62 protein-coding genes and 1 pseudogene (1 of these 63 running past the window's edge) are annotated in these 57671 nt (G+C 32.7%); 36 read left to right on the top strand and 27 right to left on the bottom strand.

The genetic code is table 11. The features are described from left to right. A protein-coding gene (eno, locus tag K1X44_01245; GenBank protein MBX7145914.1) for a phosphopyruvate hydratase crosses the window boundary here: on the top strand, positions 1–757 show its 3' portion. The gene continues 509 nt to the left of window position 1, outside the view; 757 of the gene's 1266 nt are visible here — the last part of the coding sequence; the start codon falls outside the window, past its left edge; its stop codon occupies positions 755–757. Here eno and K1X44_01240 read toward each other — a convergent pair whose 3' ends face one another. Beyond that, positions 758–1105, bottom strand: a complete 348-nt coding sequence (locus K1X44_01240; protein MBX7145913.1) for a DUF2141 domain-containing protein — start codon at positions 1103–1105, stop codon at positions 758–760. Positions 1106–1330: 225 nt separating this feature from the next. Between K1X44_01240 and K1X44_01235 the strand changes: the two genes are divergently transcribed. The 7 genes from K1X44_01235 (at position 1331) to K1X44_01205 (ending at position 8221) form a co-directional block, all read left to right on the top strand. Then, a complete protein-coding gene (locus K1X44_01235; protein MBX7145912.1) occupies positions 1331–1648 on the top strand; it encodes a septum formation initiator family protein in 318 nt (105 codons plus the stop codon). 306 nt (positions 1649–1954) lie between these two features. Continuing rightward, positions 1955–2974, top strand: a complete 1020-nt coding sequence (pdhA, locus tag K1X44_01230; protein ID MBX7145911.1) for a pyruvate dehydrogenase (acetyl-transferring) E1 component subunit alpha — start codon at positions 1955–1957, stop codon at positions 2972–2974. Between the two features lie 31 nt (positions 2975–3005). Next, on the top strand, positions 3006–4037 hold the full coding sequence (locus tag K1X44_01225) for a pyruvate dehydrogenase complex E1 component subunit beta (protein ID MBX7145910.1): 1032 nt from the start codon (positions 3006–3008) through the stop codon (positions 4035–4037). Between the two features lie 12 nt (positions 4038–4049). After that, positions 4050–5351, top strand: coding sequence for a pyruvate dehydrogenase complex dihydrolipoamide acetyltransferase (locus K1X44_01220; protein ID MBX7145909.1), 1302 nt, complete (start codon positions 4050–4052; stop codon positions 5349–5351). Between the two features lie 27 nt (positions 5352–5378). Further along, entirely contained in the window at positions 5379–6779 is a 1401-nt protein-coding gene (lpdA, locus tag K1X44_01215; GenBank protein ID MBX7145908.1) for a dihydrolipoyl dehydrogenase, read from the top strand. A gap of 40 nt (positions 6780–6819) precedes the next feature. Further along, positions 6820–7758: a lipoyl synthase gene (gene lipA, locus K1X44_01210; GenBank protein ID MBX7145907.1), complete on the top strand. Its 939-nt coding sequence runs from the start codon at positions 6820–6822 to the stop codon at positions 7756–7758. Between the two features lie 25 nt (positions 7759–7783). Then, a complete protein-coding gene (locus K1X44_01205) occupies positions 7784–8221 on the top strand; it encodes a type II toxin-antitoxin system RatA family toxin (GenBank protein MBX7145906.1) in 438 nt (145 codons plus the stop codon). Between the two features lie 8 nt (positions 8222–8229). Here K1X44_01205 and K1X44_01200 read toward each other — a convergent pair whose 3' ends face one another. Genes K1X44_01200 through erpA form a run of 4 tightly spaced genes read right to left on the bottom strand, consistent with a single transcriptional unit; the run spans position 8230 to position 11066 of the window. Further along, on the bottom strand, positions 8230–8718 hold the full coding sequence (locus tag K1X44_01200; GenBank protein ID MBX7145905.1) for a CinA family protein: 489 nt from the start codon (positions 8716–8718) through the stop codon (positions 8230–8232). A 10-nt stretch (positions 8719–8728) separates the two neighbouring features. Then, on the bottom strand, positions 8729–9889 hold the full coding sequence (locus tag K1X44_01195; protein MBX7145904.1) for a bifunctional 2-C-methyl-D-erythritol 4-phosphate cytidylyltransferase/2-C-methyl-D-erythritol 2,4-cyclodiphosphate synthase: 1161 nt from the start codon (positions 9887–9889) through the stop codon (positions 8729–8731). Positions 9890–9907: 18 nt separating this feature from the next. Further along, positions 9908–10705: an exodeoxyribonuclease III gene (gene xth, locus K1X44_01190; protein ID MBX7145903.1), complete on the bottom strand. Its 798-nt coding sequence runs from the start codon at positions 10703–10705 to the stop codon at positions 9908–9910. Positions 10706–10712: 7 nt separating this feature from the next. Continuing rightward, complete coding sequence (erpA, locus tag K1X44_01185; GenBank protein ID MBX7145902.1) at positions 10713–11066, bottom strand: iron-sulfur cluster insertion protein ErpA; 354 nt, start codon at positions 11064–11066, stop codon at positions 10713–10715. Positions 11067–11231: 165 nt separating this feature from the next. Here erpA and K1X44_01180 point away from each other — a divergent pair, with 165 nt between their 5' ends. The 19 genes and pseudogenes from K1X44_01180 to K1X44_01090 all read left to right on the top strand — a co-directional run bounded on the left by K1X44_01180 (position 11232) and on the right by K1X44_01090 (position 29158). After that, positions 11232–12416 (top strand): deoxyguanosinetriphosphate triphosphohydrolase, encoded by a 1185-nt coding sequence (locus tag K1X44_01180; GenBank protein MBX7145901.1) that lies wholly within the window; start codon positions 11232–11234, stop codon positions 12414–12416. A 21-nt stretch (positions 12417–12437) separates the two neighbouring features. Next, positions 12438–14195 carry an arginine--tRNA ligase gene (gene argS, locus K1X44_01175; protein ID MBX7145900.1) on the top strand — a complete coding sequence of 586 codons (1758 nt, stop codon included), beginning with the start codon at positions 12438–12440 and terminating at the stop codon, positions 14193–14195. Beyond that, a complete protein-coding gene (locus K1X44_01170; protein ID MBX7145899.1) occupies positions 14195–15412 on the top strand; it encodes an SPOR domain-containing protein in 1218 nt (405 codons plus the stop codon). Before argS ends, K1X44_01170 begins: the two co-directional genes overlap by 1 nt. A gap of 206 nt (positions 15413–15618) precedes the next feature. Beyond that, on the top strand, positions 15619–15999 hold the full coding sequence (locus K1X44_01165) for a VOC family protein (GenBank protein MBX7145898.1): 381 nt from the start codon (positions 15619–15621) through the stop codon (positions 15997–15999). 40 nt (positions 16000–16039) lie between these two features. Beyond that, positions 16040–17071 (top strand): beta-N-acetylhexosaminidase, encoded by a 1032-nt coding sequence (gene nagZ / locus K1X44_01160; GenBank protein ID MBX7145897.1) that lies wholly within the window; start codon positions 16040–16042, stop codon positions 17069–17071. A 26-nt stretch (positions 17072–17097) separates the two neighbouring features. Beyond that, complete coding sequence (locus K1X44_01155) at positions 17098–17781, top strand: site-2 protease family protein (protein ID MBX7145896.1); 684 nt, start codon at positions 17098–17100, stop codon at positions 17779–17781. A gap of 4 nt (positions 17782–17785) precedes the next feature. Then, positions 17786–18586 carry a segregation/condensation protein A gene (locus K1X44_01150; protein MBX7145895.1) on the top strand — a complete coding sequence of 267 codons (801 nt, stop codon included), beginning with the start codon at positions 17786–17788 and terminating at the stop codon, positions 18584–18586. After that, positions 18583–19224 (top strand): SMC-Scp complex subunit ScpB, encoded by a 642-nt coding sequence (gene scpB, locus K1X44_01145; protein ID MBX7145894.1) that lies wholly within the window; start codon positions 18583–18585, stop codon positions 19222–19224. The genes K1X44_01150 and scpB overlap by 4 nt, the downstream gene beginning before the upstream one ends. Positions 19225–19316: 92 nt before the next feature. Then, on the top strand, positions 19317–19520 hold the full coding sequence (tatA, locus tag K1X44_01140) for a twin-arginine translocase TatA/TatE family subunit (protein ID MBX7145893.1): 204 nt from the start codon (positions 19317–19319) through the stop codon (positions 19518–19520). Between the two features lie 18 nt (positions 19521–19538). After that, positions 19539–19901, top strand: a complete 363-nt coding sequence (gene tatB, locus K1X44_01135; GenBank protein MBX7145892.1) for a Sec-independent protein translocase protein TatB — start codon at positions 19539–19541, stop codon at positions 19899–19901. Positions 19902–19919: 18 nt separating this feature from the next. Then, a complete protein-coding gene (tatC, locus tag K1X44_01130) occupies positions 19920–20705 on the top strand; it encodes a twin-arginine translocase subunit TatC (protein MBX7145891.1) in 786 nt (261 codons plus the stop codon). 33 nt (positions 20706–20738) lie between these two features. Continuing rightward, the gene (gene serS / locus K1X44_01125; protein MBX7145890.1) at positions 20739–22016 is read left to right on the top strand and encodes a serine--tRNA ligase; all 1278 of its coding nucleotides are present in this window, start codon (positions 20739–20741) and stop codon (positions 22014–22016) included. After that, positions 22009–22791 carry a 5'/3'-nucleotidase SurE gene (surE, locus tag K1X44_01120; protein ID MBX7145889.1) on the top strand — a complete coding sequence of 261 codons (783 nt, stop codon included), beginning with the start codon at positions 22009–22011 and terminating at the stop codon, positions 22789–22791. Before serS ends, surE begins: the two co-directional genes overlap by 8 nt. Next, a complete protein-coding gene (locus K1X44_01115) occupies positions 22788–23432 on the top strand; it encodes a protein-L-isoaspartate(D-aspartate) O-methyltransferase (GenBank protein ID MBX7145888.1) in 645 nt (214 codons plus the stop codon). The genes surE and K1X44_01115 overlap by 4 nt, the downstream gene beginning before the upstream one ends. Before the next feature lie 14 nt (positions 23433–23446). Then, positions 23447–24499 (top strand): peptidoglycan DD-metalloendopeptidase family protein, encoded by a 1053-nt coding sequence (locus K1X44_01110; GenBank protein MBX7145887.1) that lies wholly within the window; start codon positions 23447–23449, stop codon positions 24497–24499. Between the two features lie 122 nt (positions 24500–24621). Continuing rightward, positions 24622–24993, top strand: a complete 372-nt coding sequence (gene yajC, locus K1X44_01105) for a preprotein translocase subunit YajC (GenBank protein MBX7145886.1) — start codon at positions 24622–24624, stop codon at positions 24991–24993. A 49-nt stretch (positions 24994–25042) separates the two neighbouring features. Beyond that, positions 25043–27581, top strand: a pseudogene (gene secD / locus K1X44_01100) (protein translocase subunit SecD). A 30-nt stretch (positions 27582–27611) separates the two neighbouring features. Next, a complete protein-coding gene (locus K1X44_01095) occupies positions 27612–28466 on the top strand; it encodes a squalene/phytoene synthase family protein (protein MBX7145885.1) in 855 nt (284 codons plus the stop codon). 47 nt (positions 28467–28513) lie between these two features. Then, the gene (locus tag K1X44_01090; GenBank protein MBX7145884.1) at positions 28514–29158 is read left to right on the top strand and encodes a hypothetical protein; all 645 of its coding nucleotides are present in this window, start codon (positions 28514–28516) and stop codon (positions 29156–29158) included. A 20-nt stretch (positions 29159–29178) separates the two neighbouring features. Here the strand turns inward: K1X44_01090 and K1X44_01085 are convergent, their stop codons facing one another. The 10 genes from K1X44_01085 to K1X44_01040 all read right to left on the bottom strand — a co-directional run bounded on the left by K1X44_01085 (position 29179) and on the right by K1X44_01040 (position 38082). Continuing rightward, positions 29179–29901, bottom strand: a complete 723-nt coding sequence (locus K1X44_01085; protein ID MBX7145883.1) for a response regulator transcription factor — start codon at positions 29899–29901, stop codon at positions 29179–29181. Between the two features lie 257 nt (positions 29902–30158). Then, a complete protein-coding gene (ugpC, locus tag K1X44_01080) occupies positions 30159–31220 on the bottom strand; it encodes a sn-glycerol-3-phosphate ABC transporter ATP-binding protein UgpC (GenBank protein ID MBX7145882.1) in 1062 nt (353 codons plus the stop codon). Between the two features lie 21 nt (positions 31221–31241). Beyond that, on the bottom strand, positions 31242–32090 hold the full coding sequence (gene ugpE, locus K1X44_01075) for a sn-glycerol-3-phosphate ABC transporter permease UgpE (protein MBX7145881.1): 849 nt from the start codon (positions 32088–32090) through the stop codon (positions 31242–31244). Then, complete coding sequence (ugpA, locus tag K1X44_01070) at positions 32090–32971, bottom strand: sn-glycerol-3-phosphate ABC transporter permease UgpA (protein ID MBX7145880.1); 882 nt, start codon at positions 32969–32971, stop codon at positions 32090–32092. Before ugpA ends, ugpE begins: the two co-directional genes overlap by 1 nt. A gap of 53 nt (positions 32972–33024) precedes the next feature. After that, positions 33025–34344, bottom strand: a complete 1320-nt coding sequence (gene ugpB, locus K1X44_01065) for a sn-glycerol-3-phosphate ABC transporter substrate-binding protein UgpB (GenBank protein MBX7145879.1) — start codon at positions 34342–34344, stop codon at positions 33025–33027. Positions 34345–34509: 165 nt separating this feature from the next. Beyond that, on the bottom strand, positions 34510–35439 hold the full coding sequence (locus K1X44_01060; protein MBX7145878.1) for a 3-hydroxybutyryl-CoA dehydrogenase: 930 nt from the start codon (positions 35437–35439) through the stop codon (positions 34510–34512). A gap of 12 nt (positions 35440–35451) precedes the next feature. Beyond that, positions 35452–36384, bottom strand: coding sequence for an FAD-binding protein (locus K1X44_01055; protein MBX7145877.1), 933 nt, complete (start codon positions 36382–36384; stop codon positions 35452–35454). Then, on the bottom strand, positions 36381–37133 hold the full coding sequence (locus tag K1X44_01050; protein MBX7145876.1) for an electron transfer flavoprotein subunit beta/FixA family protein: 753 nt from the start codon (positions 37131–37133) through the stop codon (positions 36381–36383). The genes K1X44_01055 and K1X44_01050 overlap by 4 nt, the downstream gene beginning before the upstream one ends. Before the next feature lie 122 nt (positions 37134–37255). After that, entirely contained in the window at positions 37256–37828 is a 573-nt protein-coding gene (locus tag K1X44_01045; protein MBX7145875.1) for a cob(I)yrinic acid a,c-diamide adenosyltransferase, read from the bottom strand. A 47-nt stretch (positions 37829–37875) separates the two neighbouring features. After that, positions 37876–38082, bottom strand: coding sequence for a twin transmembrane helix small protein (locus K1X44_01040; GenBank protein ID MBX7145874.1), 207 nt, complete (start codon positions 38080–38082; stop codon positions 37876–37878). A 344-nt stretch (positions 38083–38426) separates the two neighbouring features. Here K1X44_01040 and K1X44_01035 point away from each other — a divergent pair, with 344 nt between their 5' ends. The 5 genes from K1X44_01035 (at position 38427) to K1X44_01015 (ending at position 41276) form a co-directional block, all read left to right on the top strand. Continuing rightward, positions 38427–38672 carry an accessory factor UbiK family protein gene (locus tag K1X44_01035; protein MBX7145873.1) on the top strand — a complete coding sequence of 82 codons (246 nt, stop codon included), beginning with the start codon at positions 38427–38429 and terminating at the stop codon, positions 38670–38672. A gap of 120 nt (positions 38673–38792) precedes the next feature. Continuing rightward, entirely contained in the window at positions 38793–39266 is a 474-nt protein-coding gene (locus tag K1X44_01030) for a YbjN domain-containing protein (protein MBX7145872.1), read from the top strand. Positions 39267–39278: 12 nt separating this feature from the next. Further along, positions 39279–40103 carry a pyrroline-5-carboxylate reductase gene (gene proC, locus K1X44_01025; protein MBX7145871.1) on the top strand — a complete coding sequence of 275 codons (825 nt, stop codon included), beginning with the start codon at positions 39279–39281 and terminating at the stop codon, positions 40101–40103. A 173-nt stretch (positions 40104–40276) separates the two neighbouring features. Continuing rightward, the gene (gene phaP, locus K1X44_01020; GenBank protein MBX7145870.1) at positions 40277–40783 is read left to right on the top strand and encodes a TIGR01841 family phasin; all 507 of its coding nucleotides are present in this window, start codon (positions 40277–40279) and stop codon (positions 40781–40783) included. 148 nt (positions 40784–40931) lie between these two features. Further along, complete coding sequence (locus K1X44_01015) at positions 40932–41276, top strand: acyl-CoA thioesterase (protein MBX7145869.1); 345 nt, start codon at positions 40932–40934, stop codon at positions 41274–41276. 10 nt (positions 41277–41286) lie between these two features. On the opposite strand, the gene K1X44_01010 is transcribed toward K1X44_01015, so the two are convergent. Both K1X44_01010 and K1X44_01005 read right to left on the bottom strand, forming a co-directional pair. Further along, complete coding sequence (locus K1X44_01010; protein MBX7145868.1) at positions 41287–42534, bottom strand: HAMP domain-containing protein; 1248 nt, start codon at positions 42532–42534, stop codon at positions 41287–41289. Between the two features lie 116 nt (positions 42535–42650). Next, a complete protein-coding gene (locus K1X44_01005; protein MBX7145867.1) occupies positions 42651–43349 on the bottom strand; it encodes a response regulator in 699 nt (232 codons plus the stop codon). A 237-nt stretch (positions 43350–43586) separates the two neighbouring features. Between K1X44_01005 and K1X44_01000 the strand changes: the two genes are divergently transcribed. Next, on the top strand, positions 43587–44489 hold the full coding sequence (locus K1X44_01000) for a branched-chain amino acid aminotransferase (GenBank protein ID MBX7145866.1): 903 nt from the start codon (positions 43587–43589) through the stop codon (positions 44487–44489). Here K1X44_01000 and K1X44_00995 read toward each other — a convergent pair. The 7 genes from K1X44_00995 to K1X44_00965 form a co-directional block, all read right to left on the bottom strand. Further along, complete coding sequence (locus K1X44_00995; GenBank protein MBX7145865.1) at positions 44486–44962, bottom strand: molybdenum cofactor biosynthesis protein MoaE; 477 nt, start codon at positions 44960–44962, stop codon at positions 44486–44488. The genes K1X44_01000 and K1X44_00995 overlap by 4 nt on opposite strands. Beyond that, positions 44963–45217, bottom strand: a complete 255-nt coding sequence (gene moaD, locus K1X44_00990; GenBank protein ID MBX7145864.1) for a molybdopterin converting factor subunit 1 — start codon at positions 45215–45217, stop codon at positions 44963–44965. Beyond that, complete coding sequence (gene pgsA / locus K1X44_00985) at positions 45210–45767, bottom strand: CDP-diacylglycerol--glycerol-3-phosphate 3-phosphatidyltransferase (GenBank protein MBX7145863.1); 558 nt, start codon at positions 45765–45767, stop codon at positions 45210–45212. The genes moaD and pgsA overlap by 8 nt, the downstream gene beginning before the upstream one ends. Before the next feature lie 81 nt (positions 45768–45848). Further along, the gene (gene uvrC, locus K1X44_00980) at positions 45849–47756 is read right to left on the bottom strand and encodes an excinuclease ABC subunit UvrC (protein ID MBX7145862.1); all 1908 of its coding nucleotides are present in this window, start codon (positions 47754–47756) and stop codon (positions 45849–45851) included. A 12-nt stretch (positions 47757–47768) separates the two neighbouring features. Then, positions 47769–48182, bottom strand: coding sequence for a dihydroneopterin aldolase (locus K1X44_00975; GenBank protein MBX7145861.1), 414 nt, complete (start codon positions 48180–48182; stop codon positions 47769–47771). Between the two features lie 5 nt (positions 48183–48187). Continuing rightward, a complete protein-coding gene (locus K1X44_00970) occupies positions 48188–48931 on the bottom strand; it encodes an SDR family oxidoreductase (GenBank protein MBX7145860.1) in 744 nt (247 codons plus the stop codon). 44 nt (positions 48932–48975) lie between these two features. Further along, the gene (locus K1X44_00965) at positions 48976–50112 is read right to left on the bottom strand and encodes a succinylglutamate desuccinylase/aspartoacylase family protein (GenBank protein ID MBX7145859.1); all 1137 of its coding nucleotides are present in this window, start codon (positions 50110–50112) and stop codon (positions 48976–48978) included. A 92-nt stretch (positions 50113–50204) separates the two neighbouring features. On the opposite strand from K1X44_00965, the gene K1X44_00960 reads away from it, so the two are divergent. Together K1X44_00960 and K1X44_00955 are read left to right on the top strand one after the other, a co-directional pair. Further along, positions 50205–52430, top strand: coding sequence for a UvrD-helicase domain-containing protein (locus K1X44_00960; GenBank protein ID MBX7145858.1), 2226 nt, complete (start codon positions 50205–50207; stop codon positions 52428–52430). A 29-nt stretch (positions 52431–52459) separates the two neighbouring features. Further along, on the top strand, positions 52460–53323 hold the full coding sequence (locus K1X44_00955; protein MBX7145857.1) for a 50S ribosomal protein L11 methyltransferase: 864 nt from the start codon (positions 52460–52462) through the stop codon (positions 53321–53323). Between the two features lie 100 nt (positions 53324–53423). Here the strand turns inward: K1X44_00955 and K1X44_00950 are convergent, their stop codons facing one another. Beyond that, positions 53424–54029 carry a hypothetical protein gene (locus K1X44_00950; protein ID MBX7145856.1) on the bottom strand — a complete coding sequence of 202 codons (606 nt, stop codon included), beginning with the start codon at positions 54027–54029 and terminating at the stop codon, positions 53424–53426. Between the two features lie 407 nt (positions 54030–54436). Here K1X44_00950 and K1X44_00945 point away from each other — a divergent pair, with 407 nt between their 5' ends. Then, positions 54437–56347, top strand: coding sequence for an aminopeptidase P family protein (locus K1X44_00945; protein ID MBX7145855.1), 1911 nt, complete (start codon positions 54437–54439; stop codon positions 56345–56347). 15 nt (positions 56348–56362) lie between these two features. Here K1X44_00945 and K1X44_00940 read toward each other — a convergent pair whose 3' ends face one another. Then, positions 56363–57040 (bottom strand): zinc-ribbon domain-containing protein, encoded by a 678-nt coding sequence (locus K1X44_00940; protein ID MBX7145854.1) that lies wholly within the window; start codon positions 57038–57040, stop codon positions 56363–56365. A gap of 276 nt (positions 57041–57316) precedes the next feature. Beyond that, positions 57317–57535, bottom strand: a complete 219-nt coding sequence (locus K1X44_00935; GenBank protein ID MBX7145853.1) for a hypothetical protein — start codon at positions 57533–57535, stop codon at positions 57317–57319. Between the last annotated feature and the right edge of the window lie 136 nt (positions 57536–57671).

The raw sequence follows: 57671 nt of genomic DNA, 5'->3' as shown, positions 1-57671 counted from the left end.
TGCCAAATCTTTTTCAGAAGCTATGAAAATGGGGGCAGAGGTTTTCCAAGCATTGAAAGCTGAATTGAAAAAAGCAGGACATAATACAAATGTAGGTGATGAAGGTGGGTTTGCCCCAGATATGGCAGATACAAAAAATGTGCTAGATTTTTTAATTAAAGCTATTGAAAAGGCTGGCTACAAAAGTGGTTCCGATATCGCTATTGCACTTGATGTAGCTGCAACGGAACTTTATAAAAATGGTATATATCATTGGTTAGGTGAAAAACAAAAATTTGATGCTCCAGGATTAATTAAATTTTATGAATCTATTATTAAAAATTATCCTGTTATTTCTATCGAAGATGGTATGGCCGAAGATGATTGGGAAGGCTGGCAAGAATTAACAAAAACTCTTGGCTCAAAGGTACAATTGGTTGGTGATGATCTTTTTGTAACTAATCCAAAAAGACTAAAACAGGGTATTAAACAAAAAACGGCCAATGCTTTGCTTGTGAAAGTAAACCAAATTGGGACATTAACCGAAACAATGGAAGCTATGGATATAGCACATCGTGCTGGTTATAAGACAATGATGTCCCATCGTTCAGGTGAAACTGAAGATACATTTATTGCTGATTTAGCTGTGGCAGCAAATTGTGGCCAGATTAAAACTGGGTCATTGTCGCGTTCTGAACGTTTGGCTAAATATAATCAACTTTTACGTATTGAAGAAGAGTTAGGTCCACTTGCAAAATACAAAAACATAAATGAATAATCACCAATAGTTTATAGAAATAGTTATTGCAATATCTTGATTATTGATTAAAAACTCTGCCTCTTTACCAGAAGGTGGGCCCAATAAACTAGGTTTAGCATTATTACTAAATCCATATCCTTCGATGGGGATCCCAACCCAATTATAATCCATCATTCCATTTTGATTTATATCATGTAAAAGACTAACCGCATAATGCCCAGCTGGAACATTTTTAAAATGCAAATATGCTTTTTTATTTTTGATGATAGATTGGGCAAATTGCAAGCGTTGGGTTTTATCAAGAAAATTGGCGCTTTGATATAATCCGCCTGTAACTTGACCTTGATCACTTTGAAAATTAATCACAGTTACATAAATATCTGCACCTTTACAGGGATTAATCAGGAATAATCCTAATAATAAGAATAGAAACTGAATTTTAAAAAAATGACACACAATTTAACAAAATATCTGGGGGTTTCTGTCAACTTTATAAATAAAGCTTGTTATATAAGAGTATAATTCTTACAATCGCAGAAACCTAGTAATTTATTTGTAACAAGTTCTAATTTAAATTGCTGTATAAATAACATGGGCATCATTTATGAATTAAAGCGGCATATTAAACATATTGTGCCTCCTGTTATCGCAATTTGTTTGCTTATTTATTTTGTATACCATTTTTTTCAAGGTGATAGAGGTGTGCATCGTTGGTTGCAGCTTCGTCAAGAAATTCGTACATCGAAAAGCCTATTGGAAGAAACAGAAAAAAATAAAGCAAAATTAGAATTGAAAGTTTTAAAAATTACAGATGAAAATAATTTAGATCTCGATTTGTTAGAAGAAGAAGTAAGAAAAACTTTAAATTACGGGACCAAAAATGATTGGGTTATTTATAACCACCCATAATGTTGATTCTTTCCAATTAATTTTATCTAAAATTACTATACATTTTTTTTAGGTCTGTTATGAGTTTTTTGCAACTTTCAAAATTTTAGTTAATTTTTAAGTTAAAAATAAGATATTTTTATTAAATATTTGCTATTTATATTATAACATATCATTAATATTAACTCATATTAAGTTATTAACTTATAATAAGTTAATAAAATATAGTTCCTCTGTTTTACTTACACTTGCATAATGATAAATGTGTGTTTAATACTTAATTCTTAAATGCAAAAATGAAATTTCTTAGGGAGGATTTTAAATAAAATGCCAAAAGAATCGAAAAAAGCTAAAACACATCCATACAGTTCTTTATTAAAATCCCAAGATTCAGCAGAATATTTAAATTATTATAAATTGATGGTATTGATTAGACGTTTTGAAGAAAAAGCTGGCCAATTATATGGAATGGGATTAATAGGCGGATTTTGTCACCTTTATATTGGGCAAGAAGCTGTTGTTGCAGGTGTACAAGCTGCAATCAATCCTACAGATACAGTTATTACAAGTTATCGTGACCATGGTCATATGTTGGCATGTGGTATGGATCCACGTGGTGTTATGGCAGAACTTACAGGGAGAGAGGGTGGATATTCACGTGGTAAAGGTGGATCCATGCATATGTTTAGCCGGGAAAAAAACTTTTTTGGTGGCCATGGTATTGTTGGAGCACAAATTCCATTAGGAACTGGTTTGGCTTTTGCCCATCACTATCTTAATGATGGACGAGTTTGCTTAACCTATCTCGGTGATGGGGCTATTAATCAAGGTCAAGTATATGAAAGTTTTAATATGGCAGCTTTATGGAAGTTGCCGGTTATTTATATTATTGAAAATAATAGATATGGCATGGGGACGAGTGTGACTCGTGCCTCTGCTACACATGACTTATATAAAAGAGGTGAAGTTTACGGTATACCAGGGTTACAAGTTGATGGTATGGATATACTTTTAGTAAAAGAGGCAGCAGAGAAAGCTGTAGCTTATGCTCGTTCAGGCCAAGGTCCATTTATTTTAGAAATGATAACATATCGATATCGTGGCCATTCCATGTCAGATCCAGGACGCTATAGGACAAAGGAAGAGGTAACAAAAATGCGTCAAGAACATGATCCAATTGATCGCTTTAAAGAAATCCTTTTGAAAGAAGGCTTTGCGGATGAAGAGCAACTTAAGGTTTTAGAAAAAGAAATTAGAAATATTGTAACAGACGCAGCTGATTTTGCTGAAAAAAGTCCTGAACCTGCTCCTTCAGAACTTTATACTGATGTTTTAATTCCTGCTTAGTTTTTAATATTTAATGTGAAAAGCAATAATTATGTCTAATAATTTTGAAAACAAAAATTCTACAGAAAACAATCAAATCACTGTGCGTGAAGCTTTACGTGATGCAATGGCCGAAGAAATGCGCCGTGAACCCAAGGTTTTTCTTTTAGGGGAAGAGGTTGGAGAATATCAAGGAGCATATAAGGTAAGTCAAGGATTACTAGATGAATTTGGTCCCAAACGTGTCATTGATACCCCAATTACGGAACAAGGGTTCGCAGGTCTTGCTGTGGGTGCCGCTTTTTTTGGATTAAAACCTATTGTTGAATTTATGACATTTAATTTTGCGATGCAGGCTATTGATCAAATTATTAATTCTGCGGCAAAAACATTGTATATGTCAGGTGGTCAATTAGGATGTTCCATAGTTTTTCGTGGACCAAATGGTGCAGCAAGTAGGGTTGCTGCTCAACATTCACAATGCTATGCAAGCTGGTATGCACATTGTCCTGGTCTCAAGGTTATTGCGCCCTGGTCAGCTTCAGATGCAAAGGGATTATTAAAATCAGCGATCCGTGATCCTAATCCAGTTATTTTTCTTGAAAATGAGATTTTATATGGCCAAAGTTTTGATGCTCCAGTAGATAAAGATCATATTATTGAAATAGGTAAAGCAAATATTGTGCGTCAAGGTAGGGATGTAACTATTGTTTCTTTCTCTCGCCCAGTTGGGTTAGCCTTACAAGCAGCAGAACAATTAAAAACACAAAATATTGATTGTGAGGTTATTGATTTACGTACACTTCGCCCTCTTGATTACCCAACGATTATTAAATCTGTTCAAAAAACTAATCGGTTAGTTACTGTTGAAGAAGGGTGGCCAGTAGCAGGTATAGGGTCTGAATTGTCAGCTGTGGTTACAGAACAAGCTTTTGATTGGCTGGATGCACCAGTTATGAGAGTGGCTGGTGTTGATGTGCCTTTACCTTATGCTGCAAATTTAGAAAAACTGGCTTTGCCTGACGTTGCATCTATTGTTAAGGCTGTTCAACAAGTTTGTTACTATAATCCAACTGCCTCATAAGGATTTTTTATTATGACGATTAAAATTTTAATGCCTGCTTTATCACCTACAATGACCGAAGGTAATCTTGTAACATGGCATAAAAAAGAAGGTGATCAAGTTAAATCGGGTGATGTGTTAGCAGAAATAGAAACAGACAAAGCTACCATGGAAGTAGAGGCTGCAGATGAAGGTATTTTGGGAAAAATTCTTATACCAGAAGGAACGCAAGCTGTACCTGTTAATCAAGTTATAGCTTTATTATTAGAAGAAGGTGAAGATAAATCGGCTTTGGATAAAGACATCAATTCTTCTAATTCAGTAAAAACTGAAAAAGCTAAATCCCTTGATGCAAAAGAAAGTAGTGGCCAAGATAAAAAAGCCGTAGCACAAAATAATGTTTCTAATACGACTGTTCAACCAAAACTAATTTCTGATCAGGATTCAAAGTATCGTACTTTTATTAGTCCCCTTGCTAAACGAATTGCCCAAAATTCTAATATTGATTTAACAACAGTAATAGGGACAGGTCCAAATGGACGTATCGTGAAAGCGGATGTTGAAAAACATCTCGGAGTTGATGGTGGTAACATTACCCAAACGCAATCTAACTCTAAACCCGAAGTTAAGGGTATAGTAAATCAATTGGACTATCCACCTTATAAAGAGATACCTCACACAGCGATGCGCAAAATTATTGCCAGACGTCTTTTACAGGCAAAACAAGAAGCACCCCATTTTTATCTTAAAATAGATTGTGATTTAGATGCGTTGCTTAAATTGCGTGCGGAATTAAATACGCGTGCGGAATTAAAGCTTTCTGTGAATGATTTTATTATCAAAGCTGCAGCTTTGGCTTTACATAAAGTTCCAGAAGCTAATGCAAGTTGGACAGATGAAGCGGTGCATCTCTATCAAAGAGCTGATATTGCTGTTGCAGTTGCTATACCAGGTGGATTAATTACTCCCATTATAAAAAATGCGGGTTCAAAAGGTTTAGGTACAATATCCCAGGAAATGAAAGATCTAGCTAACCGCGCACGTGAAGGTAAATTGAAACCAGAAGAATTTCAGGGCGGAACATTTTCTTTATCAAATTTAGGTATGTATGGGATTAGAGAATTTTCTGCGATTATTAACCCACCTCAAGGTGCTATCTTGGCTGTTGGTATGGGTGAACAGCGCCCTGTTGTAAAAGCAGGGGCTTTAAGCATTGCCACACAAATGAGCTGTACATTATCCGTTGATCACCGTGTGATTGATGGTGCTGTAGGTGCCGAGTTTTTTGCAGCCTTTAAAAAATTAATAGAAGACCCATTAATATTAATGCTTTAAAAAATGTTAGATAAAAGGTAAAATTTTATGGATAAGATAATTTTTGATTTAGTGGTTATTGGTGGTGGTCCCGGTGGTTACGTTGCAGCTATTCGTGCCGCACAATTGGGGATGAAGGTTGGATTAATAGAAAAAGAACATCTTGGGGGTATTTGTTTGAATTGGGGATGTATTCCAACCAAAGCGTTATTACGTTCTGCTGAAATTCAACATCTTTTTAATCATGCGGAAGATTATGGGTTTGTAATCAAGCAGCAAAGCTTTGATATGAATAAAATTGTTGCCCGAAGCCGTAAAGTAGCCGAGCGTTTGTCAATGGGTGTTAAGCATCTTCTTAAAAAAAACAAAGTACAAATTATTGATGGTCATGCAAAATTTCAATCATCAAGTAAAATCGCTGTTTTTAATAAAAAAGACCAAATTGCTGAAGTTACAGCATCCCATATTATTATTGCAACAGGGGCAAGACCCAGGATTTTACCCGGCATAGAACCAGATGGAAAACAAGTTTGGACGTATAAAGAAGCATTACTTCCTTTGACATTACCAAAATCAATGTTGATTGTAGGTAGTGGTGCTATTGGCATAGAATTTGCCAGTTTTTATCGTACCTTTGGTGTGGATGTTACTGTCGTTGAAATTGCCCCCCAAATTTTACCTGTTGAAGATGAAGAAATAGCCCAGTTGGCGCGTAAAACTTTTGAAAAGCAGAGTATTAAAATAATGACGAACGCATCATTAAAAAATTTAAAAAAATCAGGACATAATATAACAGCTGTTATAGATAATCAGGGTAAAACTGTAGAATTAATTGTTGAAAAGGTCATTATGGCTGTTGGTATTGTTGGTAATGTTGAAGATTTGGGATTAGAACATACTAAAGTAAAAATTGCTAATAATCATATTGAAGTTGATAAATTTTGCCAAACCGCAGAAAAGGGTATTTATGCCATTGGGGATGTGGCTGGTGCACCGTGGTTAGCCCATAAAGCTAGTCATGAAGCAGTGTTGTGTGTTGAATATATAGCTGGAATAAAAAATTTACATCCCCTTGATATGAATTTAATACCAGGTTGCACTTATTCTATCCCTCAAATTGCCAGCGTTGGAATGACAGAAAAATCTGCATTAAAAGCAGGGTATAAAATTAAAGTTGGAAAATTTCCCTATGTAGGAAATGGAAAAGCTATCGCTTTGGGTGAGACTGAAGGTTTAGTAAAAACAATTTTTGATGAAAAAACAGGTGAATTATTGGGTGCCCACATGATTGGTGCCGAGGTCACAGAATTAATTCAAGGTTATACAGTTGCCAAAACTTTAGAGACAACCGAAGCTGAACTTATGCAGACAATTTTTCCACATCCCACTTTATCAGAAATGATGCATGAAGCTGTTTTAGATGCTTATGATCAAGCTATTCATATATAATAAATTATGATATTATGTGTTTGTAGAGTTTTAAATCCATATGCCAGTATCACCTATACGCCATCCTGAAAAACAATCTAATCCAACGACAAGTCCTTTACGTAAACCTGAATGGTTACGTGTGAAAGCGCCTTTATCAAAAGAATATCAAAATACCAGGGATTTGGTACGTCAGTATAATCTTCATACAGTATGTGAAGAAGCAGCATGTCCAAATATTGGAGAATGTTGGAAGCAAAAACATGCTACTTTTATGATTTTAGGTAGTGTCTGCACACGAGCTTGTGCTTTTTGTAATGTGGCGACAGGAAAGCCTGATCAGCTTGATCCACATGAACCTGAGCATGTTGCAATAGCTGTTCAAAAATTAGAACTCAATCATGTAGTTATTACATCAGTTGATCGTGATGATTTAGACGATGGTGGTGCTGGCCATTTTGCCCAAGTTATAAAAGAAATAAGAAAACTTAATCCTAAAACTACGATTGAAGTCTTAACTCCCGATTTTTTACGCAAAGAAAAAGCAGTAGAAAAAATTGTTGAAGCTAAGCCTGATGTTTTTAATCATAATCTTGAAACGGTGCCAAGATTATATCCTAAAATCAGACCTGGTGCGCGTTATTTTAATTCTTTACAAGTATTAGCAAAAGTTAAACAATTAGATTCTACACTTTTTACTAAATCTGGTTTGATGGTAGGATTAGGCGAAGAAAAGGAAGAAATTTATCAAGTTATGGATGATTTAAGAATAGCAGATGTTGATTTTTTAACTATAGGCCAATATTTGCAACCAACACCCAAACATGCGCCTATTGATCAATTTGTTACACCTGATGAATTTTTAAGCTATCAGCAAATGGCATATGGTAAGGGTTTTTTAATGGTATCTGCGTCTCCTTTAACGAGATCATCTCATCATGCTGGAGAAGATTTTTTAAAACTTAAACAAGCAAAATTAGAAAAATTCTTGGCAAACTAAACTAGTTACAAATTTTGAATATATTATGCATCGCCACCAAGAAAGTCGTTTTTTACCCTATAAACCAGAACAGCTTTTTAATCTTGTTTTAGATATAGAACGTTATCCTGAATTTTTACCTTGGTGTTTGGCTGCTATTATACGTGAAAAAACAAATAACAAAATTATTGCTGATCTTGTGATTGGATTCCGTATGTTTCGTGAAAAATTTACCAGTCATGTAAACTATGATCATGATAATCTAAAAATTGAAGTAAGCTATATTAATGGTCCATTTCAATATTTACATAATTATTGGATATTTAAAAATCATAATGTCAATGAGACAGAAATTGATTTTTTTGTTGAATTTAAATTTAAATCATTAATTTTAGAAAAATTAATGGGTTTGTTATTTGATGAAGCCGTAAAAAAAATGGTTTCTGCTTTTGAAAATAGAGCACATCATCTTTATGGAAAATAATTAATCTCTTATTTTGCTAAATTGTATAAAATTTCAAGCGCTTCTTTGACAGCATTTAATCTTATATCGGTGCGGTTACCTTTAAATATATAGTGTTTTTCAATGCTATAATTGATAGAATTAAGTCCACAAAAGTAAACTGTACCAATGGGTTTTTGGTCTGAACCACCATCTGGACCTGCAATACCTGTAACTGAAATGACTAAATCGGTCTGGGTTTTTTTTATACACCCGTGAGCCATAGCATAAGCGGCTTGTTGACTTACAGCGCCATATTTTTTAAGTAGGACAGCAGGAACATCTAAAAAGTTAATTTTAGCTTCATTTGAATAAGTAATAAAACCATGTATAAATACAGAAGAAGCACCCGCTATTTCTGTTAAGTGGGCTGCAAGTAGGCCACCTGTACAGCTTTCAGCTGTCGCAATTTTGATTTTTTTGTATTGGCATAAAGACAAAAGTTCAGCTGTTTTTTTTAAAAGCTTGATTGATAGCATATTAGTATATTTATGGAATGACAGGTAATTTTACTGTAGCTATTGCTTGAGCGGCAATACCCTCTTTTCTACCCGTAAAACCCAGTCCTTCGGTTGTGGTTGCTTTAATACTTATTCTATCTGTCGAAAGCTGTAGGAGATCCGCTAATCTATTAACCATAGTCAGGCGATGGGGTCCAACTTTTGGTGCTTCAGCTATAATAGTTATATCAATATGGATAATGTGGCCTTGTTTTTCATAAATAAGTTGGGATGCATGTTTTAAGAAAATGGTTGAATCTGCGCCTTTCCACTGGGGATCACTTGGGGGGAAATGGTGACCAATATCGCCGGCACTTAAGGTTGCGAGTAAAGCATCGGTTAAAGCATGTAGTCCAACATCGGCATCAGAATGTCCTTCAAGTTTTTGATGATAAGGAATCTGGACGCCACATAATGTAATAAAATCACCTGGCATAAAACGATGAACATCAAAACCTTGGCCTGTACGATATTCATAAGAATGATTTATGACTGCTTCAGCACGTTTAAAATCGCTTAATGTTGTCACTTTGAAATTTTCCTCTCTACCAGGAATTGTATAAACTTTGATATTTGCGGCTTCTGCAATGGATGCATCATCAGTTAAAGAAAGATGGCATGCTTTCTTATGGGCTTCTAAAATTATTCTATACTCAAATGCTTGGGGGGTTTGGGCGCATCCAATTAAATTTCGGTCTAATGTTTGATCAATAATCCCATTAGACTCTATTTTTTTAAGCGTATCTGTTGCTGGTATAAGCGGAATAACAGCTTTATTTTTTTGAACTTCTTCAATTAAATCTGTAATTAATTGATGATCAATAAATGGTCTTGCTGCATCATGAATTAAAACATAATGACAAGATGAAGGATCAATTTCTTTTAATCCATTAAAAACAGATTCTTGTCGTGTGTGGCCCCCAAGAATAGGTGGGGGAAGCTCTAATCCTTTAACAGCTTTTTTATATAAATCTTGATGATCAGGATGAATAACGATCTTAACTGTATCAATTAAAGGATGGGTCATCATTGTTTCAACACTATAACGCAATAAATTTTTATGGTTTAAAAGCGAATATTGTTTAGGAATTTTTGTCCCAAAACGTTGGCTCGTTCCAGCTGCAACAATAAGAGCAATAATTTTCATCATTAAACTTTTAAATAATAATTAAGCAAGGTTAAGTGTACACCATATGGGAGCATGATCAGATGGTTTATCCCAACCACGTGGTTCTTTATCTATAAAACATGATGTAACACGATCTGTGGCTAAAGGGGATAAAAGCATATGATCTATTCTTAATCCTTCATTTTTTTGCCAATGTCCACCTGTATAATCCCAAAAGCTATAATGAATGCCAGTTTGATGAAATAAACGTAAGGCATCTGTTAAACCAAGATGACATAATTCATAAAACTTATTTTTGCTTTCTTTACAGAAGAGTGCATCGTCGGCCCAAGCAACAGGATCATAAACATCACAATCATCAGGTATAATATTATAATCACCAGCTAAAACTAGAATTTCTTCATAGGAAAGAAGGGTTTTTGCATGAACAATTAAACGATCCATCCAGGTTATTTTATAGGGAAATTTTTCGCTATGAACAGGATTGCCATTTGGCGCGTATAAAGAAGCAACCCGGAAGGGTGAATAATTTTTAGGTTCAATTAAAGCTTCTAAATAGCGTGCCTGTTCATCATGATCAGATCCAGGTAATTTTGTTTGTTCAATTGTCATGGGGTGGCGGGATAAAATACAAACGCCATTATAACTTTTCTGGCCCACGACTTTTATATTATATCCAAGATCTTCGAATTCACTAAAAGGAAATTTTTCATCTATAGTTTTAATTTCTTGCAAAAGAACGACATCGCAAGGGTTTTTTTGAAGCCAGTTTAAAACATTTATTAAACGCATTTTGATGGAATTGACATTCCAACTTACTATTTTAACTTCTGTCATTTTTAATTTACAAAGAAAAGGAATGTCCACATCCACATGATGTGGCAGCATTGGGATTCTTAATTTTAAAGGAACTACTGGAAAGATTTTCAACAAAATCTATTTCACAACCTTTAATTAATTCAAATGATGTTTGATCGACAATAAGAGATACATCATTAAAATTGATAATGAGATCATCTTCATGTTCTTCAGAATCAAAACTAAAATTATATTGGAACCCAGAACATCCACCGCCAGTTATGCTGATTCTGAATTTTGCTTTATGATCCATTTCTTGACGTAACATTAGTAAAAGACGCGCCTTTGCTTCAGGTGTCAAGGTCAAAGAATCTGTTAAATTCGGTTGAGTTATTGCCATATTATTCTATTCAACAAATTAGGGTTAATCCTAAAGGGTATATATTGTATGTAGTATTTTATAAAGGAAAGTCAAAATTATTTTGATTAAAATATCATCAAATACTTGTAAGATATAGAAAATTAATCAATAAAACGATGAAATGGATTTTAAAAGGTATTTTATGTGTATAATTTAGTATCTTATGCTTCTTTTGCTGACCATAGTCGTGGTCGCTTATATTCTGAATCCGAAAGTTCTTTTCGATCTGTTTTCCAAAGGGACCGTGATCGTATTATACATAGTGGTGCTTTTAGACGTCTTCAGTATAAAACCCAAGTTTTTGTGTATCATGAAGGCGATTATTATCGAACAAGGTTAACACATAGTTTGGAAGTAGCACAAATTGCGCGTACCATAAGCCAAATTTTAAATTTAAATCAAGATTTAGCAGAAGCATTGGCTTTGGCTCATGATTTTGGCCATTCACCCTTTGGTCATGCAGGGGAAGAAGCGTTGGCTGAAGTTATGCAACCTTATGATGGATTTAATCATAATGTTCAAACGTTCCGTATTGTGACAGAACTTGAACAAAAATATGCAGAATTTGATGGCTTAAATTTAACTTGGGAAACATTAGAAGGTATCGTTAAGCATAATGGTCCAATAATAACTGAACAAAAAAATCTATCTCTTTATTATACAGATACAAGTTTTAAAAGTGTCATTGCATATTCCCAAGAAAAACAAGATCTAGAATTGGATACATGGCCAAGTTTAGAAGCTCAGATTGCTGCTTTAGCTGATGATATAGCCTATAATAATCATGATCTTGATGATGGGTTAAGGGCAGGGTTATTTGATATCCAAGATTTATATCAAGTGCCTTGGATTGCTAAAGTATTAGATGAAATTATAAAAACATACCCTAATCTCGAACGTGCCCGTTTTATTCATGAATTAATTCGTCGTCTTATTCATCTTATGGTGACAGATTTAATTGATGAAAGTAAATATAGATTAAGCCAACTAAATCCTTTATCAATTAGTGATATTAGGAATGCTAAGATATCTTTAATTAATTTTTCTGAAGAAATGAATGAAAATCAAATACTTTTAAAAAGATTTTTATTTAATCATATGTATAGACATTATAAGGTAAATCGTATGAGTACCAAAGCGAAAGTTGTTGTTAAAGATTTATTTGACCTGTACTTTAATAAACCAGAATGTTTACCTTCAGATTGGCAAAAAAAATGTGATCATTCCAAAACATTTTTAACGGCCAGAGTGGTTACAGATTACATAGCTGGTATGACAGATCGCTATGCTTTAAAAGAACATCAACGTTTTTTCGATTTATACAGTTAAAATATTTTATAAAATCAAATTATGCATATTTTTACTTATTTTAATTTAATTTTGGTTTCATTCTTAGAGCAATTAGCCCAAGATTATGGTATCAGCGAACCTTTAGATAAAACAAAGATTTATAGTGAACCACCTAAGGATAATAAGCATGGTGATCTTACAACCAATGTTGCACTTATCTATAGTAAGTTATTTAAAATTAATCCCAAAGTTCTGGCAGAAAAATTTCAAATTCTTTTACAAAAAAGAGAAGAAATTAAAAAATGTGAAATTGCAGGACCAGGTTTTATTAATTTATGGGTTCATGATAAATTTTGGCATGCAGCTTTGCGAACTATTTTAGAAGAAAAGCTTAATTATGGCTCCAGTCAAATTGGTCATAATATATCTGTCAATGTTGAATATGTTTCGGCAAATCCCACAGGTCCACTACATCTTGCACATGCAAGGGGTGCTATCGTTGGTGATGCTTTAGCAGCCCTTTTAGCAAAAGCAGGATATTCTGTGACACGTGAATATTATATCAATGATGCAGGGGCCCAAGTCAAAGCTGTGGCCCATTCCACCTATCTTAGATATCGTGAAGCATGTGGGGAGATTATAGACCAGATACCGGAAGGCTTATATCCTGGGGATTATTTAAAAGACGTGGCACAAAAGCTTTTCAAACGTGATGGAACCAAATGGTTAAAAAGCCCCGAAGACCAATGGTATCCTGTAATTTTAGATTTTGCGCTTAAAGAAATTATGTCCATGATTCGTGAAGATCTTCGTGCATTGGGTATACATCATGATAATTTTGTTTCTGAGTACCAATTGATACAAGCGGGTAGAGTAGAAGAAGTTGTTAAATTATTGGAACAAAAGGAATTAATTTATACAGGTACATTGCCTCCTCCTAAAGGTGGAGAAAATCAGGAAGATTGGGAACCAAGACCCCAAATGCTTTTTAAATCAACCGAATATGGGGATGAGATAGATCGACCTTTAAAGAAATCTGACGGAAGTTGGACATATTTTGCCTCAGATATTGCCTATCATTTTGATAAATTTAAGCGTGGACATAAGGTGCTTATAGATGTTGTGGGTGCTGATCATGGTGGTTATGTAAAACGTATGGGTGCAGCTGTTGCAGCTATGACGGACAAAACTGTTGATCTTGATATTAAACTTTGCCAAATGGTTCGTTTATTAAGAGATGGTGAATTAATTAAAATGTCAAAAAGGGCAGGAACTTTTGTAACTTTAAAAGAAGTGATCCAAGAAGTTGGCAGTGATGTTATACGTTTTATTATGTTAACAAGAAAAAATGATGCTCAATTAGATTTTGATTTAAAAAAAGTAACGGATCAATCAAAGGATAATCCTGTCTTTTATGTTCAATATGCGCATGCAAGAGCTTGTTCTGTTCTTCGTCATGCTGTAGAATTGGGTAACGATTGGCAAAAAGATGATACATTTTTTACCAAATCAGAAGTGAATCTTTTAGTTGATGAATATGAGCTTATGTTAATAAAACTTTTAGCTAGTTGGCCATTAATGGTTGAAGCCGCTGCTTTGGCAAAGGAACCTCACCGGATAGCCTATTATTTATTTGATGTTGCTGCAGCTTTTCATGCTTTATGGAATAAAGGCAAAGATAATACAACAATGCGTTTTATATTAGATAATCAACCAAATTTAACCCAAGCACGCTTATCTTTAGTTCGTGCTGTTTCTTTAATTATTAAAAATGGATTAGCTGTTATGGGAATAACGGCAATTGAGGAAATGCATTAATGGCATCAATTTACCGACACGATCATCCCCTAGAATCTGAGGGTGAGGATGAAGACCAACAACATAGACCTTATAAACGTGGACCACGTTATTTTGAAGAAGAAGCCCCTTCAAAAGATTCAGATCATCTTTTAAATCAAAACTATCGAAATTATCAAAATTATGGATATTCAAGAGAAGATTTTCCAACATTGAATGAGGAAAAATTTTTAAAAAATAAACAAAATTTTGATCGTTATTCAAGAAATGAGGAATTGCCCTTATCAAGGCCTGTTGCGCCAAGACCTCGGGATCATCGTTTCCCCATTATTTTTGCTGGGTTAATATCTTTTTTATTGATGATGGTGGCTGGGATTATGGTTTGGAATAATTTATTTGGTTCAGCATCTTCCCCCCAAGCTGATGTTCCATTAATTAAGGCTGATAAAACACCTGTCAAAATCAAACCAGATAACGAAGGTGGTTTGAACGTACCTGATCAAGACAAAAAGATATATGAAAAAATTGACCCTACCATGTCAACGCCATCTGGGATAGCGTCTGGTATGAAACAAGATCCAGTAAAATTATCTACGCCACAACAAGAGGCAATTCTGCCTCCAACTTCTGCTGGCACAGATAATCAGGTTATTGAAACTCCACCTGTATCTTTATCAAATTCTTCTGTAGAAGTAATTGAACCATCTGATGCAAATAGAGATATGAATGTTTTGGAAACGAAAACTCCGCAATTACCGGGGCAGGTTTCTAGTGCTTTGCCAAAAACACAAAATAATAAAAACAATATATCATCAGCTAATATTACACCACGCGAACCATCTAAAGTGACTAGTGTCCCAACGACTATAGAACAATCGCCGCCTGTTGAAGAAATATCTGCCAAATCTCAAACAGTTAGCAAACAACCAGATGTTCAAGCTTCAATAAAAGTAGTTAATTCAGTTAATACGCCTAAAGCTATATTAAAAGGATCGTCTTATGCACAATTGGGATCATTAAAAATACCTGATGCTGCACAAAAAGAAATGGTTCGTATTAGCAAAGTGTATCAACAAAATTTAGAATCATTGCCATTAATCATCAAAAAAGTTGATCTAGGATCGACTAAAGGTATTACTTATAGAATATTAGCGGGCCCTTTAGCCGATACCGCTGCTGTAAATAATTTATGTGGGAAACTTAAGCAGCTTGGGCAAGCTTGCATTTTAGCTCGTTAAAAGAAAGATACTGATTGGTGGAATTCAAACTATCCACGTAAAGATGAAACAATTGAAATGGTTAATAAAACATGGAATAGGACAATGTTCTTCGACAATTTTAAAACCAGAAGATTGCAGTTAGTATTCTCTTTCTGCAAAGAAGGTTGTAAAATAAACTAAGCCTGCATAGAATATATATGAGTAAGAATAAAATAGGACATAAAATGCTAGACCATCTATCAATTGGGGTAAAAGATCTACAGCACAGTACAGCATTTTATGATGCTGTGTTAGAACCGCTGGGCTTAAAGAGATATATGACATTTCCAGATGATTCTTGTGGATATGGGATCCCTGAAGACCGCTTTTTCTGGATTGTTAAACCAGAGACAAAAGGTGAAATTGTTGGACAAGCTATGCACATTGCTTTTAAAGCGAATAGTCGTATAGCTGTTGATAAATTTTATCACAATGCTTTAGCAGCAGGTGGCAAAGATAATGGGAAACCAGGATTACGTCCAAATTATCATGCTAATTATTATGCAGCTTTTATTATTGATCCAGATGGGCATAAAATTGAAGCCGTTTGTCATTTATCTGCTTAGTATGAATATCATCCATTCTTATAATTGATTTTGGTTTATAATGAATAATAATTTTTCAAATGTTAAAGCAGTTATTTTAGGATGTTCGGGTCATCATCTTACCGAACAAGAAAAAGATTTTTTTCACAAACATAATCCGTTTGGATTTATTATTTTTACACGCAATATTGATAATCCTGATCAGGTAAAAAAACTTGTTCAAGAAATGAAAGCAACAGTTTCAGACCGATATGTTCCTATTTTAATCGATCAGGAAGGTGGAAGGGTGGCAAGATTACGTCCCCCTCATTGGCGTCATCCACCTGCAGCTGAAATTTTTAGCAAAATGAATGTGCAAAATCAGGCTTTAGCCCGCGAAGCTTTGAAAATAAATACGCAATTAATGGCCCAGGATGTTTTAATTTTGGGAATTAATGTTATTTGTGCTCCTGTTCTTGATTTAAGATTCCCAGGCGCCAGTGATGTTATTGGCGACCGTTCTTTTGGCTCTGATCCTGAAACTGTAGCTTTATTAGGGAAAGTTCAAGCAGAAACCTTATTGAATTGTGGCGTTATGCCAATTATGAAACATATTCCAGGGCATGGGCGTGCTTTGGTTGATAGTCATCATCATTTGCCTATGGTTAAAGAAAATATTGAAGAATTAAAAAAATATGATTTTCGACCTTTTAAAATTTTACAAGAAGTACCTTGGGCAATGACAGGCCATCTTATGTTTGAAGCTTTAGATCAAAATGAACCTGTTACAACATCTAAGATTATTATTCAAAAAATTATTAGAGAATATATAGGGTTCCAAGGTTTGTTGCTTTCTGATGATTTATCTATGAAAGCTTTATCTGGATCATTTGAAGAAAAAACGAAAAAAAGTATTGAAGCAGGTTGCGATATTATTCTTCATTGCAACGGTAATATGGATGAAATGAAAGCAATTATGAACGAGTGTCCATTATTATCAGAAATAAGCAGTATCCGACTTCAAGAAAGTTTAAAGAAACTTGCAAAAAATCCGGTAAAATTTGCTGAAAAGTTAGATCAAGAATTTGATAATCTTATGTCTTTATCATCATAGGATTATATTATTATGCAATTTTAAATATGGCAGAGTATATATTTAATATTTTTGCCTTTGCCTTACCTGTTATTTTCTCTATAACAGCACATGAAGCATCCCATGGTTTAATTGCTTATTGGTTTGGCGATGATACAGCCTATAGATTAAATCGAATTACCCTTAATCCTTTGCGCCATATTGATATATTTGGAACCATTATTTTGCCTATAATTTTATTTTTGGCGGGTGGAATCATATTTGGTTTTGCAAAACCTGTACCTGTAAATTTTTATAAACTATACCCTTATAGATTTGGTACAATTATGGTAGCGTTGGCTGGACCTTTAACCAATATTATATTGGCAATTTTATCAGGCTTTTTGATCAATGCAGCTCCATTTTTTCCATCAAATTTTGCGATATGGTGGATTAATATGTTAACCTTATCTATCCAATTGAATTATATTTTAGCTCTTTTTAATATGATTCCACTTTTACCACTGGATGGGGGGCGTGTTTTATTTGCTCTTTTGCCTTGGTCTTTGAATAAAATTAGATTTTTTTTTGAAAAGTGGGGTATAGCTTTATTATTATGTGTGGTTTTTTTAATACCTTTTGTGGCAAGTAAAATGGGTTATGATATTCGACCTTTAGCGTGGATTTTAGAACGTCCTGTCGGTTCTCTTTATGATCACACCCTTAATATTACTGTTTTTAATAAAGAATAACATAATGACAGATCAGCACGTATCACCTAGTACTTTAGATCCCAAACCCTTGATAACGGATCATCAATTTATTCTTAATCTTGCAGGATATGAAGGGCCATTAGATGCTTTGTTGAATCTAGCTAAAACCCATAAAATTGATTTAACAACAATTTCGATTCTTGACCTTGTTAATCAATTTCTTCTTTTTGTTGAGAAAGCAAAATCAATTAAAATTGAATTGGCGGCAGAATATTTGGTTATGGCTGCATGGTTGGTATATTTGAAATCCCGCTTGCTTTTACCGGATGAACAAAAGGATGAAGAAGAATTTACACCTGATCAATTGGCCGAAGCTCTGGCTTTTCAACTTAAACGGTTGGAAGCTATACAAAAAGTATCCCAGCAATTAATGGAAAGACCTCAATTAGGCAGTCATTTTTTTGTCAGCAAATTAATAATAGAAGGACCAAAAAAAAGAAAACGTTATATATATAAAAATAATCTTTATGATCTTTTAAAGGCTTATTGTGTACATATAGAACGGCAAAATGATCACCCTTCTTTAGAGATCGAACCTCTAACTTTATATTCAATGGAAGAAGCTTTTGATTATTTAAAGAAAATGATACCCATTCAGACGGGGTGGCAAGCTTTAACAAAATTTTTGCCTTCAATAAAATTATTAAATGATTTGCACGGCCGATCAATTTGGGCATCAACTTTTGTGGCAAGTTTAGAAATGGCCCGTTCAGGCCAAATACATATAAGACAAGATCAAGTATTTGGTCCTATATATATTAAAGCTTATGAGGATGAAAAGTGAAAGATCATTTATATAAATTACGATTATTAGAAGCATTATTTTTTACATCATCAGAGCCTATATCATCTGCGGATATAGTTAAAAGATTTTCAATATTAAAGGATGAATGTGATCAACTTCTAAACGACTTGCAGTCTTTTTATTCATCTCGTGGGGTAAATCTTGTAGAACGTGATGGATATTGGGCCATGCGTACCGCGCCAGATTTAGTTGCGGATTTAACAGAAGAAATTGTTATTCAACGCCGATTATCTAAAGCAGCTTTAGAAACTTTGGCTATTATTGCTTATCATCAACCTGTTACTAAAACTGAAATTGAACAAATACGTGGGGTTGCTTTATCTAAAGGAACTTTGGATATGTTATTTGAAATTGGTTGGATTGAACCTAAAGGTCGGCGTGAAACATTAGGTCAACCAGTGATTTGGGGAACAACAATACAATTTTATGACCATTTTGGATTGACAGGTAAAGATGATTTACCTTCTATTCATGAATTAAAAGCATCAGGTCTTTTGCAGACAGGATCATCATTAACTATATTAGGTATAAATAATGCTCAATTACCTTCTTTGCATAAAATTGAAGAAGAGCAACGTGGAGATTCTTTTGCTCATGAAGAAAATGAAAGCTTTTAATAATTATATATAGATTTTAATTTATTCCCCCTTTATTCTAATAGGATATATCAACGTCTATCAATTGATCCAATAATATAAGGAGCAAATTCATGGGAAGTTTAAGTATTTGGCATTGGTTAATTGTTTTAATTGTCGTGCTTATTTTATTTGGAAGTGGGGGTAAAATTCCTAAATTAATGAAAGATTTAGGCCAAGGTATTACAGCTTTTAAGCGAGGATTAAGAGAAGAAAAAGAGGATGGTCAAAAAGATAAAGCTGTTCGGGATCATACCCAGGATGATAATAAGAGCTAATAAAAATATTGGTTAGTTATGTTTGATATTGGATGGTCAGAAATAGGTGTTATAGTTTTTGTTGCTCTAATATTATTAGGACCAAAAGAAATACCAAATGCAATGAAGCAATTGGCATATTTTCTTAGAAAAGCAAAACAAATAACATCTGAATTTCAAACAAGTTTCCAACGTATCTTACATGAAGCTGAATTAGATGAAACACAAAAAGAAATTAATTCATTAATTCAGCAAAAAGATAAAGATCAAAAAGATTTAGTTTTTTTGGATCCAGCAGATTTCAATGATGAAGAAGAAAAAGATAATCATGTACCCCATATTCAATCTGAATATTCTCCACCATCGTTAAATACTGATACGGATAAGAAAAAAGAAAATTAATAGAATTTTATTAATAAGATGGTTAAAGAAAATCCAGATCAAACAAAAGTAATGCCATTGCTTGATCATTTGATTGAATTAAGAAAGCGTTTGCTTTATTCATGTGGTGCATTTTTTATAGCTTTTTTTCTTTGTTTTCATTTTGCTCAAGATATATTTGATTTTTTAGCAAGACCTTTAGCTATAATTTTATTAAATGAAACTGGTCGTCGTTTTATTTATACAGATTTAACAGAAGTTTTTTTTACGCAACTTAAAGTTGCGTTTTTTGGTGCTGCTTGTCTATCCTTTCCAATTTTTGCAACACAATTGTGGAAATTCGTTGCACCTGGCCTTTATAAACATGAAAAAATGGCATTTTTACCTTTTTTAATGGCTGCACCAATCATGTTTATAATAGGGGCTTCTGTACTTTATTATATTTTGTTACCTGTAGCTTGGCAATTTTTTCTTGGATTTCAAGTTAAGGCAGGGACAGGTACTCTACCTATAGAATTAGAAGCCAAAGTAGGTGAGTATATAAGTTTAGTCATGAAATTGATTTTTGCTTTTGGATTATGTTTTCAATTACCTGTTTTACTTGTTTTAATGGCTAAAGTTGGTTTAATAAGCTGGCAAACTTTAGCTAAAAAAAGGCGCTATGCTATTATTATCATTTTTGTTGTTGCGGCGATTGTCACACCTCCAGATCCAATAAGCCAGATTAGTCTAGCCATACCCATAATTTTATTGTACGAAATATCAATTTGGTGTGCTTATTTTATTCAAAAAAACAGGATAAAAAATGATAAAAATATTGTATAAAAACGAAAATCATATTTTAAAAGGGATTAGATCATGATTGATCTTAAACTTGTACGCGAAAATCCAGAATTTTTTGATGAAGCATTGAAGCGGCGAGGAATTGAAAATAAAGCTTCTATAATTGGATCACTAGATCAAAATTTAAGAAAAATTCAAAATGATTTACAAAATCTTCAAAAAGAACGCAATACACTTTCAGCACAAGCAGGTATTTTAAAAAATCAAGGGCAGGATATAGGTGTATTAACCAAACAAGTAACAGAAATTAAAGAGTCTATAAATAATCTAGAAAAGCAAACAGTCGATTTAGAAAAGCAACTTCAACAAATTTTATGGGGTATACCAAATATCCCTTTAGCCGATGTTCCTAATGGTTTAGATGCAAATGATAATAAGGAAATTCGACGTATAGGTACGCCTAGAGATTTTGATTTTTCTGCATTAACTCATGATATTTTAGGTGAAAAACTGAAGCTTATGGATTTTCAAGCTGCCGCAAAAATGTCGGGAGCCCGTTTCGTTTTGTTAAAAGGTGATTTAGCAAAGTTAGAAAGAGCTTTGGCACAATTTATGTTAGATCTTCATACCCAAGAATTTGGTTATTTAGAGATTTCTCCTCCTTTACTTGTTAAGGAAGAAGCTTTGTTTGGAACAAGTCAATTACCCAAATTTGCTGAAGATTTATTTCACACCACAGATGATTACTGGCTTATTTCGACAGCAGAAATTTCTCTTACAAATATTGTTATGGATAGTATTTTGGATTTGGATGATTTACCTTTGCGTTTTACGGCTTGTACACCCTGTTTTCGTTCAGAAGCAGGTGCTGCTGGTAAAGATACAAAGGGTATGATCCGTCAACATCAATTTAGTAAAGTTGAATTGGTAAGTATTGTGGAGCCTGAACAATCATTCAAAGAACATGAACGTATGACAACTTGTGCCGAAGAAGTTTTAAAAAGATTGGAACTTCCATTTCGTACCATGCTTTTATGTACAGGTGATATGGGTTTCGCATCACAGAAAACATATGATATTGAAGTATGGTTACCTGGTCAAAAAGAATATAGGGAAATTTCAAGTTGCTCTAATTGTGGTGATTTCCAAGCCCGTAGGATGAAAGCACGGTTTCGACGTGCTAACGAAAAAGGTACAAGATTTGTGCACACGCTTAATGGATCTGGTTTGGCAGTGGGCCGTACTATGATTGCGATTATAGAAAATTATCAACAAAAAGATGGTACAATATTAATACCGTCTGTTTTACAACCCTATATGAATGGGAAAAAGGTTATTAATTCACATGTCTGAAACTTTAAAAAATTCACAGAATTGTCGAATATTGGTCACAAATGACGATGGTATCTATGCTCCAGGTATTAAAGTATTACGTAAAATAGCAGAACAATTAAGTTCAGATGTATGGGTTGTTGCACCTGCCGTTGAACAAAGTGGGGCAGCTCATTCATTAACTTTAAGACGACCGTTACAAGTGGGTCAAATTGCAGAACGACAATTTTTTGTTGATGGGACCCCGACGGATTGTGTGTTAATTGCAGTCAACCAAATTTTACGTGACAAAAAACCCGATATTGTTTTATCAGGTGTTAACCGCGGTACTAATATAGGTGAAGACATAACATATTCTGGAACAATTGCTGCAGCTATGGAATCTGCTCTCCTTGGTATACCATCCATTGCTTTAAGTCAAATGCGTGATAAAGAACATAATATAGATTGGCAAGTTGCTGAACATTATGGACCTATAGTTGTTAATAAATTATTTCAAATGGATTGGTCTCCAAGTACATTAATTAATGTTAATTTTCCAAATTGTAATAGTAAAGATGTAAAAGGGATTCGTGTTGTAAGACAAGGAAGAAGAGCATCAACGATACAAGTTGCATCAATTACAGATCCCCTAGGTAGACCTTATTTGTGGATCGGGGATTTTACAAATAATCAATCTGCTGATCCAGATACAGATTTATCTGCTATTCATGATCAAGCAATTTCTATTACACCTTTACATCTGGATTTAACTCATGAATTAAGTTTGAAAAAATTAAAAGGGATTTTTTCTTGAGTTTAGAAGCACGTAAAATTCGTTTAATTATGTTGCTTCGACGTTCAGGCATTACCGATACGTCAGTTTTGGCTGCAATTGAACGTGTACCTCGCGAAATATTTGTACCTGAGCCATTTCAAGACCAAGCTTATGAAAACAAAACATTGCCGATTGGTCACAGCCAAACTTTAAGTCAGCCAGAAATTGTGGCTTCTATGACTCAAGCATTATCCCTTAACAAAAAACATAAGGTTTTAGAAATAGGAACTGGGTCTGGCTATCAAACAGCAGTTTTATCTTGCCTTGCTAAAAGAGTTTATACAATCGAACGTTATTTGCCATTGTTAAATGAGGCAAAAGAGCGATTGCATAAATTATGCTATTCAAATATTGTGATGCAACATGCAGATGGTTCTGTAGGTTGGATACAACATGCACCATTTGATAGAATCATTATAACAGCAGCAGCAGCAGACTTTCCTCATAATTTATTTGATCAATTGGTATTTAATGGAATTATGGTATTGCCATTAGGATCACATCGTGGCAAACAAGAACTTTATCGTGTAACACGTACTGAACAAGGACCAGTTTATCAATCTATAGGCCCAGTTAAATTTGTTCCCCTAATTAAAGGTAATCTTCCAAAAGATAATTAATTTTGAATTAAATTATGATAACGAAAAGAAATTATTTATCGGGCTATTTATTATTTATATTGCTTCTTTGTTTTTTAGTCGCGTGCAATCCATTAAACAAATATACGAAGAATGTACCACCTGTACCTTTAGCTAGCGCTGAGCCAATTGTAATTGGTACCCCCATTATGTATAAAGTAAAAGCTAAGGACACAGTTCATGGTTTATCTAATTATTATAAAATTTCCAAACAAAAATTAATAGAAGCCAATCAATTAAAACCACCTTTTCGTCTTTACGTTGGCCAATCTCTTATTATTCCTAAATCTTCTGTATCTATAACACAATTACCCCAAGCCCATGTAGTAGATAGAATAGTTGCCGAAATTCAGCCATTATCTGATGAAAAAAACAATACCCAAAATAAAAATGATAAAATAGAAGAAGCTTCGATAAATATTCCTAGAATGCAATTTCTATCCGAAAAATCAGAAAACAAAAATACGGTTTCTAATTCATATGAAGGTAAAAATTTATCTAGTGAGTTTAAATTACAAGAGCCAGAAAAGGCTATGGTTTTGCTTCCTGTTAAGGAAATGCCCAAACAAGATGATTTGATATCAGCATCAGAACAAAAAATAATGGATAATAATCTAAAAGTTAAAGAAGAAAAATTAGAGTTTTTTTGGCCGATAGAAGGAAAAACTATTTCAGAATTTGGACCTAAAAAAAATGGTGCTTATAATGACGGAATTAATATTGAAGTAAAAGAAGGGAAAGCTGTTAAAGCTTCTGCAGGGGGGATTGTTGCTTATGCAGGTAATCAATTAAAAGGTTTTGGTAATCTTGTCTTAATTCGTCATGCAGATAATTGGATTACAGCTTATGCGCATAATAAGAGTTTATTAGTAAAAGTAGATGATATAGTTAAAAGAGGTGATATTATTGCTGAAGCTGGTAAAACGGGATATGTATCAAAGCCACAGTTACATTTTGAAATTAGACAAGGTGAAAATGCTGTTAATCCTCTAGAATTTTTAAAAAAACAACCTGCTTTAGTTAGTTCAGCAGAAAATATAAAACAATAAGGTGTTTAATTGTATTGAAGGTATAATATTTAATTTTAGGTAAAAAATTAATAAGCAAAGGTTGCAATTCATGAAGCCACTGCTTATAGTCAAGAAGGATAAAATTATAAATGGAGCTCTTTATGATATTTTCATTAGCATATGCACAAACAACTGCGACAGCTGCATCAGGTAGTGGTGGTTTTCTAGTTCAATTGTTACCTCTTGTTCTTATTTTTGTAGTTTTTTATTTTTTACTTATTCGTCCTCAGCAAAAAAAAATGAAAGATCATAAACAATTGATCCAAAATTTGCGTAAAGGTGATAAAATTTTAACTTCTGGTGGTATTATTGCCCAAGTAAGTAAAATTATAAGTGATACAGAGCTACAAATAGAAATTGCTGAAGGTGTCAAAATACGTATTGCCAGGGGTGCTGTAAGTGAGGTTCTAAATCAATCAGAAAAAGATAAAAATGATGCACAAAATGAAACTGTAAAAGAAGAAAAAGTATAATTTTTATCCAATAAAATACTAATTTTTAGATAATGAATTAAGGTATGTTATGCGTCTTCATTTTGAACCTTGGAAAATTATTCTTATAATTTTTATTATTGTCATCGGATGCTTTGTTGCTGGACTTAATTTGTTTCCACGTAATATTATTGCGTCACTTCCTGGATGGTTACCTAAAGGACAAATTTCTCTTGGGTTAGATTTGCAAGGTGGATCACATTTATTATTGGAAGTAGATACAAAAACTCTTATTCGTGATCGACTTTTAAATGTTGTAGATAATGTTAGAACTGCGTTGCGCAAAGAAAATATAGGTTATACAGATTTAGGTGTTAAAGATAATAGTATTACTTTTCAACCACGTGATACAGGTAATATATCTGCAATTCGTGATATATTAGCCAGTGCTAATATAACTAAGGACATGACTTTAAAGGTTGGTGAAAGTGGTTTGATAGAATTAGAATTTCATGAAGATAGTCTTAAAAATTTACAAACCCAAGCCGTTGAACAATCGATTGAAATTGTCAGAAGACGCATAGATGAAACAGGTACAACAGAACCTACCATTATTCGTCAGGGTGATAACCGTATAGTTTTGCAAATACCAGGAGTTAGCAATCCCGAGCAAGTAAAATCAAGACTTGGGAAAACAGCAAAATTAGCTTTTAAATTAGTTGATGAAACAATTTCTCCCGCAATGGCTAAAGCAGGACAATTACCTGCGGGTTCTGAACTTCTTCCAGTTGCAGAAAATGAACGATCTGGTGGAAATGCTTTTGAGGTAATTCAAAGACGAATTATTGTTGGAGGTGAAGATTTGGTTAATGCAACGCAAAGTTTTGATCAAAACATGCCAGTTGTATATTTTGAATTTAACTCTTTAGGAAGTAGACGTTTTGGTGATGCAACGAAAGAGAATGTAGGCAAAAGATTAGCTATTGTTTTAGATGGTAAAGTGATTAGTGCACCTGTTATTAGACAACCAATCTTAGGAGGTAGTGGTGTAATATCTGGTAATTTTACGACCGAGTCTGCTAAAGAATTAGCACTCCTTTTAAGGGCTGGCGCTTTACCTGCACCTTTAAAAATTGTTGAAGAAAGAACAGTGGGGGCAGATCTCGGATCAGATTCAATCCAAGCTGGTAAACTTGCATGTATTATTGCTGTGGTTTTAATTGTGGGTGCTATGTTTCTTTTTTATAGTATTTTTGGATTATTTGCGAATATTGCGTTAATTTTAAATGGTATCTTATTGTTAGCGAGTCTATCATTATTAGGTGCAACCTTAACGCTGCCTGGTATTGCCGGTATTGTGCTAACTATGGGGATGGCTGTCGATGCTAATGTCTTGATTTTTGAAAGAATGAAAGAAGAAGCACGTAATGGAAGAGGGGTTGCAACAGCTCTAGATTATGGATTTAAAGAGGCGCAAAGAACGATTTTGGATGCTAACCTTAGTGCATTATTATCTTCAGTTATTCTTTTTATGCTTGGATCTGGGCCTGTGAAAGGTTTTGCGATTACCCTTTCTTTAGGGATCATTATTTCTATGTTTACAGCTGTTATGGTAACAAGATTAATGATCGCTATTTGGTATAAAAGAGCACGGCCTAAATCGTTACCAATTTAATATTGATGGAGTAAATCAAGTGTTTAGAGGTATTCATCTTATACCTGCAGGTACAAAAATTAATTTTATGAGATTTCATAAATTACTTTTCTGTCTTTCTGTTATTATGACTGTAGGTTCTTTTATTCTTGTGTTTACTAAAGGGTTAAATTACGGCATCGATTTTGCAGGTGGGCTTCTTTTAGAGGTGCGCACATCAACAGCCGAAGATCTTGCACAAATGCGTGAAAAATTTACTAATTTAAATATGGGAGAGGTTACGCTCCAACAATTTGGATCACCCCAAGATATTTTGATTAGATTGCCAATACAACATGAAGATGAAAATCAAACCCAACTTATTGATAAAGTTAAAAATATTTTAGGTGATACAGTTGAAATTAGACGAACAGAATATGTAGGTCCTAAAGTGGGAGGGGAATTAATTCAAACTGCAACCTTGGCAACCTTTTTAGCACTTGTTGGTATTGCAATTTATATTTGGTTTCGTTATGAATGGCAATTTGCAATTAATGCCATTTTGGCAACATTTCACGATTGTATTACCATTGTGGGTCTTTTTTCTTTAACAGGTATGGAATTTAATTTAAATACTGTGGCGGCTATTTTAACAATAGCGGGCTTTTCAGTAAACGATACTGTTGTCCTTTATGATCGGGTACGTGATGAGTTAAAACGTTATAAAACGATGCCTTTATATGATTTGATTAACCTTGCTATTAATCATACCTTATCACGTACAATAATGACGAGTGGTTTAACACTTCTTTCAGTTATTGCGCTTTATATTTTTGGTGGGGAGGTATTATATGGCTTTTCTATAGCGCTTATTTGGGGCATCATTATTGGTACATATTCATCTATATGCGTTGCGACACCTCTTTTACTTTATATGCGTTTAAGGCCCAATACATTTATAAAAGAGAAAGAAAATCAGTCTCAGCTTTCTACTTAATGATTAATCAAAACATTGAGGGTTGAATATTTGTGGTTATCACTTTTAAAAAAAAATGATTATGATAGATATTTAACCATACTTTTTGTAAAATCTAAATTTCGAGAACCACTAGCTATTTTATACAATTTTAATTATGAAATTGCATACATAACAACATCAGTAAAAGATCCATTAATTAGTCTGATTAAAATACAATGGTGGCAGGACCAAATTGATTATATATATAAAGATGATCAATTTATTCCGCCAACACCTCTACTTCGATCTTTAAAAGTAATTATAAAAGAATTTTTTTTACCTAAAAATTTATTTACACAAATTTTTACAGCAAGAAAGATAGGTATAGAATTAAATGTTTTTGAAACAACAAACCAATTTATTGATTATGCGCGTGATACATCATCACCATTGATTATATTAACTTTATATATTTTACACCAAAATTTTAAAGAGCCACTTAAACATATTTCTGATAATATGGGTATAGCTTGGGTCATAATAGGATTATTAAGATCTTTTGCTCATTATTTAAAACAAGATAAAATTTTCTTGCCCCAGGATAGATTATCCTTTTGGAATGTTGATGTAAAAAATTTAACTGATTGTACGTCGTCACATTCTTTAATTCACTTAGCTCATGAAATGGTAAATAATGCAGAAGAATATTTAATAAAAATTAGAGAATACAGATCATTTATAACGAAGGATAATATGCCCGCTTTTTTTATTGGTTATCTTGCCGAATATTATATTAAACGTTTAAAGTGTTTTCGTTACAATATCTTGAACCCAAATTTGAATAAAAATAAAATTTACCCTCTTTTATGGTTGTGCTATCGAAAATTTTTTTTCTTTGGTAAGAATAAATATTTATTTTTCTAAAATTTTTACTAAGATATAATAAATTATAATTTACAAGGATTATAGGTATGTCTTTTGAATATTCTGAAAAAATGACAGAAGTATTAGCATCTAGGTTTTGTCATGATTTGATTAATCCTATTTCTGCGATTGCTAATGGCGTTGAATTGATAGAAGATGGTGATACAGAAATGGTTTTACAAGTTGCAAATCTTTTAACACAAAGTTCTAAACGGGCTATGGCTTTATTGCAATTTTTTCGTTTTGCGTTTGGATCAGCAGGAGCAGAAAAGCCTACGGGATCAAAAGATTTACTGAATTATGCACAAGAACTTTACACTGAAAACAAAATTGTATTTGATTGGCAAATAGATTTGGATAAAGTTTTAGCACCAGGTAATGGGAAGATTATTTTGTTGGCAGTTATGATATGTGCTGAAGCATTACCGAGAGGTGGTACAATAATAGTAAAATTTAGTACTGAAACTAAAGAAAATGTTTTGTTTGTGCAATCACAAAATAATGTAATAAAATTAAATCCAGAAATTCATGACGTTATATATAATAATTCTAGCAATCTTACACCAAGAACTTTACCACTTCTCTTATTAAATTATTGTATTAATAAATTTTTAGGTAAAGCAAATTATGAAATAGATGAAAAAGCAATTTTATTGAAGATTATACTACCTTCTATATCAAATGATTCATAACTTTTAAACAATAAGCAATATTAACCAACCTTTTTTTGTAAAGCCTCTTTACCTTTTTCTGTATTTTCATCTGGATCACGAAGAACATAACCACGTCCCCAAACAGTTTCAATATAATTGCTACCACCAGATGCATCAGCAAGTTTTTTGCGTAATTTGCACACAAACACATCAATAATTTTTAATTCTGGTTCATCCATACCACCATATAAATGATTTAAAAACATTTCCTTGGTTAAGGTGGTACCTTTGCGTAATGATAATAATTCCAAAATGGCATATTCTTTAGTTGTTAAGCTAATAATTTGCCCATTCATTTCGGCTGTCCCTGCATCTAGGTTGACAACTAATTTGCCTGTTTTAATAATTGATTCTGAATGACCTTTAGATCTACGTACAATGGCATGAATACGGGCAATTAATTCACGTTTATCAAAAGGCTTAGTCAAATAATCATCAGCACCAAAACCTAATCCTTTGATTTTACTATCTAATTCACTTAGTCCAGATAAAATCAAAATAGGTGTATTAATTTTTGCTGCACGTAAACGTTTTAAAACTTCATAACCGTCCATATCAGGCAGCATAAGATCAAGAAGAATTAAATCATAATCATAGATTTTACCAATTTCTAAGCCGTCTTCCCCAAGACCAGCTGTATCAACAACAAAACTTTCTGCCTGTAACATTAATTGTATGGTTTGGGCTGTTGATGGATCATCTTCGACCAGCAATACACGCATGATCTTTCCTCCAGATTTTAGTTTATTGAATGTTTAATAATTAATCTTATAGTCTAGCTTATCATATTGGTTAATTTTTGCAATTTTTATTAAGATTTATTAACAAATTGTTAATATTTATTGAATTTATTAGATTTAGAAATTTTATTTCATATAAAATTAATTTCATATAATATTCATATATTTATTTATAAAATAAGCAAATAAAATTCAATTAGGTTTAAAAAATAGAAAATTAGTTTGTTAAACAAATAATCTTATATTCTTTTTTGGGTTTTTTTATCAAAAAGATGGAAATGATCTAATGATGTATCTAAACCTATTTTTTGTCCTAATGTTAAATTTTGATTAGCAGGAACCCGAGCTACAAGACGTGTGTGATGATCAAGATTACCATAAATCAACGTATCTGATCCTAACGTTTCAATTAAGTTTATTGTCAGATTAAAAAAACCTGAATTTTCTCTAACAATACGTAAATGTTCTGGTCGTATGCCAAGAATAATTTCTTGATTAGCATTGACTGGTTTTAATAAAGGTATTGTATTTCCATAGCAAATTAATTGGTTGCCGGTTTGGTTTGTTATACTGGGTAAAAGATTCATAGAAGGCGATCCAATAAAATCTGCAACAAAAATTGTGGATGGTTTTTGATAAATATTAAGAGGCGTATCAATTTGCTCAGCTAAACCATTGTTCATAACAATGAGACGATCAGCTAAAGTCATGGCTTCAATTTGGTCATGTGTTACATAGAGAGTAGTAGTTTTGAGTCTACGTTGAAGTTCTTTTATTTCAATTCGCATTTGAACCCTTAATTTTGCATCAAGATTAGATAAGGGTTCATCAAAAAGAAAAGCTGTTGGTTGCCGAACAATGGCACGTCCCATTGCAACACGCTGGCGCTGTCCTCCGGAAAGTTCTCGTGGTTTTCTATTTAATAAAGTATTAATACCTAAAAGATCTGCTGCTTGGTTAACCCTATTTATGATTTCTTTTTTTGGTGTCCCTGCAATTTTTAAGCCATAAGCCATATTATTAAAAACAGTCATATGTGGATAAAGCGCATAATTTTGAAATACCATTGCGATATTACGTTCTTTAGGCTCAAGTTTGTTAACAATTTTATTACCAATGCTTATGTTACCCGATGTTATAGATTCAAGCCCAGCGACCATACGAAGAAGTGTTGATTTTCCACATCCTGATGGACCTACTATAACAATAAATTCACTTTCTTGGATTCCTACTGTTAACCCATGAATCACAGGGTGATTGTTATAACTTTTTTTAACCTCTTGAATATCAATAGTACCCATAATACACCTTATTTTAAAAATTTACTTTTCTATTTCTACAAGACCTTTAACAAAAAGCTTTTGCATGAGAGCTACGACTACTAAAGGGGGAAGTAATGCCAATATAGCGGTAGCCATAATCATATGCCATTGTGGGTCACTATCAGATACTGTGACCATACGTTGAATACCCATAACAATTGTGTAGAAAGATTCATCGGTTGTAATAAGTAAAGGCCATAAATATTGATTCCAACCATAAATAAATTGAATAACAAATAAGGCAGCAATAGTTGTACGAGAGAGAGGAAGCAAAATATTAAATAAGAATTGTAATGGACCGGAACCATCAATTCGTGCTGCTTCAAGTAATTCATCGGGGACAGTTAGAAAAAATTGTCTAAAAAGAAAAGTTGCTGTAGCTGATGCAATTAAGGGAATAGAAAGACCTGCATAAGAATTTAACATACCTAAATCAGCAACCACTTTATATGTGGGAATAATACGTACTTCAACAGGTAACATAAGAGTTAGAAAAATTAACCAGAAAACGGTACGTCTGAAAGGAAATTGAAAATAAACGATAGCATAAGCAGACATAAACGAAATGATAATTTTTCCAAATGCAATAAGAAGCGCCATAACTAAACTATTAAAAAGCATTTTTGCAACTGGGCCCCCAACAGCATTGTTAATGCCATGGGTTAAAAGATTTGAATAATTATCAATGAGTTGATTTCCTGGAAGTAAAGGTATTAATCCAGATGTAAAAGCATCTGAAGAATGGGTTGACGCAACAAAAGCAATCCAAATAGGAAAGACAATAATAAACCCGCCCAGGAGCAGAACTAAATGAGTAATTAAATTATGCCAGCGGCGATTTTCTACCATTAATATTGGACTCTTTTTTCGATAAATCTAAATTGTAAAAAAGTAAGAAAGCATACAATAATCATTAAAATAACTGATTGGGCAGCTGAACTTCCTAAATTAAGGCCAATAAAGCCATCATTAAAAACTTTGTACACCAAAGTTTCTGTAGCTTTAGCTGGACCACCTTTGGTTGTTGCATGAATAATGCCAAAAGTTTCAAAAAAATTATAAACAAGATTAATGACTAAAAGAAAAAATGTTGTTGGAGATAAAAGGGGAAAAATGATATTCCAAAAACGTCTTATAGGAGATGCACCATCAATGGCTGCTGCTTCGATTAATGAACGTGGTATAGCTTGAAGACCAGCTAAAAAGAAAAGAAAATTATAGCTTATTTGTTTCCAACCAGCGGCTATTACAATTAAGATAAGAGCATCAGTTCCGTTCAAATAATGATTCCATGGATACCCCATGAACTTTAATGAATAAGCTAAAAGACCAATGGTTGGATTAAATAAAAACCACCATAACACTCCACAAATGGCTGGTGCGATTGCGTATGCAGATGTTAAAATAATTTTATATGGGTTTGTGCCTTTAATTGTTTTATCTGCCATAGTTGCAAAAATTAAAGCTAATCCCATGGATAGTAATGTCGTAATAAAACTAAAAAATAAAGTTATCGATAACGAATAAAGATAATTTTGATCATGGAAAAGATAAATAAAATTATCTAAACCAACAAATTGACTTTTCAGACCAAAAGCATCTTCACGTAATACGGATTGATATAATGCTTGTCCTGCTGGCCAAATAAAAAATATTAATGTAACTAAAAGCTGTGGCAAAACAAGAAAAATTGCTAGTAGCCAATTTGAAAAAGTTACCCTTTTATGCATGATATAAAACTATTATAGGTTGCTCTAAAAATAGAGCAACCTATATAAATTATTTATTCAGCATTAGCGGATTGGAATTGACGTAACAATTCATTGCTGCGTTTAACAGCATCATCCAATCCTTGTTTGGCAGTTTTTTTGCCAGACCATACAGCTTCTAGTTCTTCTTCAATCACTTCACGAACTTGTACGAAATTACCCATTCTTAAACCTTTAGAATTTTCTGTAGGTTCTTTATTAGTGATTTCTTTAATTGCTATATCAGTTCCAGGATTTTTTTTATAAAAACCCTGTTGATCTGTAAGTTCATAAGCAGCTTTAGTAATTGGAAGATATCCTGTAAATTGATGCCAATCTGCTTGAACTGTAGGTGAAGAAAGATAAGTAAAGAATTTTGCAACGCCTTTATATTCTTCTGGTTTATGGCCATTTAAAACCCATAATGTTGCCCCACCAATAATACTGTTTTGTGGAGTTTTAGTGATATCAGACCAATAAGGCATCATTCCCACGCCAAAATCAAATTTTGCATTTTTTTTGACACCACCATATCTACCTGATGTTGTCATAAACATGGCACATTCACCACTGTAGAATTTTGGTGTGCTGTCATCACCCCGACCACCATAATCAAAAATTTTACTTTTTTGCCATTCTGCCAATTGGGCAATATGTTTAATTTGGGCTGGTTTATTAAGAAGTAATTCTGTATTTAATCCAGCATAACCATTGGCATTAGTTGCAATAGGTAAATTATGCCATGCACTGAAATTTTCAAGTTGTGTCCAAGATGGCCAACCAACTGTAAAACCACAAGGATAACCTGCAGCTTGAATTTTTTTTGCATATTCACCAACCTCTGACCAAGTTTTTGGAGGTTGATCTGGGTTTAACCCAGCTTTGCGAAACGCATCTTTATTATAATAAAAAACTGGGGTAGAGCTATTAAAAGGTAGAGAAAGAAGATGACCATCTTTATCACTATAATATCCTGATACAGGGGATAAATAAGATTTAGGATCAAAAGATTCTTGTGTATCTTGCATTAATTTGTAAACGGGATAAATGGCCCCTTTGGCAGCCATCATTGTAGCTGTCCCTACTTCAAATACTTGCACAATATGTGGTTGTTGTTTAGCACGAAAGGCAGCAATAGCCCCCGTCATAGTTTCGGCATAATTGCCTTTATAAACAGGAATAACTTTATATTCTTTTTGTGATGCATTAAAGCCTTCAACCATTTTGTTAACTTTATCACCAAGTTCACCACCCATGGCATGCCAAAACTGAATTTCAGTTTGTGCAAATGCTGTTTGGCTAAACCCAAATAAAATAGAACTTATAAAAATATGACGTAATATTTTAAAAGACATGAAACTCCCCTTTAATAATAAATACATCCTTGAATGAATTATTCTATGTACTTATTTATAGAATGATTCATTCTAAGAATCTTATCTAATTTAATATACTCTAATCATCTTTTTGAATTTTAATCAAGGAGAAGAAAAAATAATTATTTTAATATTGGTAATTAATTATTTTGTAGGGGTAGGTCTATCGGTACTATAGTCATAAAATCCTTTTTTCGTTTTTCTACCTAACCATCCTGCTTCAACATATTTGACCAATAAAGGACATGGTCTATATTTACTGTCAGCTAATCCTTCATAAAGAACTTTCATAATAGAAAGACAAGTATCAAGACCAATAAAATCAGCTAATTCTAATGGGCCCATAGGTTGGTTAGTTCCCAATTTCATGGCTGTATCAATTGATTCGACAGATCCAACACCCTCATGAAGGGTGTAAACAGCTTCGTTAATCATAGGTAATAAAATACGATTAACAATAAAGCCTGGAAAATCTTCGGCTATAGCTAAAGTTTTACCAAGTTTTTCTGCAACATGTGTGATAGTAATAAAAGTTTTTTCATCCGTGCCCAATCCTCGAATAACTTCAATTAATTGCATAATAGGTACTGGATTCATAAAATGCATTCCAATAAATTTTTCTGGCCGCTGTGTTACAGCGGCAAGTTTTGTAATTGAAATAGAAGAAGTATTAGTTGCAATAATAGAATGCTCAGGAAGTATAGAGCATACTTCTTTAAGAATTTTTGATTTTACTTCTGGATTTTCTGTGGCAGCTTCAATAACAAGATCACACTTACTTAAGGAATTTAATTGTGAATGTATTTTTATTTTTTCTAAAATTGATTCTTTTTGGTCTTGTTTGATAATATTTTTTTTGATTTGGCGATCTAAATTTAATCCAATAGCTGTTAAAACTTTATTTAATTGATTTGGGTTAGTATCAATAATTTGAACCTGATAATTATTTTGTGCACAAACATGGGCAATACCTGTACCCATTTGTCCTGCACCAATAACCCCAATGGTGTGGATAGGTAGTGGGGTGATAGTTGCTTCATTTTTGAAATGATTGGTTTGTAAAACAGTGCTCATCATAAACTCTTATTAGTTAAGTTTGTTAAGAAAATCTGGAATAATTTCAAATAAATCACCAACCAACCCATAATCAGCAATTTGGAAAATAGGGGCATCTGGGTCTTTGTTAATAGCAACAATAATTTTGCTATCTTTCATGCCTGCAAGATGTTGTATAGCACCAGAAATACCCACAGCAATATAAAGGTCAGGAGCAACAACCTTACCTGTTTGTCCCACCTGATAATCATTAGGGACATAACCTGCATCAACAGCAGCACGACTTGCTCCAACAGCAGCACCAAGTCTATCTGCTAGCTTTTCTAATAATTTAAAGTTTTCTCCACTTTGTAATCCACGTCCGCCTGCCACAATAATTTTGGCAGAATTTAATTCTGGTCTTTCTGATTTGCTTAATTCTTCGCTTACAAATTGGGATAAAGATTGGGAAGGTTTTGTTTCTACTTTTTCAATGGCAACGGGTGATGCTTGTTCTATAAAAGCTTCAAAACTCGCTGTTCTTACGGTTAGGATTTTAATTTTATCTTGAGTTTCCACCGTTGCTAAGGCATTACCCGCATAAATAAGACGTGTAAAAACAGAAGGGCTTTGTACAGAAGTGATTTCTGAAATTTGGCTAACATCTAACATGGCTGCCAATCTTGGCATGTAACTTTTACCATAACTTGTAGCTGCGGCTAAAATGTGGTTATAAGAAGATGCTAAGGTTGAAATAAATTCGGCGGTATTTTCTGCTAACCCATATTTATAAGAAATATCATCACATAATAAAATTTTATTAACATTTTTAATTTTAGCTGCTTGATTAGCTACAGATTGGCAATTGTATCCAATAATTAATATGTCAACTTTGTTATCAATTTGTTGTGCTGCAGTTACGCAGTTAAGTGTTGCAGCTTTAAGAGTTTGATTGTTATGTTCTGCAATAATTAAAACGGTCATGATAAAACCTTGGCTTCATTTTTTAATTTTTCAACAAGTTCGGCGACATCTTTGACTTGTTTACCTGCCTGTCGCTTTGGTGGTTCAGTTACTGTTAAAATACGTATTCTTGGTTTAAGATCAAGATTAAGATCATTTAAAAAAATAGATTCCAAAGGTTTTTTCTTTGCTTTCATAATATTGGGTAATGATGCATAACGTGGCTCATTTAATCTAAGGTCAGTGGTAATAAGAGCAGGCAATTTACATAACAAGGTTCTAAGCCCACCATCAACTTCGCATGTAACTTCAACATGCTGATCTTGAATTTTTACTTTTGATGCAAATGTAGCTTGAGGCCAATTAAGTAATCCTGCCAACATTTGACCTGTTTGATTACAATCATCGTCGATGGATTGTTTACCCATAATAATAAGTTCAGGTTTTTCTTTATGAGCGATGGTTTGTAAAATTTTAGCAATTGCTAAGGGTTCTAAATCTTCATTTGTAGCAATATGAATTGCGCGGTCCGCACCCATTGCCAGCGCAGTTCTTAATGTTTCTTGAGATTGTTGGGGGCCAATAGAAACACAAATTACTTCGTTTGCCTTATTTTGTTCTTTTATTCTAATTGCTTCTTCAACAGCAATTTCATCAAAAGGATTCATAGACATTTTTACATTGGTAGTCTCAACGCCACTTTGATCTGATTTAATTCGAATTTTAACATTAAAATCAATCACACGTTTAACTGGGACCAGAATTTTCATTTATTGATGCCTTACCAATTGGATATTTATATGTTGCTATGAATTTGGTTAAGTTTTGCGGTCGGAAAGTAAGCTTCCTCTGAAAATATGTCAAGAAAATCTTAAAATGTATATAATTTATTTTAACGGTTTTCCCCAGGTTTCCATAATATATCATCTTTCCCTAGATTATTATGATAACGTGCTAAAACGAAAAGATAATCTGATAATCGATTCATATATTGCAATATTACAGGATTAATAGATTCTTTTGCAGCTAAAGCACATATATATCTTTCAGATTTTCTAACCAGCGTACGTGCTAAATGAAGGTAAGATGCAAGTTCAGATCCCCCGGGTAAAACAAATGAATTTAAAGGAGAAAGTTTAAGATTAATTTGATCAATTTCTTTTTCTAATCTTGTAACTTGTGTTACAGCCATACGTAATCTTTGTTTTGCGCTTATGTTTTTTTCTATTGGCACACAAAGATCGGCACCTAAATCAAAAAGATCATTTTGAATATAAGTAAGATTTAATTGTGTTTGAGGATGAGCATAACTATAAAAGCGAGCCAGTCCTAAAACAGCGTTAGTTTCATCTACAGAACCAAATGCTATAACTCGTATATTATATTTTGAAACTCTTTTACCGTTTCCTAGAGAGGTTTTTCCCTTATCACCACCTTTAGTATATATTCGGTCAAGTTTTACCAAGATGAACCTTGTTCAAACGTATTAAGATTTTATGTTATAAGTTATTTTTAATGAGTATTCATATTAAATAATATTAATAAAATAAAAAGAACAATGGCTAATCCTTGTAATCCAACACGCCACCGCATAAAAAAATTTCCATATTTTTTTGAAACTTCGCCACCTTTGATCATTGTAAAAATACCTAAAAATAGGGCTATAAGTGTTGCAAACATAACAATAATCAAGCTATAAAAAACAAAATTATTTAACATATTCATTCTAATTATTATAAGAGATGCTTTTAAGGTTAGATCATTATAAAATAGGCAGATAGTTAAATCTATAAAATAGTAAGTATAAATTAACCCTACATATATTATGTAGGGTTAATTTAAAAATATATCTTTATTTTCTGTAAAACTAACAGAAAAATTTTCCTTAGGAGATTTATTTAAGGAATACTACAAGGATTATCAGTATTTAGAATTTTTAAGGTCAGGTGGGCTCATGATTTTATTCACCCTCAACTATTAAATTGTATATAATAATTATATAAGAAATTAATTCTTACTTTCAAGTTAAGAAGCTTTTATTAAGAATCTAAGGAGATAATATTATGAATAAAAACTATTGGTTTGAAGATATGTCTAGGGTAGCTTCAGGATTTTTAGGCAGTTTAAGCTCATTTCGTCAAGAATTAGAAATATGGGTTCAAGATTGTGTCGAACGTTTATTAATGCGAATAAATTATGTAAAACGAGAAGAATTTGAAGTTGTAAAGGCAATGGTGGCGCAAGCTCGTGCAGATCAAGAAATGTTAAAAGAACGTTTAGATAAGTTAGAAAAAACAAATTTCAAATAACTCTAATAACCTACTATATGTAGTGATAAACTGTTGACCGCCTACTATTAAAATTATAAACTAGCAAAACTTTGGTTAATTATTTTAGAGGTAGTTTTGTTAAATCATAATAGAGAAATAGTGCACTCTAATCCAATTAATATTGTTGAAAAAGTTATAGAAGCATATGGTTGGCAATTTGACCGTTACAATGTGCAAGAAATAGCGGCACAAATACGTGGCCAATGGTGTCAATACAAAATGCATTTTGTTTGGGACCAAGAATTAGAAGCACTAATATTTTCTAGTTTTTCTGATCTATGTATTCCTGATTACAAATATCCTGAAGTTATAGAGCTTGTATCTATTATTAATCATAAATTATGGTTAGGCCATTTTGCTTTAAATAAAGATTTGTTGGTTCCTGTTTTTCGTCACACAATACTTTTAAAAGGTGTTAAAAATATGGGGGTTGAACTTTGCCAAGATCTTATTGATACAGCTCTTATTGAATGGGAACGTTTTTATCCTGCGCTACAATATGTTTTATGGTCTGATCAAAAACCATATGATGCCTATACAATGGCAGCCTTTGATGTTGTAGGTAGTGCATAATTTATACATATAATGAGTTTTGATTTTAATTTAGTTTTAGTTGGTTGTGGCAAAATGGGGCAAGCTTTGCTTCATGGGTGGGTACAACAAAAAACTATTGATGTTTCAAAAATTATTGTTATTGATCCACATTGTAATGATCTTGCCTTGTGGTCTAATCAGGGGATTAAAATATTTTCACATTCTGACGCAATACCAAATAATTTTAGACCATCTCTTATTGTTTTAGCAATAAAACCACAACATTTTGAAAATGTATTAATTTCCTATAAAAGATTTGTTGATAAAGATACAGCTTTTTTGTCAATTGCAGCTGGTATTACGTTTAAATTTATGGAAAGGATTTTGGGTACCCCAGTTTCCTTAATACGGGCGATGCCAAATATTGCTGTTTTGGTGCAATCTTCTATTACAGTTTTATGTTCTAACAAATGGGTCAATAAGCAACATCAGGAAATATCAGATAAAATTTTGAAAGTTGTAGGGGATGTAATTTGGATTGAAAATGAAACATTATTTGATCCAATTACAGCATTAAGTGGTAGTGGCCCAGCTTACATATTTTTTTTAGCAGAATGTATGATTAAAGCTGCAATTAAAGGAGGGCTTCCATTTGATTTGGCTGAAAATTTAGTACGTAAAACTTTAATTGGATCAGCCTTTTTATCTAAAGAATTAGTTTTAGAAACATTTGCGAATTTACGTACAAAGGTTACAAGCCCCGGAGGAACAACAGAAGCTGCCTTAAATTATTTAATTCATGAAAGTAATTTTGAAGAGATAATTGAAAAAGCAATTGATCAAGCAGTTAAACGAGCTTTTGATCTTTCAAAATAATATCGCATTGCAAAATATATAAAATATAAATAGAAAAAATAATTTAAAAATGACGAGTTTCTCTAAAAATGGCGGATTTTAAAGGGAAATAATTTTATGTTGCATCGCAACAAATAATGAGTTATAGTGATTTTGTAATTAACCAACACCTACCAATATAAAGAGAAGTTATCATGGCTAAAACACAAAATTCTTATCAAAAAGATACTAAATCATTTTCTACTCAGCCTATGGATTTTACATCTATGTTTAATGAATTCAATCGTGCTTTTGGGGAATTTGGCAATTATTTTTCTCCAGCTAATTTATCTATGTTTAATATGGATACTTTTGTATCAGTACAACGCCGTAATGCAGAAGCTATTACAACAGCACACCAAATGGTTTTTCAAAATGTACAAGCTTTAGTTCAAAAACAAGTGGAACTAGCCCAGCATGCAATTGAAGAGCTTAACCATATGAATCAGAATTTAATTTCTGCACATTCACCTGAAGAAAAAGTAGCCTGTCATATTGCAAATACCAAAGTGGTTTTTGAACAAGCTATATCTAATATACGTGAATTAAATGATATGGCACAAAAAGCTAATAACGAAGCAGTAAATGTTTTAACAAAGCGCTTTTCAGAAAATCTTGAAGAAATAAAAACAGTTCTTTCTAAAAAGAATTCCCATAAATAATAAAAATTGAAACCAATTTTAATGGACCGTTTTTATAACGGTCCATTTTTTATGGAAAAAATTATTTAAATAAGTAAAAAGTAAATTTACTTACTGAGAGAAAGGAATTTTTGTGTTACAGCCAGAGCTTGTCATTAAAGTTGTAGCTATGCCAAAAGATATTAACCCTGATGGTGATATGTTTGGGGGATGGATTTTAAGTCAAATGGATTTAGCAGCCTATTTGCATGCACGTAAACTTTCTTCTACAAATATTGTAACAGTTGCTATAGACAATATAGTTTTTCATAAACCTGTTTTTGTGGGGGACTGCTTGGTATGCTATGCTTTGACAGAAAAGATCGGACGAACAAGTGTAACAGTTAAAGTAGAAGCAATGGTTGAACGTAAGGGTAGTCATTTAAAAGAACAAGTGACAGAAGGACGGTTTGTTTTTGTAGCTATTGGGCCAGACCGTAAACCAATTCCCATTATCAATAATAATGAAATTTAAAAATTTTAAATTATATAGGAATACGTAATTTAGCTCTAAGACCACCTTGCGGAGAATCATCCAGCACCAAATCACCTCCGTGACTTCTGATAATATCACGTGCTATGGTTAAACCTAATCCAACCCCCCCTGTTTGAAGATTACGTGATTTTTCTAAACGAAAAAATGGTTTAAATACTTCCTCTCTCTTTTCCTCTGGTATACCTGGCCCATCATCATCAATAGTAATATCTATATTTTTGCCTATTTTTTGGCAAGTAATGATAACATACCTGCTGTAACGTTGGGCATTATTAATAAGATTGGTAAGACAGCGTTTAAAGGCAATTCTGCGAATAGGTAAAATGGTATCATCATCAATAGTTAATTTTAATGTATAATCAGGTTTTTGAAATCCTGAAATAAATTCTTCCAAAAAAATTTTAATATTTGTTGCAATAGATTGTTCTGTTCCTTCACCACGTGCAAAAGCAAGATATTCTTCCACCATTTTTTCCATATCACTTAAATCTTCTTTAAGCCCATCAATATCTTGATTTTGTTCAACCATAGCCAATTGTAATTTCATACGCGTTAAAGGAGTACGTAAATCATGTGATACCCCAGCAAGCATTTCTGTGCGTTGGTTAATTTGTCTTTTAATTCGATCACGCATTCGGTTAAAAGCGGTTGCAGCTTGTCTGACCTCCGTTGCACCTTTAGGTTTGAAAGGTTCTGTTTCGCGACCTTTCCCAAATTCTTCTGCAGCTTTAGCTAAAGTTTTAATAGGAATAATTTGATTGCGCATAAACGTTATAGCTATTCCATATAAAATAAAAGAACTTCCAATCATCCATAAAATAAAAACATATGTTGTTGAACTAAATAAACGCCGACGTGGGGTAGAGATGTGTAAAAGACCATCTGGAAGCTGAAGTCTTATTTCAATAGATTTTTCTTCTGATCTGCTATCAATAAGAAATGGAATATTAATGTATTCTGATAGAGCATTATTAAATTTTTTATCTACAAAATTTTCAGGCATAGAGAAAGCAATAGAAGTTGGAAGAATACCTTTGGGGATAAAATACATAGATAAATCCATATTTTTATCTGCTATAGTAAAAAGTGTTTTATAATTATCCGAATTTTGATCCTTTGCCATAAGATCAATAACAGTTGTAATATCACCAGCTACACTGTTAGCTAATCTTCGTGTTACAGTATCCCAATGGCTATTATAAAAAAACCAAGTTGCAATAATCTGTAATAAAATCATTGGAGTTACAATTATAAGAATAGACCTACCCAAAAGAGAACGTGGTAGAGATCTATTAATAAAACGAGAAATTTTAATTGGTGTCACAATATTAATCTAACATTATTAATCTAATATTAATCTGATTGAAGTAAATAACCTCGACCTCGAACAGTTTGTAAATATCGGGGATAACGGGGATCTTTTTCAATTTTACGTCTTAATCTAGTTATTTGAACATCAACAGCTCTCGTTGTGGCAGCTTCTTCTGAAGATTGTTGGCATAATAATTCTCTACTGACTGGTTGTCCCATATGATTTACTAAGATATCAAGAAGATCAAGCTCCACTTTTGTTAAACGTATTTCATTATCACCATTACGTAGTATACGTTTTTTTGTTTCATATATCATATTTCCAATACGAACAACTTTGGCAATGTCTGCAACACTATTCTCATTAAGTGATATACGGCGAAGAATGGTGCGAATACGAAGTACTAATTCTCTAGGATCAAAAGGTTTTGTTAAATAATCATCAGCCCCATGTTCCAGCCCATTTATACGATCTTCAGCTTCTCCCATTGCTGTTAACATAAGAATAGGCACTGTACTTTTTTGTCTTATGAAACGAGCCAAACTTAATCCATCTTCACCAGGCATCATAATGTCTAAAACAATAAGATCAAAAGATAAATTCTCTATTTGTTGTCTGGCAAGAACAGTATTCTCTGCAGTTGAAACGTGAAATCCTTGACTAAAAAGATATTTTTGTAAAAGCTCTCTTAAGCGAGTATCATCATCGACTACTAATATGTGTTTGATTTCTGTGCTCATACTGTTTCAATTTTTATAATATATATTCAAATAAAATTGAAAATTAATATATTGCTCTTTAAAAATATTGACTTAAGTTATCATTTATAAATTAAAATTACTATTGCAAAACTATTAAAATATTGATTAGTTAATTTAAAATAACAAAAATTTTTGCCATAGGCAAAACCTATCAATTATTTTATATTTAGAGTATAATCAATATTATAAAAACAAAATTATTTAGGGATGGAAATTATGTCAGAAATAATACCTTTTGATGAACGTGACGGTAAAATATGGTTTGATGGAAATTTAGTACCGTGGCGTGATGCAAAAATTCACGTTCTTACCCATGGTTTACATTATGCGGATGCGGTTTTTGAAGGTATACGAGCTTATAATGGTCGAATATTTAAGTTAACAGAACATAGTCAAAGATTAATTAAATCTGCAGAAATTTTGGGTTTTTCAATACCCTATTCTCTTACAGAAATTAATGAAGCGACATTGCAAGTTATGAAAACTCAAACACTTCAAGATTGTTATATAAGACCAGTTGCGTGGCGTGGAAGTGAAATGATGGGTGTATCTGGCCAGGCAAATAAGGTACATGTGGCTATAGCTGTATGGGAATGGAAAAGTTATTTTTCTCCAGAATTAAAGGCCAAAGGTATTCGTTTAAACATGGCTAAATGGCGTAGACCAAGTCCCGAAACTGCACCTACACAAAGTAAAGCTTCTGGTCTTTATATGATTGCAACTATGAGTAAACATGACGCCGAAAAGCAAGGATATGCCGATGCTCTTATGTTAGATTATCGAGGATACATTGCCGAATCAACAGGAGCCAATATTTTCTTTAGATTTGGTGACGATCTACATACACCTATAGCTGATTGTTTTCTTGATGGAATCACAAGAAGAACCGTAATTGAACTTGCCAAAAAAAGAGGTATCAAAGTTATTGAGCGATATATAAAGCCAGAAGAATTAGAAAAAGCAGAAGAAGCTTTTTTAACTGGAACTGCAGCTGAAGTTACACCAATTGGATCAATAGGATCTTATCGGTTTACTGTTGGATCATTAACCCATCAATTAATGGAAGATTATAATAAATTGGTTAGAAGTATACCGTCAACGGTATCTACGGCCGCTTAATTTTTTACAGTTTTTGCATTTGATAAGGAAAGCCAGGTATCTCGTTTTTGAAGATCTTGCTTTTGTACTTTTACCCAATTTTTGGTTTTATTTGTTATTTCAAGTTTCCAAAAAGGTGCATCTGTTTTTAACCAATCTATAATAAATTGACAAGCTTCAAATGCTGTGTGTCGATGTTCAGCTGCGGCTACAACGAGAACAATTTGTTCACCTGGATGTAAGATACCATAACGATGAATAATTAAGCTTTTTGACAATTTCCAATTTTGGATTGCGTAAGCTTCAATTTCAGTTATTTTTTTTTCAGTCATACCAGGATAATGTTCAATGACCATAGAAATAAGTTGGGGATTAGTTGCCATATCCCTTACTAAGCCTAAAAAACTAACTACGGCGCCAATCTGATGGTTATCGGCGATTATTTTTTTGACTTCTTGTCCAAAATTAAAATTCTTTTTTTGCAGATAAATCATTTATCCACCTGTAACCGGAGGAAAAAAAGCAATTTCATCAGTATCTTTAATTAAATCATTAAAAGAAGCGTATTCTTGATTAATAGCAACTTTAATTAGTTTTGTATTTTTAAAGATGGTAGCATAAGAAGAATTGTTTTTAACAAGCCATTGACATAAATCTTTAACAGTTAAAATATTTTTAGGTAAAAAAATATCTTCTTGTTCTTTGTTAATTTTATCACGAACCCAAGAAAAATATAAAATTTTAACCATTTGCTTTAATATATTTTAATCCTGCCTTTAAATAATCATACCCAGTGATTATAGTAAAAATTGCAGCGATCCAAAGACCAATTTGGCCAATAAGATTAACATGCAAAAAAGCAGGTGTTATATTTTGTATAATTAAAAAGCCAAGCGAAATCATTTGAGCTAATGTTTTCCATTTGGCCAAGGTACTTACAGGCATAGTTACTTGTGTATTGGCAAGAAATTCTCTGAGCCCTGATACTAAGATTTCACGACATAAAATAACAAGAGCAGGAATTACTGTCCAATTTTCAATTATATTTGTAGCTGTAAGCATTAAGATAAGAGTTGCAATAAGCAATTTATCAGCAATGGGATCAAGGAATTTCCCTAATGCAGATACTTGGTGCCAACTTCTTGCTAAATAACCGTCAAGATAATCTGTGATACATGCAATAATATAGAGAAGGAGCATAAGCCAACGTATAGTGTCGCCTGGTATATAAAATAATATAACAAGTAAGGGAATAGAAAAAATACGAAATAAAGTTAAAAGATTGGGTATATTGCTCATAAAAAACATAAGAATATTAAAAATTATATTATATTCTTAATATAGACTGTCTTTGAATACAATTGTTTATTGATCCATTACCTACTGATCATGAAAATAAGCATAGATACCTTCGGCAACTTTTTGATCGATACCTTTAACTTGGACAAGTTCATGAATAGAAGCCGAGCTTATTTGCTGGAGAGAGCCAAAATGATTATACAAAGCTTTTTTTCGCTTTGGGCCAATACCAATGATTTGATCAAGAGTAGAAAAACTTAATTTTTTTTCACGTTTTGAACGATGGCTTGAAATTGCAAAACGATGGGCTTCATCTCTTAATCTTTGCAAATAATGAAGCAAAGGATCATCTTTCTTGAAAGAAAAAGGTGCTTGGTCTTTAATAAAAAATCTTTCTTGCCCAGCATTACGATGGGGGCCTTTTGCAATACCAATAGCAATAATATGGGTTAATTTTAATTCTTCTAAAATTTTTTGTGCAACGTTTAATTGTCCTTGACCCCCATCAATTAAAATAACATCCGGTAGTAAATTCATACTATCATCATCAGACTTTTGTAAGTGGGCGAAACGTCTTTTAAGAACTTGGGCTAACATAGCATAATCATCATTTAATTTAATGGGATTATTTTGATTATTTTGGACAATAAATTTACGATAAAATTTTTTTTCAAACCCTTGGGATCCAGCTACAATCATAACACCAAAAGGATCAGTTCCTTGTAGATGGCTATTGTCATAAACTTCGATACGGGATAAAGGTTTAGTAAGATTAAAAAAATCTGACATTTTATCTAATAAATCTTGATTTCCTAACATAACAGAAATATGACGTTTAAGTGCTTCTTTAGCGTTGTAAAGAGCTTGCTCTAGAATTCGATTTTTTTCGCCATATTTAGGAATATTGATTGTAACTTTGTGCCCAGCTATTTGTGATAAAGCATTTTGTATTAGATCAATATCTGGAATTGAATGGCTAAGAATTATTGTATTAGCTGGCTTCCTTTGGGTATAAAAATGACTGATAAATTGTGAAAGTATTTCTTCACTTTCAATTGTGTCATTGGAATTTGGAAAATAGGCGCGATTACCATAATTAGTATGATTGCGTACAAAAAAAACTTGAACACAAGTTTGGTTATTTTTTTGAGCAACAGCAATGATATCGGCATTTTTTAAGTTGCTAAAATGAATAGTTTGTTGAGTTTGTATTTGGGTAAGAGCACGGATACGATCGCGATAAAAAGCTGCCTCTTCATAGGATTGGTTGTCGCTAGCTTTTTGCATATGCTGCCCCAATTTTTGTTGTATGTCACTTTTTTTACCTTCTAAAAATGCTTTAGTTTCTTGGACTAATTCTTGATACTGGTGTTCAGAAATACGATTTACACATGGTCCTGAACAACGCTTAATTTGATATAAAAGGCAAGGCCTTGTGCGATTAGAAAAAACATGGTCATTGCAAGATCTTAAAAGAAAAGCTTTTTCTAAGGCAACAATTGTTTCATCAACACTTTGTGATGAAGCAAAAGGACCGTAATAATCAGCATTAATTTTTTGTGGGCCTCTATGTTTATAAATTCTTGGAACAGGATGATCTTTTGTAATAACAATAAAGGGGAAAGATTTATCATCTCTAAGTAAGATATTATAACGTGGTGTATGATGTTTAATTAAATTATTTTCAAGCAATAACGCTTCAGCTTCATTTCTTGTAGTTGTAATTTCTATAGATCTAGTTTCAGATACCATGCGACGTAATCGGTTATTAAGCCGATTATCTGCAGCATAACTTTTAACACGTTTATTTAAATTTTTTGCTTTGCCTACATAAAGAACGCGCCCTTCATGGTTCAACATACGGTAAACACCTGGTAATGTTGGAAGATGCTTTGCTTCTTTAGCAATAAGGGACAATCCCTTACTTAAAGCTTGCCCATCAATAATAATGTTAATTTCTGTTGTATTAATATCAGTGAAGTCAGTCATTATAAATTAATTTTACGACATTTTTCGATGACGTACAATTTTTACTCCAACGCTTTCTGCATTATCGAATACATCTAATTTTTCAATTTTTATAATAGTTTTTAAAATAGTCGGTTTTGTAAAACAATGAGCACATATTCGCTCAGCAAGTGTTTCAATTAAGTTTATATGTTCATGTGCTATTAATTGAGTAATTTCATTTGTCAATTGGCTGTAACAAACAACATTTTTAAGTGAGTCACCCAAGTGATGATACGAATGAACAAAAATCTCAAGGTTTAATCGAATACGTTGTAATTGTTTTTTTTCATAATTATGAACACCAATAGATGCTAAGAGAATAAGATCTTTAATAAAAATGGATGTTAATAATTTTTTAGCTAGAAAAGTACGAGGATAAAATATTTTTGAAAAAAACTGCTTCATATACATCAATTTTTTCTGCCTGGAACAATCCATCCTAAATGTTCGCCACCATCCAGCGCAATAATTTGACCCGTTAAAGCAGGGGTGTTTAATATAAATTGTATAGTATTATTAATATCATCTAATGTTGCGCCATGGTGTAAAGGCATGGAATAACATTGTTCTAAAAATTCTTGTTCTGTTTGATGAATGCTTTGCAAGGTAGGACCCGGACCAATTGCATTAACACGAATTTTGGGTGCCAGAGCTAAAGCTAAGGTACGTGTAAGTGTCCAAAGCCCCATCTTTGATACTGTATATGAAACAAAATAAGGTGTAAGTTTTAAAACCCGTTGATCAAGTATGTTAATAATATTACCGTTTATTTCTTGTTTTGCAAAGTCTTGGCTTAAAATAAATGGGGCGTGTAAATTTATTTCCATATGTTTATGCCAGGATTCGGTATTTGCAGTATGAATTGAATCAAATTCAAAAATTGACGCATTATTGATCAGACAAGTAATTGAGCCAAAAAATTTGATGGCTTTTGGTATAAGAGTTTTGACTTCATTTTCATGAAATAAATTTGCCTTAATAGGATAAGCTTGTCCGCCATTTGTAATAATAGTATGAGCAACTTCTTCTGCCTCTTCAGCAGAATTATGGTAATGAATGATCAATGACCAATTTTGCTTTGCAAGATCTAAAGCTATAGAACGGCCAATTCGTTTTCCAGCGCCAGTGACTAAAGCAATTTTTTTTAATTCCATAAAAATCTCTTATATTTTAAATAAGTTTTAATCAAAGAAAAACATTAATCCTCCAACAATAACCCATGTCGGTAGGATAAAGTTTCTTTACCAACTATTTTTGCAATTGTATCACCTGGCCTGACCATTTTATGTTGTCTTTTTGATAATAAAAGACCTGTTGTATTACTATAAATAGGTTCACGGATTTGAAGATCAAGAAGATGTGGTTGAATAATTTCTGCAACAAGATCACCTTGATGAATTATACTACCTAAAGAATGCTTATAACAAACAATCCCTGCTATTGGGGATCGTAAAACGTCACATGCAGCTAGATCTGTAGCTTCACATAAAGGTTTAGGTAAAGGAGGGGGTATACCTTTGATAATAAAGCGACGTTGCATAAAATTAAATAATCTTATGGCATCTTGGTGTGCAAGATTATCATCAACATCTGTTTGTCCACGATATTCAATAGTCCCGGCCATACATGCGGCAGGAATAGGATAATTGGGAAATGTTTGAGCCAATTTTGACCATAATGTACTTAACGCTTCATCAAAAGAATGTCCCCCTGAATCTGCACATAATAAAACAGCTTGGCTATGTATATCACATGCAAGATCTTGTGCAGCAGGCCAGTGATCTGGAATTAGAAAAAGATGCATTAAAGCGTCATCATCACAATGGAGATCAAAAACAAAATCAGCATCAAAAGCCAATTTCAATAAAGATAGTTTTAATGCATTTAATTCATTTGTAATTTTTTGTTTTTTTAAAATTTCATCTATTGTTTGGCGAATAATGTTAACATTTTTTTCTGGATTCTGTGTAAGTTTCCCTTCTAAACAAGGCACAGTTTCTAAATATAAATCCGGCCATGCACGATTAAAATTACCTTTACCAGATAGTTCATAACGTCCCACTAAATTTCCATTTAAGATTTGCCCAAGGCCGATGGGGTTAGCAACAGGTACTAAAACAATTTCTCCAATAATATTATTTTCTTGTTCAGCTTTTTTCAAAAGATGATTTAAATGATATAAAACAAGCATACCTGGTGTTTCATCTGCATGAAGAGAAGCTTGAAGATATATTTTAGGTCTAGCACCTTTTGTACCATAACGATAAACTGCAAGTTGTCTTTTGGTTAAAGGACTATTTGATAAAAGATCTATATATTCACTATTTTGTATCATTGGAAGATGCTTTGAAATATTATAAGTAAGAGATTTTTATTTACATCGTATAATAGAATAGAAATTTATAAATTTTATGTAAATTGGTCGTTATGATTTTAGAACAAAATAAATTACCTTTATTAGATTATCTTAATGAAAAACAAAAGCAAGCTGTAGTATCAACAAAAGGGGCTGTGCTTGTGTTAGCTGGTGCGGGTACAGGAAAAACTAGGGTATTAACATACCGTTTTGCTTATCTTGTTCTATCAGGCCAGTCTGGATTACATCAGATTTTAGCTGTTACTTTTACAAATAAAGCTGCCTTTGAAATGAAAGATAGAATAACAAAACTTATAAATCGCCCAATCGAAGGCTTATGGCTTGGGACCTTTCATGCTCTTGCTGCAAGAATTTTGCGTAATCATGCAGAAATTGTTGGATTAGAAAAAAAATTTACGATCCTTGATATAGATGATCAAGTACGTCTTTTAAAACAAATTTTATCCCATGAAAATATTAGCGAAAAAAAATGGCCAGCAAAAGTATTACTTTCTTATATCCAACGATGGAAAGACCGGGGATTGAAACCTAACATGGTGAGTCCAGAAGAAACCAAAGGTCTAGCAGATGGAAAGCTTCTCGATATTTATCAACTTTATCAAGAAAGATTATTAGCACTTAATGCGTGCGATTTTGGTGATCTTTTATTACATAATTTGGATATTTTTCAAAACCATTCTGATATTTTAAAGCGTTATCAACATCAATTTCGCTATATCATGGTTGATGAATATCAGGATACGAATACAGCTCAATATCTTTGGTTACGATTGCTTGCTCAAGAACATGGAAATATTTGTTGTGTTGGGGATGATGACCAATCGATTTATGGATGGCGTGGTGCAGAAATCACAAATATTTTAAAGTTTGAAAAAGATTTTCCAAATGCTGATGTTATCCGATTAGAAAATAATTATCGATCAACAGGACATATTTTGGCCACCGCATCAGGTTTAATTGCGCATAATAAAGCAAGATTAGGAAAAATACTTTATACAGAAGCAGAATTGGGCGAAAAAGTACAAACGGTGGGGGTATGGGATAGCCAAGAAGAAGCAAGACAAATTGGTGAAGAAATAGAAGCCTTACAAAGGCATGGTCAGTCTTTAGGTGATATCGCAGTTCTTGTAAGGGCAGGATTTCAAACAAGAGAGTTTGAAGAAAGATTTTTAACTTTAGGTCTTAAATATAGAGTAATTGGTGGGTTACGTTTTTATGAACGCCAAGAAATTCGGGATGCGCTTTCTTATTTGCGTCTTGTTCATAAATCTTCTGACGATCTTGCTTTTGAACGCATTATTAATGTACCTAAACGTGGTATTGGTGACACAACATTAAGACATATTTATATGTTGGCCAGATTAGAAAATATTAGTTTGATGAGAGCAGCAGAACAACTTAGTAAAACAGATGAACTTAAACCCGCAGCGGCTCGTGCTTTAGAAAATTTTTTGAAAGATATCAATAGATGGCAAGAAAAAGCAGCGCAATTACCCCACACTGAAATAGCCAAAATTGTCCTGGATGAATCTGGATATACAAATTTTTGGCAAGCAAATCCATCACCTGATGCACCTGGTCGGCTAGAAAATCTTCGAGAATTAATCACAGCTATGGCTAATTTCGAAAATCTTGAACAATTTCTCGAACATGTCAGTTTAGTTATGGAAAATGATAATACAGAATTGCAAGATATGCTTTCTATTATGACGCTGCATAGCGCAAAAGGTCTTGAGTTTAATGCTGTTTTTTTACCTGGATGGGAAGAGGGTTTATTTCCGCATCAAAGATCTTTAGATGAAAATGGTATAGCAGGATTAGAAGAAGAAAGAAGGTTGGCCTATGTTGGTATAACAAGAGCACGCCAGAAAGCCTATGTTTTTTTTGCTTTAAATAGAAGAGTGCATGGCCAGTGGCAAACATCGATACCGTCAAGGTTTATAGAAGAATTGCCAACGCAAAATGTTGATATAAAAATCCAAGATCAATTTTATACACCCATGTATGAGCATAAAGAACAGCACCAAACTATGGTTTTAGCGGATTATCAGCAAGCAAAAAAGAATAAAACTATTAAAGGAAATTTTTTAATAGAAAATCCAGATATATTTGAAAATGAGACCGGGCAATATACAACTGGTATGCGTGTCTTTCATCAAAAATTTGGCTATGGTATGGTTACGATGGTCGAAGGAAATAAATTAGATATTATGTTTGATAAGGCTGGATCAAAAAAAGTTATTAGTAATTTTGTTATACCAGCGGATAAAGTTTAACTATAACCCATTGAAATAAAGAAAGATTTTTGCCTTTGTGGATTTTAACAATTAATGCCTCTGATATAGGTACGAGAACATTAGATGATATAATGACAAATTTGGAAGAAGATTTTGATGCTGTGTCGTTATACAAGAATCCAGATTGGGTTATTGAAGCTTTAATGATTAATAAACCTTTAGAAGATATTTTAGAAAAAATTAAAAAACTAGATATTAAATATAATTATAAAAATCTACCTGAACAGAATTGGGTTTTAGAAAGTCAAAAAATTCTAGCACCTTTTAAGGTAGGTCGCTTTACTATTCAAGGTACATTCACAGAAGAATTATCTTTAAATAAAGATATAGATGATTTTGTCTTAACAGTTGATGCGGGGATGGCATTTGGAACTGGGCGTCATGAAACAACAAAGGGATGTCTTATAGTTTTACAAGAATTATATGAAAAAAAAATTATACCAAATTGTGCGCTTGATCTTGGATGCGGAAGTGGAATTTTAGCAATGGCTATAGCAAAATTGTGGAAAATACATTCTGTCATTGCTGTCGATAATGATCCTATGGCTATTGAAGTTACCCAATATAATTGTCAACTTAATGATCTTACGGATTATATTGAGGTTAAAGAAAGTTTAGGTTTTTCAGCTTTGAATGATTTTAAGAAGAAGGAATTTGATCTTATTGTTGCAAATATATTAGCTGATCCGTTATGCGATTTAGCTCCAGAAATTTATACTTTTTTATCAGCTTCTGGTCATGTGATTTTATCTGGTATTTTATTATCCCAAGCAGATCACGTAATAAAAACTATGGAAAAATACAATCTTAATTATATAAATCATAAGGTTTTAGGAGATTGGGTTATTATCCAGCTGTCAAAAAAGACATAAAAAAAGTGGTGGTTTATTTTCTAAACCACCACAGCACAAACACCTCAATAAAACTGTAAATATTTTAACTTCCAAGCCAGGGAGATATAGCAAGCTGAAGTTATGCAGCTTTCTGAGTGCTGTTATAGAAAGTTATATAAAAACTGTATTGCTCTTGACTTAGATCAATAGCTTTTTCAAAAGGTTTTAATCCAAGATCTGCTAACATATGATCATTAAATTCATCAGCTGTTAAAGAAGAAGATATATGATCATTAGATGTTTTAGAATTTTTATCATGGATAAACGAATTCGAATATTCCATTGCCAATAAAACTTCTTTGTTTAGTCCAATATCTTGTAACAGCCTATTGTCTAAATTTTTTAAATCATTATACATTTTATGTATTTGGTATTTTTTTATCAAATACCCCAAGGATAATTCATAAAATGCTAAACAAAATTGAATAAAAATTGTATTCAATCCAACGGTTTTGATTAAAGAACCAGGTTTAGGATTTGGATTAAAACTGTTTTGTATACCAAGATCAACAAGCATACGATGATTAAATCTTTCAAACGTAAAATGTTCAAATTGATAAAATGAAGCCAATTTTGCTTTTAAAAGATTAAAAGCATACTTAAAGCGCTTAATCCCAAAAATCTGCTCAGCATCTCGCAACCGCAGAACAGAATTTTGTTCAGATATAAAAATGCTTGCTAACATGGTTGTTGTCCTAAAAACTTTTAATTACAATAAGTTAAGTTAAAAAAATCATTTAATATGTTAAAAACAATATACAACAATCGAGAAAAATTTGTACCCTTTTATACTGCATCGCAGCAATGCATTTTTTGCATACAAATGCTTAATATATTCAATAAATACATATCTTTTTGACAAAAATATGATGTAATTTTGTCAATTCTAAGACTTTTTCTTTAATTTATTTCTTTTAATGCTAAAATCATTAAAATTTAGTTAAAATATTAAAGATAAAATTTATGTTTGAAGAAAATTTAAAAAATAAACTGTCCTTACTTAAGAATGCTCATTTACGAGTCTCTATTCATGAAATCGAAGATATTTTTCCTGGTATTTTAAGTGGTGTGGATGATTCTTCCGAAACTTGGATGGAGTTAATTGCACCAAATCCCGATGAACAATTAAAAAGCCTTTTAAGAGATTTGTTTAATAATACAAAGCAAAAATTTAAGAATGTACACATAGATGTTCAAACAAAATTAAAACTTTTACGTGAGCAATTACAAAAAAATACCCTAAATGGATTTCTGGTTCCACGTGCGGATGAGCATCAAGGTGAATATGTATCTTTGAAAGCGCAAAGATTAGCTTGGATTACAGGTTTCACAGGATCTGCCGGATTGGCAATCATTTTAGATAAAAAGGCAGCTTTAATTGTTGATGGGCGTTATATACTTCAAGCTAAAGACCAAGTAGATCAAACGTTATTTACGATTATAGAATTATCGGCGCAAAAAACTTTTCATCAACAAGCCGAAGAGTGGATCAAAAATAATATGCATGCGGGCCAAAAACTGGGCCTGGATCCATGGCTCCATACCTATAATTCGGTTACATGGTGGCAATCTTTGAGCAAAAAGTATAATTTTGATTTAAAATTATGTACCAAAAATTTGGTTGATCAAGTTTGGGATGATCAACCAGCAGAGCCAATTACACCTATATGGCCACATGCCAGTACTTATGCAGGCCAAGAATCTAAAGAAAAATGTGAAAAAATTGCTATACAATTAAAAGAGCAACATATAAAAGCTTCTATTATTGCTGATCCAACTTCTATTGCCTGGATTTTAAATGTTCGGGGTGGAGATATTCCTCATACCCCAGTTGTGCTGAGTTTTGCTATAATTTATGATGATGCAACTGTTCAATGGTTTGTTGATAAACGTAAATTTACATCTAAATTATATGCCCATTTGGGAACAAATATTACCATAGAAAAACCTGAAAAATTAAAAGAAGTTTTAGAAAAATTAGGTTTTAATAAATCAACCGTTCATATTGATGAAGTTTATGGGGCGTATTGGTTTTACGATATTTTACAAAAAACCGGAACCAAAATAATTTTGTCCCAAGATTTTTGCGCGCTTCCAAAAGCTTGTAAAAATCCTATTGAAATACAAGGTATGAAAAATGCTCATATTAGAGATGGGGCTGCATTGGTTAAATTTCTTGCATGGCTACAAAAAGAAATTAAAAACAGCCTATCCAAAAAAGAATTGGTGCTTACGGAAATGGATTGTGCTGAAAAATTATTTCAATTTAGAAAAGAAAATGATCTTTTCTGTGGATTAAGTTTTGATACAATTTCTGGAGCAGGATCAAATAGTGCTGTTGTTCATTATAGGGTGACAAAAGAAACAAATCAAACTTTGAATTATAAAGAACTTTATCTTGTAGATTCAGGGGGGCAGTATTTTGATGGTACAACAGATGTAACACGTACAATAGCTATTGGAAATCCAACCCAAGAGATGAAAGATCGTTTTACGCGTGTATTAAAAGGACATGTGGCTGTTGCTTGTGCAAAATTTCCAATTGGAACCACAGGGCAACATCTTGATAGTTTGGCGCGTTATTGGTTATGGCAAATAGGGCTTGATTATAATCATGGTACAGGACATGGGGTAGGGGCATATCTTTCTGTTCATGAAGGCCCCCAAAGAATTCATAAATCTTCTAGTCTGTTTCCTTTATTGCCTGGTATGGTTGTATCTAATGAACCTGGATATTATAAAGAAAATGCGTATGGGATCAGAATAGAAAACTTAGTAACAGTTATACCGATAGAAGAAGCCGGGTTTGAAATACCTATGCTAGGTTTTAAAACTTTAACCTATGCACCCTATGATTGTAATTTAATTGATACGTCCATACTTAGTCGATTTGAAATTGATTGGATTAATCAGTATCATCAAGAAGTTTACGCAATACTCTCTCCATTGGTGGATCAAGAAACAGAAGAATGGTTAAAAGAAGCCACAAAACCCTTAAAGTAAATTAAAAATAAAATTTTAAATACCAGATGTAAATTCAAGTAATATATAAATATTATTATCAAGATTCATATTGTAACTTGGTATTTCAATAGCCACGGATTCTAATTTTTCTACATCTTTATTTTCTGGTCGGAAAGTCCAGTCTTGAAGCCATTGACCAGTCTTGCTATCTGTAGCAATTACTCTAATAGGAGGAATAGAAATTTTTTGATGGGTTAAATTTACAATGCGAGCTTTAATAATATTGGTTTGTTGACCAGAAATTGGTGAAACAGAAATATCGGTAATAACTAATCCTGCTCCATTTATTGCTAAATTAAAATAACTGTAAATTTTATTGGTAAAAGGAAAAGTTGTAATAATTAAAGATCGTCCAAAAATTATTAATGACACTGCAAATAAAACAGCAATTGATCCCAAAGTAATAGATAAAAGCCTGTTGTTTTTTTTATATTTTGTTTGGATTATTGCTGGCAATTGAATGCGTACAGGTCGGCCAGATATGGGATCATTTTTAACCGGTTCCTTTTTTAATTCAGGCTCTACTTTATCTTCTTCAGATTTAATTTTTAAAGGAGAATGAATAACCCAAATATGACGACATTGGGCACAGCAAACTTTTTGATCATCTTTACGAAAATGGCCTATATTAACGATATATTTTTTTGAGCAAGACGGACAAATAATCAACATAATATTTAATAATTTGAAGGCAGTTTAAAGTTAAGATTATTATGAGTAAAATAGAATTGATATTTTGTCTATGATCAATAATGAAGTTAAAATTTTTATAAGATATAATATTGTTTAATATTGAATTGATTTAGTATGTTGTGTGATTGCTACTGAAAAATTATAACTTAAAAAATAAAGTTGAATATAAGCAGTATTTGAATATTTTTTAAAATTAAGTTGCTATTTTGTTATACATAGACCCTTATAAAATAAGGGTCTATGTGAAGAATAATTTCAATTAACTCCTGAAATTTCTTTTTCATGAAATGGTTTATTATCACTTTTTTCACGATCATGTTCGGATTTTATTGGAAATGGGCGCCACCAGCTAGGTGGTTCAGAGGGATCCGAAGGTGTTGGTAGTGGTGTAGGTTTGACAACTTTTTGCCCACATCCACCTAAAGTTAACAAAATGCTAAAAAAAGTAACATAATTCAAAATTTTTTTTGTCATAATTATTCCTTTCTAAAAACAAAAAGAATTAAAATTATAATTAATTGATAATTTTTAATATAATTAATAATTTATTATGATTTTTTTTTAATTAAATTTTCATTAAAATAATGTTTTAATTTTTATTATTTTTTTT

This window comes from Alphaproteobacteria bacterium (assembly GCA_019695395.1).
Classification (GTDB): Bacteria; Pseudomonadota; Alphaproteobacteria; order JAEUKQ01; family JAIBAD01; genus JAIBAD01.
This window is presented reverse-complemented; position numbering and strand designations above follow the sequence as displayed.

Excerpts from the sequence above, each read along its gene's own strand:
- K1X44_01235 (MBX7145912.1), top strand. The coding sequence starts at position 1,331 with ATGGGCATCATTTATGAATTAAAGCGGCATATTAAACATATTGTGCCT.
- pdhA (MBX7145911.1), top strand. The coding sequence starts at position 1,955 with ATGCCAAAAGAATCGAAAAAAGCTAAAACACATCCATACAGTTCTTTA.
- K1X44_01225 (MBX7145910.1), top strand. The coding sequence starts at position 3,006 with ATGTCTAATAATTTTGAAAACAAAAATTCTACAGAAAACAATCAAATC.
- K1X44_01220 (MBX7145909.1), top strand. The coding sequence starts at position 4,050 with ATGACGATTAAAATTTTAATGCCTGCTTTATCACCTACAATGACCGAA.
- lpdA (MBX7145908.1), top strand. The coding sequence starts at position 5,379 with ATGGATAAGATAATTTTTGATTTAGTGGTTATTGGTGGTGGTCCCGGT.
- lipA (MBX7145907.1), top strand. The coding sequence starts at position 6,820 with ATGCCAGTATCACCTATACGCCATCCTGAAAAACAATCTAATCCAACG.
- K1X44_01205 (MBX7145906.1), top strand. The coding sequence starts at position 7,784 with ATGCATCGCCACCAAGAAAGTCGTTTTTTACCCTATAAACCAGAACAG.
- K1X44_01200 (MBX7145905.1), bottom strand. The coding sequence starts at position 8,718 with ATGCTATCAATCAAGCTTTTAAAAAAAACAGCTGAACTTTTGTCTTTA.
- K1X44_01195 (MBX7145904.1), bottom strand. The coding sequence starts at position 9,889 with ATGATGAAAATTATTGCTCTTATTGTTGCAGCTGGAACGAGCCAACGT.
- xth (MBX7145903.1), bottom strand. The coding sequence starts at position 10,705 with ATGACAGAAGTTAAAATAGTAAGTTGGAATGTCAATTCCATCAAAATG.
- erpA (MBX7145902.1), bottom strand. The coding sequence starts at position 11,066 with ATGGCAATAACTCAACCGAATTTAACAGATTCTTTGACCTTGACACCT.
- argS (MBX7145900.1), top strand. The coding sequence starts at position 12,438 with ATGCATATTTTTACTTATTTTAATTTAATTTTGGTTTCATTCTTAGAG.
- K1X44_01170 (MBX7145899.1), top strand. The coding sequence starts at position 14,195 with ATGGCATCAATTTACCGACACGATCATCCCCTAGAATCTGAGGGTGAG.
- K1X44_01165 (MBX7145898.1), top strand. The coding sequence starts at position 15,619 with ATGCTAGACCATCTATCAATTGGGGTAAAAGATCTACAGCACAGTACA.
- nagZ (MBX7145897.1), top strand. The coding sequence starts at position 16,040 with ATGAATAATAATTTTTCAAATGTTAAAGCAGTTATTTTAGGATGTTCG.
- K1X44_01155 (MBX7145896.1), top strand. The coding sequence starts at position 17,098 with ATGGCAGAGTATATATTTAATATTTTTGCCTTTGCCTTACCTGTTATT.
- K1X44_01150 (MBX7145895.1), top strand. The coding sequence starts at position 17,786 with ATGACAGATCAGCACGTATCACCTAGTACTTTAGATCCCAAACCCTTG.
- tatA (MBX7145893.1), top strand. The coding sequence starts at position 19,317 with ATGGGAAGTTTAAGTATTTGGCATTGGTTAATTGTTTTAATTGTCGTG.
- tatB (MBX7145892.1), top strand. The coding sequence starts at position 19,539 with ATGTTTGATATTGGATGGTCAGAAATAGGTGTTATAGTTTTTGTTGCT.
- tatC (MBX7145891.1), top strand. The coding sequence starts at position 19,920 with ATGGTTAAAGAAAATCCAGATCAAACAAAAGTAATGCCATTGCTTGAT.
- serS (MBX7145890.1), top strand. The coding sequence starts at position 20,739 with ATGATTGATCTTAAACTTGTACGCGAAAATCCAGAATTTTTTGATGAA.
- surE (MBX7145889.1), top strand. The coding sequence starts at position 22,009 with ATGTCTGAAACTTTAAAAAATTCACAGAATTGTCGAATATTGGTCACA.
- K1X44_01110 (MBX7145887.1), top strand. The coding sequence starts at position 23,447 with ATGATAACGAAAAGAAATTATTTATCGGGCTATTTATTATTTATATTG.
- yajC (MBX7145886.1), top strand. The coding sequence starts at position 24,622 with ATGATATTTTCATTAGCATATGCACAAACAACTGCGACAGCTGCATCA.
- K1X44_01090 (MBX7145884.1), top strand. The coding sequence starts at position 28,514 with ATGTCTTTTGAATATTCTGAAAAAATGACAGAAGTATTAGCATCTAGG.
- K1X44_01085 (MBX7145883.1), bottom strand. The coding sequence starts at position 29,901 with ATGCGTGTATTGCTGGTCGAAGATGATCCATCAACAGCCCAAACCATA.
- ugpC (MBX7145882.1), bottom strand. The coding sequence starts at position 31,220 with ATGGGTACTATTGATATTCAAGAGGTTAAAAAAAGTTATAACAATCAC.
- ugpE (MBX7145881.1), bottom strand. The coding sequence starts at position 32,090 with ATGGTAGAAAATCGCCGCTGGCATAATTTAATTACTCATTTAGTTCTG.
- ugpA (MBX7145880.1), bottom strand. The coding sequence starts at position 32,971 with ATGCATAAAAGGGTAACTTTTTCAAATTGGCTACTAGCAATTTTTCTT.
- ugpB (MBX7145879.1), bottom strand. The coding sequence starts at position 34,344 with ATGTCTTTTAAAATATTACGTCATATTTTTATAAGTTCTATTTTATTT.
- K1X44_01060 (MBX7145878.1), bottom strand. The coding sequence starts at position 35,439 with ATGAGCACTGTTTTACAAACCAATCATTTCAAAAATGAAGCAACTATC.
- K1X44_01055 (MBX7145877.1), bottom strand. The coding sequence starts at position 36,384 with ATGACCGTTTTAATTATTGCAGAACATAACAATCAAACTCTTAAAGCT.
- K1X44_01050 (MBX7145876.1), bottom strand. The coding sequence starts at position 37,133 with ATGAAAATTCTGGTCCCAGTTAAACGTGTGATTGATTTTAATGTTAAA.
- K1X44_01040 (MBX7145874.1), bottom strand. The coding sequence starts at position 38,082 with ATGTTAAATAATTTTGTTTTTTATAGCTTGATTATTGTTATGTTTGCA.
- K1X44_01035 (MBX7145873.1), top strand. The coding sequence starts at position 38,427 with ATGAATAAAAACTATTGGTTTGAAGATATGTCTAGGGTAGCTTCAGGA.
- proC (MBX7145871.1), top strand. The coding sequence starts at position 39,279 with ATGAGTTTTGATTTTAATTTAGTTTTAGTTGGTTGTGGCAAAATGGGG.
- phaP (MBX7145870.1), top strand. The coding sequence starts at position 40,277 with ATGGCTAAAACACAAAATTCTTATCAAAAAGATACTAAATCATTTTCT.
- K1X44_01015 (MBX7145869.1), top strand. The coding sequence starts at position 40,932 with ATGCCAAAAGATATTAACCCTGATGGTGATATGTTTGGGGGATGGATT.
- K1X44_01010 (MBX7145868.1), bottom strand. The coding sequence starts at position 42,534 with ATGATTTTATTACAGATTATTGCAACTTGGTTTTTTTATAATAGCCAT.
- K1X44_01005 (MBX7145867.1), bottom strand. The coding sequence starts at position 43,349 with ATGAGCACAGAAATCAAACACATATTAGTAGTCGATGATGATACTCGC.
- K1X44_01000 (MBX7145866.1), top strand. The coding sequence starts at position 43,587 with ATGTCAGAAATAATACCTTTTGATGAACGTGACGGTAAAATATGGTTT.
- K1X44_00995 (MBX7145865.1), bottom strand. The coding sequence starts at position 44,962 with ATGATTTATCTGCAAAAAAAGAATTTTAATTTTGGACAAGAAGTCAAA.
- moaD (MBX7145864.1), bottom strand. The coding sequence starts at position 45,217 with ATGGTTAAAATTTTATATTTTTCTTGGGTTCGTGATAAAATTAACAAA.
- pgsA (MBX7145863.1), bottom strand. The coding sequence starts at position 45,767 with ATGAGCAATATACCCAATCTTTTAACTTTATTTCGTATTTTTTCTATT.
- uvrC (MBX7145862.1), bottom strand. The coding sequence starts at position 47,756 with ATGACTGACTTCACTGATATTAATACAACAGAAATTAACATTATTATT.
- K1X44_00975 (MBX7145861.1), bottom strand. The coding sequence starts at position 48,182 with ATGAAGCAGTTTTTTTCAAAAATATTTTATCCTCGTACTTTTCTAGCT.
- K1X44_00970 (MBX7145860.1), bottom strand. The coding sequence starts at position 48,931 with ATGGAATTAAAAAAAATTGCTTTAGTCACTGGCGCTGGAAAACGAATT.
- K1X44_00965 (MBX7145859.1), bottom strand. The coding sequence starts at position 50,112 with ATGATACAAAATAGTGAATATATAGATCTTTTATCAAATAGTCCTTTA.
- K1X44_00960 (MBX7145858.1), top strand. The coding sequence starts at position 50,205 with ATGATTTTAGAACAAAATAAATTACCTTTATTAGATTATCTTAATGAA.
- K1X44_00950 (MBX7145856.1), bottom strand. The coding sequence starts at position 54,029 with ATGTTAGCAAGCATTTTTATATCTGAACAAAATTCTGTTCTGCGGTTG.
- K1X44_00945 (MBX7145855.1), top strand. The coding sequence starts at position 54,437 with ATGGAGTTAATTGCACCAAATCCCGATGAACAATTAAAAAGCCTTTTA.
- K1X44_00940 (MBX7145854.1), bottom strand. The coding sequence starts at position 57,040 with ATGTTGATTATTTGTCCGTCTTGCTCAAAAAAATATATCGTTAATATA.
- K1X44_00935 (MBX7145853.1), bottom strand. The coding sequence starts at position 57,535 with ATGACAAAAAAAATTTTGAATTATGTTACTTTTTTTAGCATTTTGTTA.